The sequence below is a fragment of the Sphaerisporangium corydalis genome, from assembly GCF_025506355.1.
Lineage (GTDB): Bacteria > Actinomycetota > Actinomycetes > Streptosporangiales > Streptosporangiaceae > Sphaerisporangium > Sphaerisporangium corydalis.
In genome coordinates, this window is sequence record NZ_JANZYP010000037.1 from 1 (window position 1) to 55,706 (window position 55,706).

Below are 55,706 nucleotides of genomic sequence, written 5' to 3' on the forward strand. Positions count from 1 at the left end.
GGGTGGGACGTGGCCGGGGGTGGGGGTTATTGGGAGGGGGGGTGGTAGAGGCGGAGGATGGAGTCCAGGGTGGGTTTTAGGCGGTCCCATTCGGTTTTGGTGGTGACCCAGTCGATGACGCTGATGCGGTTGCCGGTGACGATCATTCGCTGGAGCTCGTGGTAGGGCACGCCCTTGACCGCCCAGGAGTGGTACCCGGGTCCCGTCCAGGTGCTCTCCCACTCCACCATGCCGTCGTTCTTCGACACGCCCTCCCGCGTCGCCGGCAGCTTCACGAGCCTGATCTTGCGGTACTTCCTGACCGACGAGGACAGGGAGTCCTCCGTCGCCCGCATCAGCTCGATCGGCACCCTGCCCTGGGCGTCGAAGAACTCCACGCCCATGTAGGCGGTGCCCGTCCGGTCGGACCAGGTGAAGTAGTTCTGCCGGATGCTGAGCTGCCAGCCGCGCGGCACCGCCGCCTTCCAGCCCTGGCCCGCGTCGTGCCACTTCAGCTTCAGCCGGCTCGGGACGGGGGCCGGCGTCGCGAACGGCGTGGCGCCCGGCGAGGGGACGCCGGGGACGGGCGCACCAGTGGGTGGGGCGCCGGCGCGGCCCGCGCTCGCGATGCCGTCCGGCCGCAGCACGGCCCACCCGCCGATCGTGCCCGCGACCACCACCGCGGCCGCCACCACCCCCGCCAGCAGCTTCGAGCGGCTCCCGCCCCCGGCCCGGCCGGAGGGCGCGGCGGCGTCCTCGGGGGAGAGCACGTCGTCGAGCAGGCGCCGGGCCTCGGCCGCGCCCATCCGCTTGGCCGGGTCCTTGGCGAGCAGGCCGGCGAGTACCGGCCGCAGCTCGGCGGGCGCCTTGGCCACCTCGGCGTCCTGGGTGAGGAGCGAGGCCAGCGGCCCCATACTGCTGTCGAAGGGGGGCCTGCCGGCCACCATGGCGAAGAGCGTCGCGCCGAGCGACCACACGTCGCCCTCGGGCGCCGCGGGCGCCCCGCCCGCGCGTTCCGGCGCGACGAAGCCCGGCGAGCCCACCGTTCCGCTCCGCTGGGCGGACGGGTCGCCGAGGGAGGTGGCGATGCCGAAGTCGCTGAGCACCACGCGCCCGTCATAGCCGATGAGGATGTTGGCGGGCTTGACGTCGCGGTGCACCACCCCGGCGGTGTGCGCGATGGACAGGGCGGTGAGGACCTCGCGCGCGATCGTCGCGGCGCGCGGGACCGAGAGCGTGCCCTCGCTGCCGATCACCCGGTCCAGGGACCGGGAGGGCACGAGCTCCATGATGATCCAGGGCCGCCCGTCCTCCTCGGCCACGTCGAAGACGCCGACGATGTTGCGGTGGTTGAGCCGGGCGGCGGTCCGTGCCTCGCGGGAGGTCCGATGGATCATCTGGAGCTGCTGACGGGAGTCGAGCCGGTGGGGGACCAGGACTTCCTTGACCGCCACGACCCGGTCGAGGAGCGTGTCGTGGCCCTCCCAGACCATGCCCATGCCGCCCTGGCCGAGCGCTCTCACCAGCCGGTACCGCTTCACGACCAGCTGCCCAGGAGTTCCCATCTGAAAATGCCCCTTCGCGGGCGATAGAGCAAGAAGTCAGCAGATCGGCAGTCTTCCACAAGTGCCGGCTTTGGCGCGCTCCAACCGGCGGGGCCGCCCAAGATGCCGGAGAGGTCACGGCCCGGCCGCCGGGCGCCCTCCGCAGAGGCGCCTCCCGCTCACACGTCCCGGATCGGGCGACCGCCTGTCCGCCGACCTGCCTGCCCGCCGACCAGGCCGACCCGGCGATCAGGCCGGCGGCGTCAGGACATGGGCGGCAGGGAGCCGCTGGCGATGTGGGCGAGGGTGATCTCGGTCAGCGTCGTGTTCTCGTACGTGCGCAGCGCCGACCACACGTCGGCCAGCGGGCCGGCGACCCCGGGGAACCGCTCGCTGTTCGAGGGCACGCCCTCGATCACCAGGATGATGTCCGCGAGCGTGATGTCGGTGGCCGGACGCGCGAGCCAGTAGCCTCCCTCGGGACCCCGCTGGCTCTGGATGAGCCCCGCGCGCCGGAGCTGGAGCAGGATGTTGTCCAGGAACCTGCGGGGGATGTCCTGGGAGCTCGCGATCCGCTCGGCGGGAACGGGTCCCGGGGGAGCGGCCGCGAGCTCCACGGCGGCGCGCAGGGCGTACTGCGTCCTGGCGGAGATGCGCATCAGCCGACGCGCTGGTCGAGCCCCCAGCGACGCCGGAGAGCGTTGTCGGCCGCACCGAAGCACATGTCCACCACGATGCCGATGACAAGGATCACGATCATGGTGGCCAGCAGGCCGGGCGCGTCGGACAGTTCCCGCGCGTTGTCGAGCTGCTCGCCGATCGACGTCTGGTTGGCGATGATCACGAGCAGCTCGCCCGCCATCAGCGACCGCCACGCGAACGCCCACCCCTGCTTGAGCCCGGACAGGAACGACGGCAGCGAGGCGGGCAGGATGACGTGCCGGTACAGCGCCAGCCGCCGCAGGCCGAGGATGTGCCCCGCGCGGAGCAGGATCGGCGGGGTGTAGTCCACCCCGGCGATCAGCCCGTTGGCGATGGACGGCGCCGCGCCGAGGACGACCACGAACAGGATCGCGCTCTCGCTCAGCTTGAACAGCAGGATCGCCAGCGGGAACCAGGCGATGGACGGCATGGTCTGCAGCCCGGTGATCAGGGAGCCGAACGCCGCCCGCAGGGGGCGGACGCGGGACACCGCGGCGCCGACGACCAGGCCGACGAGCACCGCGACCGCGAACCCGGTGATGGCACGGCGCATCGTGACGGCCACGGCGTTGTAGAAGTCGCCGTCGCCGAGGCGGTTCCACAGGTCTCCGAGGACCGTGATCGGCCCGGGGAGCACGTACTCGGGGCGCCACCCGCTGAGCACGACCAGTTCCCATATGACCAGGACCAGGATGATGGCCGAGAGCATCGGCCAGACCCGTGCCCAGATCCGCGAGGGCAGGCCGCGCTGTTCCCGGCTGGTCAGTTCCAGGGCGTCCAGCCCGGCGATCTGCTGGGAGATGTCAGTCGTCATGGGTCACCCGTGCTCTGCGCCGGCGCCGACGGGCCGCTTCGCCGGCTTGGCGTGGCGGAGCACCTCCTCGCGGAGCCGCGCGGTGATGGTGGAGGCGAGCTCGGCCACCTCGCCTGAGTCGGTGCGGCGCGGGCGCGGCAGCGTGATGGGGAACTCCTCGATCACGGTGCCAGGTCTGCTGCTCAGCAGGACGACCCGGTCGCCGAGGCGGACGGCCTCGCGGACGTTGTGGGTCACGAACAGGACCGACAGCTCGCGCTCCCGCCAGATGCGCTCCAGCTCGTCGTGCAGCAGGTCGCGGGTCATCGCGTCGAGGGCGCCGAAGGGCTCGTCCATGAGCAGCACGTCGGCGTCCTGCGCGAGCGCCCGGGCGAGCGCGACGCGCTGGCGCATGCCGCCCGACAGCTCGTGGGGGCGCTTGGCGCCGAAGCCGCCGAGGTGCACGATCTCCAGGAGTTCCGTCGCGCGCTCGCGGCGTTCCTTCTTGGTCGTGCTCCTGGTGGAGCTCTTGACCCGGAGCGCCAGCTCGATGTTCGCCGACACCGTGAGCCAGGGGAACAGGGCGGGCTCCTGGAACATCATCGCGATGCGCCCGCCCTTGGTGTCGATCTCCCCGGCGGTCGGGCGGTCGAGCCCGGCGACCAGGTTGAGCATCGTGCTCTTGCCGCACCCGGACGCGCCGAGCAGGCAGACGAACTCCCCCTTGTCCACAGAAAGGCTCACCCGGTCGAGGGCGAGGAGGTCCCGGCCGTACACCTTGGAAACCGCGTCCAGCCGGACCGCGGGCTCATGCCCGTCGGCCCGGCTGGGGCGCAGCTCCTGAGTCGGAGCTGTCACTTCGTCTCCTCACCCTGCGGCCGCCCGGCCTCAGACCGGGGGCGCCGCGTCGGCTGCTGTGGCGTGCGGTGATCGCTCACCGCGGTGCGCCGCCTGCTCACTTGTCGTTCACCGCCTGCTGGCCCTTCGCGGCCAGCACCTCGTTGAGGATCTTGAGGTCGTAGATGCCGTTCAGGTCCACCGGGTCCAGCAGGCCGACCTTCACGGCGTGGTCGGCGCTGGTCACCAGGGAGGACGCGATCGGGTCGTTGGTGAAGGTGATGTTCTTGAACGCGCTGTCCAGGAGCTCGGTCTTCAGCGGCTTGCCGGACAGGTCCTGCAGCTCGGCGTTGATCGCCTCCTTGGCGCCCGCCGGGTCGGAGTTGATGTAGGCGTTGGACTCGACGTGCGCCTCGATCAGCTTCTTCACCAGGTCGGGGTGCTCCTTGAGGAACTGCTGCCTGACGATGAGGTGCGTGATCACGAACTGCTTGTCCGGCCACAGGTCGGCCTCGGTGACCAGGATCTTGCCCTTGCTCTCCTGGACCATGCGGCTGGCGAAGGGCTCGGGCACCCAGGCGCCGTCGATGTCGCCGGTGGCGAAGGTCTGCAGGGTCTGCGCGTTGTCCTGGGGGACGATCGAGACGTCGCCGCCGCCCTTGGTGTCGGTCTTCAGCCCCTTCTCCTGGAGCCAGTAGCGGATCGCGACGTCCTGGGTGTTGCCGAGCTGCGGCGTCGCGATCTTCTTGCCCTTGAGGTCGGCCGGGCCGTTGATCCCGGGCTTGACGACGAGGTAGACGCCGCCGGACGCCGACCCGGCGACGATCTTGATCGCCTGGCCCTTGGACTTGGACCAGGCGTTGATCGCCGGGTTCGGCCCGATGTAGGTGGCGTCGATGGCGTCGGAGAAGATCGCCTCGGTGGCGGCGGGGCCGGCGTTGAACGTGGCGGTCTTCAGCGTCGCGCCGCTGCCGAGCGCCTTGGCGAAGAAGCCCTTCTTGACCCCCACCAGCGCCGTGGAGTGCGTGATGTTCGGGAAGAAGCCGAGGCGGACCTCGGTCTTGGCCGTGTCGCCGCCCCCGGAGGCGGTGCCCCCGTCTCCGCCCCCGCCGCAGGCCGCCGCGAGGGCGGTCACCGCGACGACGGCCAGTGCCGCCGTCATCCCCCGGAGCCTGCGAACCCTCATCACTTCTCCTTAATTTCCTACTTAATAAGTCGGTTAGGTGTATAAGACGATATCGCGAACCTTCTGTCAAGTCGTGGTGACGGGACGGGCACGCGTTGTTACCGGTTCGTGTCCCCAAGCCGCCGGCTATTCGCCATTAATGCTGTGATATATGGCGGAATGTCGGATTTGATGGCGCGCAAAGGCGGGAAGGGTCAGCCGACCGTGATCCGGTACGCGTGCCCGGCGCTCGCCTGGAACGCGGCGGTGTCGCCCTCGGCGGTGCAGGGCACCTGGGTGCGGCAGCCGCTGAGGAACGCCGGGTTGCGCAGCCGGACCTCACCGTCGTGCCCCGAGACGAGCCGCACCTCGACCAGCTCGCCCTCCTGCCAGGTCGCGCCCACCGTGTGCCCGCCGCGGGCGCGCAGCCCGTCGAAGGAGCCGTACGGCCACGCGGGCGGCAGCGCGGGGAGCACGTCGACCACGCCGGCGTGGCTCTGCAGCAGCATCTCGGCGATCCCCGCCGTCGTCCCGAGGTTGCCGTCGATCTGGAACGGCGGGTGCGTGCTCCACAGGTTCGGGAGCGTGCTGTGCCGGAGCTGCTCGCCGAGCAGCCGGTGCGCGCGGTCGCCGTCGAGCAGCCGGGCCCACAGGTTCATCTTCCAGGCCCTGCTCCACCCCGTGCCGCCGTCCCCGCGGTGGTCGAGCGTGACGCGCGCGGCGTCGCCGTAGGCCGTGCACGGGCGGATCCGGCGGCCCGGGTGCAGGGCGAACAGGTGGGAGATGTGCCGGTGTGCGTCGTCCGGGTCGTCCCAGTCCTCCCGCCACTCCTGCAGTTGCCCGAAGGACCCGATGCGCAGGCCCTCGTCCAGGTCGCCGAGGGCGCGCAGGATGCGGTAGCCCGGGTCGACGCCGAGGAACTCGGCCGCCTCGACGGTGTTGGCCAGCAGGTCCCACACGATCTGCTGGGACATCGCGGCGCCGGCCGAGAACGGCCCATGCTCGGGCGAGTGGCTCGGGGAGACCACGAGGCCGCGGTGCTCGGCGAGGTGGTCGAGCCAGAAGCCCGCCGTCTCGCTGAGCAGGGGGTACGCGTGGTCGCGCAGGTAGCCGGCGTCGCCGGTGAACAGGTAGTGCTCGTAGACGTGCTGGGCCAGCCAGGCGGCGGCCTCGGGGAACCAGAAGGACGTCGGCCAGTCGTGCACGCCGGTGAACCCGAACGGGTTGGTGTTCTGGTGGACCACCCAGCCGGACGCGCCGAACATCGTCGCGGCGGTGACCCTGCCGGGGGCGCGCAGCCCGTCCACGAAGCGCAGCAGCGGCGGCACGCACTCGCTCAGCCCGGTCACCTCGGCCGGCCAGTAGTTCATCTGGACGTTGATGTTGGTGTGCCAGTCGCCGTCCCACGGCGGGGCCGGGCTGTCGTTCCACAGTCCCTGGAGGTTGGCCGGCAGCGGGGAGCCCGAGCGGGACGAGGCGATCAGCAGGTAGCGGCCGTAGGCGAACAGCAGCGTCTCCAGGGCCCGGTCGCCGGGGCCGCCCCGGCCGTACGCCGCGAGCGCCTGGTCCGTCGGTAACGACGGCTGCCCCGGAGTCACGAAATATCCGCCTATGTTGAGCTGGACGCGGTCGAACAACTCCCGGTGGTCGGCGACATGCTCGGCACGCAGCGCCGCGTACCCCCGGGCGCTCGCGCGCTCGACCCGCGCGCTCACCGACTCGTGCGGGTCGGGCCCCCGGTAGTCCGGGTACTCGCCCGCGTAGTCGGTGCCCGCCGAGAAGACCAGGGTCACCGCGTCGGCGCCGCGCACCGCCACCGCCCCGGCCCCGTCGGTGCGCCCGCCGCCTTCGGCCAGCACCTGGACCTGGCCCTCGAAGCACAGCCCGTTGTCGTCCAGCGTCCCCCGGACGGTCAGCCGGCCGCCCTCGGCCCGCGCCGGGGCGCCGGCGGCCAGCCGTACGGTGAGGGACACCTGGCCGGGACGGTCGGCGGCGACGCGGACGACGACGACCTGCGCCGGGTCGCTGGCGAAGTACTCGCGGGTGAAGCGGGCGCCGCCCGACGTGTACTCCACGGAGGCGACGGCCGTCGCCAGGTCGAGCGCGCGGCGGTAGTCCGAGACGCCCGCGGCGCCGAGGTCGAGCAGGAGGTCGCCGAAGGGCTGGAAGGCGCCGAACCCGGGGACGTGCCCGTCCCCTTCGGTGGCGTTCCCGAGCAGCCGGGCCGCCTCCTCGGGCGCCATCCGCCCGTCCTCGGCGATCCGCCGCCTGACCTCGTCCAGGGCGCCGGGCCGGGGGACGGGCCAGTCGCCGGACGCGCGGCCGTTGCCCGCGTCCTTGGAGCCGGGACCGCCGGTCCACAGGGTGCTCTCGTTCAGGGCGACGCGCTCGGTGCCGAGCCGCCCGAAGACCATCGCGCCGAGCCTGCCGTTCCCGATCGGCAGTGCCAGCCTCTCCCAGGCATCGTGCTCATCCGCCCCGTCCGCCGGGCGGTCGTACCACAGGGTCAGCATGTCTCCCCGATCAGCATGATGATCAAACTAGATCTTAACGGGGCCAATCAGAATTCGTTACAAGACGCGTTAAGTGAGAGATGTACGACTTTGTCGGGTCGGGGGAGGCCGGGCGGACGCGGCATTCCGGGCGGCGGGAACGGGCGGCGCGAGGCGCGCGTCAGGTCACCAGGTGACGGGCAGCTCGACGAACCCGCCGGTCAGGCGGCCGGCGCGGGTCGGCAGCCGGTCCGGGGGCACGGCCAGCTCCATCGTCGGGAACCTCCGGAACAGGCTGCCGAACACCGTGCGCAACTCGACCCGCGCGAGGTTCGCGCCGATGCAGTAATGCTGCGCGTAGCCGAACGCGACGTGCGGCTCCCCGGCCGCCCGGCGGGCGTCGAACACGTCCGGCTCGGTGAAGACGGTCTCGTCGCGGTTGGCCGCCGAGGTCTGGATGAGCACCGCGTCGCCGGCCCGGATCGTCACGCCCTCGAACTCGATGTCCTCCCTGGCGTACCGGACCAGGCCGTGGTCGGACGGCGCCGCCATGCGCAGGATCTCCTCGACCACCGTCGGCGCGAGCGAGGGGTCGCGCACCAGCGCGTCACGCTGCGCGAGGTCGCTGAGCAGGAACACCGTGCCGTAGTCGATGCGGTTGACCGTGGTCTCGTGCCCCGCGAACAGCAGGCCCGCCCCGAGGTCGGCGATCTCCTTGTCGTCGGCGTCCATGTTCGCCATGTCGGAGAGCACGTCCTCGGCCGGATTCCTCCGCTTCTCCACCACCAGCGCGTGGATGTAGGCGCTGAGGTCCTCCATCGCGGCCGTGGCCGCCGCCGGGTCGGTCATGCTCGTCATGCCGTCCGCCAGCGCGCGGAACCGGTCGCGGTCCTCGTACGGCACGCCGAGCAGCTCGCAGATGACCAGCACGGGGAGCGGGAAGGAGAAGTGCTCGTGCAGGTCGACCGGGGGCGTCTTCACGGCCATGCGGTCGAGCAGGTCGTCGACCAGGTCCTGGACGTGGTCGGTCAGCGCCTTCATGCGCCGGGCGGAGAACGCGGGCGCCAGCAGCCGGCGCATCCGCTCGTGCTCGGCCTTCTCGGTCGCGTGGTCGCCCCTCGGGCCGCCGAGGATCACCGAGCTGGAGATCCTCGGCGCGTTGTCGGGGTCGGGGTGCGAGCGGCCGAGCCGGTCGTCGGCGAGGACGCGCCGCACCTCCTCGTACCCGGCGACGAGCCAGGCCTCGTCGCCCGCCTGGGTCCGCACGCGGGTGATCGGCGCCTGGCTTCGCAGCTCGCGGTAGGCCGGCGGCACGTCGAGCTGGTGGCGGCGCGGAAACGGCAACTGCGGGAGATCGGACACGGTGGGCGCCCCTCTCGTGGGTCGGAGCCCTTTCGCACCCCATCGCGAAAGGGTCATCCTCGACCGTCGCATTCCGGCGCCGTTCTCGCAATGGTGGTTGTCAAGAATTGTCACGACAGGAGTTAGGCGCGATCGGACCCGTCAGACGCTGGTCAGGGAGTGCGCCAGCTCGCGGGCGAGGTCGGTCATCCCGCTCTGCCGGACGCCGTCGATCATCATGCGCAGGTCGTTGCTGACCCGGGTGGAGCGCACGCCGGCCGACAGCACGACCGCGCGGCGGGCCTGCTCGGCGCCGGTCTCGCGGTCGCCCTCGCGGATGCGGAGCACCGCCAGGCGGGTGAGGCAGCGCAGCCCGGTGCGCGTGCGGTGCTCGCCGAGCCGATCCAGCGCCGCCGCGAGATGGTCGCGCGCCCGGGAGTCGTCGCCGAGCTGGAACAGCGCCAGGCCGAGCGCGCTGTCGTGGTGGCCGGGGGAGACGGTGATGTGGCGGGCCCAGTCGGGCGCCACGGCGGGCTCGGAGCGGGCGAGCGCCTCCTCGGCCAGGCCGATGTGCCGCAGCCCCGCGGGCCGGTCACCCGCCGCCGCGCAGTGGCGGGCGGCCACGGCGTGCGCGTTCGCCCGCTCGGCGCTGGAGATGCGCTCGTCGCCGAGCGCCAGCCGCAGGATGTCGACGCCGTCGCGCGGCCGGCCCATGTCGGCGAAGGCCACCGACAGGTCGAGCATGGTGTGCGCCCGCAGGTCGCGGTCGGCGCCGCGCGCCGCCGAGTCGAGCGCGAACGTCAGGACCCGCGCCGCCTGCTCCAGCCGGCCCTGGTCGTAGGTCGCCCACCCGAGCCGGTCGGCGAGCAGCCCCACGGCCGAGCAGAGCCGCTCGCGCGTGGCCTCGTTCATCGGCCGGTCCTGGAGCTTCACGGCCCACTCCAGGGAGCCGCGCGCCATCGCGACGGCGGCCTCGCCCCCACGGGCGAGGTCCATGCGCATGTACAGGTCGGCGGCGGCCTCGACCGACTGCACCTCCGGCATGCCGACCTTGGCCGGGGGGTCGGTGCCCAGACCGTCGAGCAGGCGTGTCAGAGGCTCACCCGTGGCGACTCCCACGGACGCCGCGGCGATGACTGAGAGTAGGCCCCTCCGCTTCATGTCATCGACGGTACCCACTCCGGGGGGCGGGGGAAGAGGGGTTTCCGTTGCGGCAAGGGGAAGCGTGACGGTGCCCAGAGCGACCTCGTAGTGGCGGACCAACGCGGGGGTCACCTCGCGGTCCCCGCGCTCGACCCGGCTGAGATGACCTGAGGAAACGCCCGATATCACCGCGAGCTGGCCGAGGCTGAGGCCCGCGCGCCGACGGGCCGCGCGCAGGTCCGCGCCGATGGTCATCATCACTCCAGGGGTTGCCGCAACGATGGTGCGGCACTGAGGCAACGGTGACACCGCGTCATCGAGCCCTCACACTGACCGTAGCGCGGATGACACCCGCGCAGCCCGATGACGCCACAAATGGCGGGCCTGTAGGGACGTTTGGTGTGCCTTATGGGTCCTTTGAGATTCGGAACCGAGGTCCGGCCCAGTGCGAGAGCCCATAACGATCCCCGTCCGCCGGTCCGCCGGTCCGCCCTCACCGCCGCGCCGGCGGCCGGAGGAGGGGCCGTGATGGGCCCCTCGCCGGCGGACGCGGCAGGGTGGACGGTCTTCCAGTCGGACACGGGCCGCTTCTGGGCGACCCGCATGCGGTTCGACGACGCGATCGAGGCCGCGGGGGTGTGGCGGACGGTGGACGCCGACGATCCCGCGACCCTGGCGAAGCTGATCGCCGAACAGGAGCAGCGCGCCCGGACGGCGTCCTAGGGCCACCGTCCGGGCACGCGGGCCCGGACGGGTCCACCCTGGGATGCCGGCCTGGCACGTGGGTCCGGTGCCGCTGACGCGGCGCCAGGGCGGTCAGACGTCGACGCGGGCCTCGGGGTAGCCGGGCAGCTCCCACTGGGTGTGGTAGACGCCCTCGCGGTCGGCCCTGAGGTAGGTGTGGGCGCCGAAGTAGTCGCGCTGCGCCTGGATCAGGGCGGCGGGCAGCCGCTCGGCGCGCAGCCCGTCGTAGTACGCGAGCGAGCTGGCGAAGCCGGGCGCCGGGATGCCGAGCCTGGCCGCCGCGACGGCCACGTCACGCCAGGAGTCCTGGGCGTCGCCCATCTCGGCCGCGAAGTTCGCGTCGGCCAGCAGGGTGGGCGTGGCCGGGTCGGTCTCGTAGGCCGCGCGGATGCGGTCGAGGAACCTGGCCCTGATGATGCAGCCGCCCCGCCAGATGGCCGCCATCGCGCCGAGGTCGATGTTCCAGCCGTACTCGGCGCTGCCCGCCTGGATCTCGTTGAAGCCCTGGGCGTACGCGACGACCTTCGAGGCGTACAGGGCCTGCTCGACGTCGTCGGCGAAGGAGGAGTCCAGGTCGCCGCCCGAGGGCCCCGGCAGGGCGCGCGCGGTCCCGCGCATGTCGACGCTGCCGGACAGGGACCGGGCGAAGACCGCCTCGGCGATGCCGGTGACCGGCACCCCGAGGTCCAGGGCCGCCTGGACGGTCCACCGGCCGGTGCCCTTCTGCTCGGCCCGGTCGAGCACGATGTCGACGAACGGCTTGCCGGAGAGGCGGTCCGAGTGGGACAGCACCTCGGCGGTGATCTCGATGAGGTACGACTCCAGCCGCCCGGTGTTCCAGGTGCGGAAGGCCTCGGCGATCTCCCCGGGGGACATGCGCACGCCCTTGCGGAGCAGGTCGTAGGCCTCCGCGATGAGCTGCATGTCGGCGTACTCGATGCCGTTGTGCACCATCTTCACGAAGTGCCCCGCGCCGTCGGGCCCGACGTAGGTGCAGCACGGGACGCCGTCGACCTTGGCCGCGATGTCCTCCAGGATCGGGCCGAGCGACTCGTAGGCCTCCTGGGACCCGCCCGGCATGATGCTCGGGCCGTCGAGCGCGCCCTGCTCGCCGCCGGAGATGCCGACGCCGACGAAGTGGAGGCCGCGCTCCCGCAGCGCCTTCTCGCGGCGGCGGGTGTCGGCGAAGTGGGCGTTGCCACCGTCGATCATGATGTCGCCGGGTTCGAGCAGGGGCGCGAACTCCTCGATCACCGCGTCGGTGGACTGGCCCGCCTTGACCATGATGACCATCTTGCGGGGCCGGGCCAGCGAGGCGACGAACTCCTCGGCCGACTCCGAGGCGGTGAAGGCGCCTTCGTGGCCGAACTCCTCCATCAGGGCCTTGGTCTTGGCGTTCGTACGGTTGTGGACGGCGACCGGGTACCCGTGCCTGGCGAAGTTGCGCGCGAGGTTGCGACCCATGACCCCGAGTCCCGTGACGCCTATGACCGCCTGCTGTGCCATGTCCGATCACTCTCCTTCTGATGTAGCAATACGCCGTGGACGGCCGACGGGTTCGACGTGCGGCGGCCTGTTCGCGGGCCGCGCGGCACCGCCGGGCACCGTTGGTCCCACGGCGTCGCTCCGGGCATCCCATCGTCGCACCAGCGGGCTCTCCCCCATGACCGAGGTCTTCCCCGGAACGGGCGGAAGGCCGGTTCGGGGGGCGGGGCGCGACGGGCGATCAGCCTTCCGAGCAGGAGTCCTGGGTCGCGTCGATGCCCTTGAGCTCCTCCTCCGACACCGGGGCGGCCTTCAGCCCCTTCCAGTCGGAGCCGATCACCAGCACCAGCCGGGGCGTGGTGGCCTTCTGGACCAGGGTGTTGCGCGAGACCAGCAGGTCGCCGGCCAGGGTGGGCACCCGGGTCTGCCCGGTCGTGGAGTACCCGATCGTCGTCCTGGCGACCGGCTTGCGCTTGGCGTCGCCGACCTTGACGACGGTGTACCCGCGCTGCTCCAGGGCGGCGGCGACCTGGGTGCCGAGCCCGCCCCTGCCGGTGCCGTTCTGCACCACGATCTCGATCTTGGACTTCGGCACCTTGCCCTGCCGGCCCGTCTTGATGTTCGAGCCCTTGATCTTGGTGTCGGTCGCCACGAGCTGGAAGAGCTTCTTGGCCTGCGGCTGGACCCACTCGACCCGGCCCGGCTGGGTCAGGGAGTAGCGCCAGGGGGTGGTGACGAAGCGGATGTCGCCCGCGGCCAGCCCCTGCGCGCTCAGCGCCAGGTCCTTCATGACCCCCACCGTCAGCCCGGGGTCGGTCGTGACGGACTTGGTGGCCGCGTCGAGGAAGTGGAAGAGCTTGGCCGGGTCGGACAGCGTGGCCCCGCTCATCGCCTTCTTGATCATGGAGGCGATGAACATCTGCTGCCGCTGGATGCGCCCGATGTCGGACCCGTCCCCCAGGCTGTAGCGGGCGCGGACGTAGCCGAGCGCCTCCTCGCCCTTGACGTTCTGCCGCCCGGCGGCCAGGTGGAGCATCGCCTTCTTGTCGTCGATCGCCTTGGGGACGCAGATCTCGACGCCGCCGAGCGCGTTCACCATGCCCTTGAAGCCGGTGAAGTCGACCTTGGCGAAGTGGTCGATGCGGATCCCGGTCAGCGACTCGATCGTGTTCCAGGTGCAGGCGATGCCGCCGAAGTTGAAGGACTCGTTGATCATGCCGACGTGCGGGCGCTGCCCCGGCAGGCCGTTCTTGGCCCGGCACGCGGGGAGCTGGACCAGCGAGTCGCGCGGGAAGCTGATCAGCAGCGCGTTGTCATGGTTGGGTGACACGTGCGCGAGGATGATCGTGTCGGTGCGCTCGCCCAGGTCGCGGTGACCGTACTTGGCGTTGCTTCCCGCCCGGGTGTCGGACCCCACGATGAGGATGTTCAGGGCCTTGCTCACCTTGGCCGGGCGCTTGCCCAGGTCCTTGGCCTCGACGTCGATGTGCTTGATGTTGCCGCTCAGCGTCGTGTACGCGCCGACCAGGGTGGCGCTGCCGGCCACGACGACGCCGAGCACGGCGGCACCGGCGCACAGCAGCCACGGAACCCACGGTCGCCCGGCCTTGCCCGCCGGCTCGGCCACGGGCGGCGCAGGACGCACATCGACAAGCCCGCCGCTCATTGTCCCCACGAATGGCCAGGGCTGGTGGCCTCCGGCCACGCGCCGATCACAGGCGCCGGATCCACCCGCCCGGCAAACCGCGAGCCAGTCTAGCGATCGCGGTGATATTTGTGGCCCCCTGTCGCGCTATTCGCAGGAAATGCACATTTTCGCCGGTGGACCAGCGCGTTCACGGCGGCCGGTGCCCGCCGTAGCGGGCACTCCGAGGGCCTCCCGGGTCAGTGCCGGGAGCGGTGGAGCAGGCCGGTGAGGACGTCCTCAAGGGTGACCACTCCGGTCACCGCGCCGCCGTCGTCGGTGATCGCCGCGAGCTGGGCACGGGTCCCGCGCATCGCCGCGAGCACCTCCGCCAGGGAGGTCTCCCGGTGGACGTGCGGCAGCGGGCGGGCCGGCAGGGGCTCGTGCGCCGCGTGGCCGTTGAGCGCGTCCAGGACGTGGAGGTACCCCGGCAGGCGGCCGGGGGCCTCGCCCTGGACGGGGAAGCGCGAGTGGCCGTAGCGGCCGGCGAACTCCTGCAGCTCGGCGGCGCCGGTGGTGGCGGGCACGCTGACGACCTCGCCGATCGGCACCATGACCGACTCCACCGGGCGCCCGTGCATGGCCAGGATGGCGATCATGCGGTCGTGCTCGTCCTTGTCCAGCAGCCGGTGCCTGCGCGACTCCTGGATGAGGGCGGGCATCTCCTCGGAGGTGTAGACCGAGCGCAGCTCCTCGGTCGGCGGGATGCGCAGCACCCGCAGGACCGCCGCCGCGACGGCGTTGATCACCACCAGCAGCGGCCGGGTGGCGCGGGCGACGAAGCGCAGCGGGGGCACCAGCCACAGGGCCGCCTGGTCGGGGCTGGACAGGGCCAGGTTCTTCGGCACCATCTCACCGATGATCACGTGGGTGGAGACGACGACGAACAACGCGAGCGCGAAGGCGACCGGGTGGACCAGCCCTTCGGGGAGCCCGACGGCGGCGAAGAGCGGCTCCACGGCGTGGGCGATCACCGGCTCGCCGACGGCGCCGAGCGCCAGCGACGCCAGGGTCACGCCGAGCTGCGCGGCGGCGAGCATCAGCGGGACCGCGTCCATCGCGGCGATCACCGCCCGGGCCCGCCGGTGCCCTTCCTTGGCCAGCGGCTCGATCTGCGTGCGGCGCGCGGAGATGAGCGCGAACTCCGCGCCGACGAAGAACCCGTTGGTGCCGAGCAGCAGCACGATGGCGAGGACGTCGAGCAGGCTCATCGGCCCCTCCCCGCAGCGGGCGCGCCTGTGGTGGTCACGGCGTCTCCTCCCGGCCGTCGGGGGCGGTGAGCGTGATCTGCTCGATGCGGTGGCGCCGCATGGCGTCGACCCTGAGGGTCCAGCCGTCGACGTCCACGCTGTCCCCCGGGTCGGGCAGGCGGCCGAGCCGGCTGATGAGCAGCCCGGCCAGGGTCTCGTACGGTCCCTCGGGCATCTGGAAGCCGGTGCGCTCCTCGGCCTCGTGGGCGCGCAGGAGCGCGGGCACGGCCATGGAGGCGCCGGCGGCCAGCAGGGCGGGCTCGGGCTCTCCCGAGCCCTCCTCGGGCAGGTCGTACTCGTCGGCGATGTCGCCGATGAGCTCCTCGGCCAGGTCCTCCACGGTCACGATCCCGGCGAAGCCCCCGTACTCGTCCACGACCACCGCCATCTCCGCCTTGGCCGCGAACAGGCGCTCCTGCAGGGTCTCCAGGTCGAGCGACTCGGGGACCAGGACGGGCGGGCGCCGGATCGTCGCCACCCGCGTGGTGGCGCGCTCGGGCTCGGGCACGGCGAACGCGTCGACCACGGAGGCCACGCCGACGATGTCGTCGAGCTCGCCGCCGGAGACCGGGAGGCGGAGGTGGCGCTCGCGCCGGGCCAGGGTCAGGAACTCGCCGACGGTGTCGCCGTCCCCGACGGTCACGCAGTCCATGCGGGGGGTCATCGCCTCGGCGGCGGTGGTGTCCCCGAACCGCAGCGCGCGGCGCAGCATGGCGGCGGTGCCGGTGGGCAGCGTGCCCGCCTCGGCCGACAGGCTCATGAGCATGTTGAGCTCGTCGGGGGACCGGGCGGAGGCCAGCTCGTCCTGGGGCTCGGCGCCCAGCGCCCGCACGATGGCGTTCGCCGTGGCGTTGCTGGCCTTGATCAGCGGGGCGAAGATCGCCGAGAACACCCGCTGCGGCGGAGTGGAGAAGCGGGCCACGATCATCGGGCGGGACAGGGCGGCGTTCTTGGGGACCAGCTCGCCCAGCACCATCTGGCTGACGGTGGCGATGAGGAGGCCGAGCGCCGCCGCCACGCTCTCGGTCGCCCCCGCGGGCAGCCCGGTCCTCTCGACGAGGGGGTGGAGCAGGCCGGCGATGGCGGGTTCCGCGATCACGCCGAGCAGCAGGGAGGTGATCGTGATGCCGAGCTGGGCCCCGGAGAGCTGGAACGAGAGCTTCTGGATCGCCGCCTGGATGCCCTGGGCCCCTCGGTCACCGGCGGACGCCAGCCGCCGCACCTCGCTCCGCTCGACGGTGACCAGGGAGAACTCGGCCGCGACGAAGAAGCCGTTCGCGACGACCAGGGCCACCGCGCCCAGCAGGAACACCAGATCGACGATCAACCGCCACCCCCTCGCGAAGCCTCCGGCCGGACGGATCAGACCATGGGCCGGTTCGGCTCCCCCGCCGGAACCGTACCGGTACGACCCCTCACCGGGGAATTCCACGCCCGATTCCCCCGGCAGGAGGGAACGGGACCCCTGGCCGCCCGTGCCGTCCCGGAGGGGGTCAGGTACTGTAGGGGGGTAGGGTGCCGTGGTGAACGGGCAGGTTGCGATTGGCGGCCGTACGCCCGGTCGCGCACCATGGGAGACGACAGGGAGGAGTGACCATGACGCCGGTCACCGTGAGGAGCCCCGCCGGGGGAGGCCGCATCGAGCTGGCCATCGGCGGGATGACCTGCGCCTCCTGCGCCTCCCGCATCGAGCGCAAGCTCAACAGGCTCGACGGCGTCACCGCCACGGTCAACTACGCCACCGAGAAGGCCAGGGTCGCCTACGGCGCGGGCGTCCGCCCCGAGGACCTCGTCGCCGAGGTCGAGAAGGCCGGGTACACGGCGGAACTGCCCGGCGCCGAACCCGAGCCCCCCGGCGACGGCGGCGACACGCTCGGGCGGCGGCTGGCCGTCTCGATCGCGCTGTCGGTCCCGGTGATCGCGATGGCCATGGTCCCGGCCCTGCAGTTCGAGAACTGGCAGTGGCTGTCGCTCACCCTGGCCGCCCCGGTCGTGGTCTACGGCGGCCTGCCGTTCCACCGGGCGGCCCTGGCCAACCTGCGCCACGGCACGGCCACCATGGACACCCTGGTCTCGCTCGGCACGCTGGCCGCGTTCGGCTGGTCGCTGTGGGCGCTGTTCTTCGGCACCGCGGGCATGCCCGGCATGCGGCACGGGTTCGAGTTCACCCTCAGCCGGGGCGACGGGGCCGGCGCCATCTACTTCGAGGCCGCCGCCGGGGTGGTCACCTTCATCCTGGCCGGGCGCCACTTCGAGGCCAGGTCCAAGCGCCGGGCCGGGAGCGCGCTGCGCGCGCTGATGGAGATGGGCGCCAAGGACGTCGCCGTCCTGCGCGACGGCCGGGAGGAACGCGTCCCCGTCGAGCGACTGGCGGCCGGTGACACCTTCGTCGTGCGGCCAGGAGAGAAGATCGCCACCGACGGGGTCGTGGAGGAGGGCTCGTCGGCGGTCGACGAGTCCCTGCTCACCGGCGAGTCGGTCCCTGTGGAGGTGCGGCCCGGCGACACCGTGACCGGGGCGACGGTCAACGCCGGCGGCCGGCTGGTGGTCCGCGCGACCCAGATCGGGGCCGGCACCCGGCTCGCCCAGATGGCCCGGCTCGTCGAGGACGCCCAGAACGGCAAGGCCGAGGTCCAGCGGCTGGCCGACCGGATCTCCGCCGTCTTCGTCCCGATCGTGATCGCCCTCTCGCTCGGCACCCTCGGGTTCTGGCTCGGCACCGGGAACGGCGCGGCGGCGGCCTTCACGGCGGCGGTGGCCGTGCTGATCATCGCCTGCCCGTGCGCGCTCGGGCTGGCCACGCCCACGGCCCTGCTGGTCGGCACCGGCCGGGGGGCGCAGCTCGGCATCCTGATCAAGGGGCCTGAGGTGCTGGAGTCGACCCGGCGCGTCGACACGATCGTGCTCGACAAGACCGGCACGGTCACCGCCGGCCGGATGACGCTGGCCGGCGTGGTGGCGGCGCCCGGCGAGGACCGGGCGGAGATCCTGCGGCTCGCCGGGGCGCTCGAGGCCGCCTCCGAGCACCCGATCGCCCAGGCCGTGGCCAGGGCGTCCGCCGGGCAGGGCGCCCCCGCGGCGCTCACGGACTTCGCGAACATCGAAGGGCTGGGCGTGCGCGGGGTCGTGGACGGCCACGCCGTCCTGGCCGGGCGGCCCCGGCTGCTGGCCGGCGCCTCCCAGCCGCTTCCCCCCGAACTGGAGAAGGCCGTGGCCGACGCGCGGGCGCGGGGGGAGACCGCCGTCGCCGTCGGATGGGACGGCAGGGCGCGCGCCGTGCTGACCGTGGCCGACGAGGTCAAAGCGACGTCGGCCGAGGCGGTGGCGCGGCTGAGGGCGCTCGGGCTGCGCCCGGTGCTGCTGACCGGGGACGACCGTGCGGTGGCAGAGACCGTGGCCGCCTCGGTCGGGGTGCCGCCCGAGGACGTGATCGCCGACGTGCTGCCCTCGGGGAAGGTCGACGTGGTCAAGCGGCTCCAGGCCGAGGGCCGGGTGGTGGCCATGGTCGGGGACGGCGTCAACGACGCCGCGGCGCTGGCCCAGGCCGATCTCGGGATGGCGATGGGCACCGGCGCCGACGTGGCCATCGAGGCGTCCGACCTGACCCTGGTGCGCGGGGACCTGCGGGTGGCCGCCGACGCGATCCGGCTGTCGCGCCGCACGCTCCGCACGATCAAGGGCAACCTGTTCTGGGCGTTCGCCTACAACGTCGCGGCCATCCCGCTGGCGGCCTCCGGGCTGCTGTCGCCGATGATCGCGGGCGCGGCGATGGCCCTGTCGTCGGCCTTCGTGGTGACCAACAGCCTCCGGCTGCGCCGCTTCGCCCCCCTACCCTGACGGTGGGCCGGTCGCTCAGGGCAGGCTGATCAGGATGATCCCGGCGACGACCACGGCGGCGGCGAAGGCGCGGCGCAGGCCGAAGCGCTCCCCGAGGAAGACCGCCCCGATGGCGGCCCCGATGACGATGCTGGTCTCCCGCAGGGCGGCGATCGGGGCCAGGGCGCCCCGGGTCTGTGCCCACAGGACCAGGCCGTACGCGGCCAGGGACACCACGCCGCCGGTCAGCCCGGACGCGGCGGTCGTGAGCGGCAGCCCGCGCAGGGCCCGCCCGCGCCGGGCCAGGGCGATCAGCGGGATGACCGGGCCCTGGAGCAGGAACAGCCAGGAGGCGTAGCCGAGCACGGAGGCGTGGTGGACGCCGACGCCGTCAAGGACGGTGTACCCGGCGATCGTCAGCCCGGTGCAGAAGGCGGCGGCGAGCGCGGGGACCTGGGCGCGGGACGGCCGGCCGCCGATGAGGACCAGGGCCAGCAGGCCGGCCGAGATGGTCAGCACCCCGGCGAGCTGCACCACCGGGAGCTCCTGGCCGAGCACGGTCACCGACACCAGGGCGACCACCCAGGGGGAGGTCCCCCGGGCCAGCGGGTAGGTCTGGCTGAACTGGCCGAGCTGGTAGCTGACGATCAGCAGGATCTGGTAGACGACGTGCAGGGACGCCGAGGCCAGGATGAACGGCCACGCCTCGCGGGGCGGGAGGCCGGTGAGTGCGACCCCGACGCCGCCGCACACGACGTCGGCGACGCCCATGAGGGCGAATCCGACCAGCCTGTCCGCGGAGCCGTGGGCCATGGCATTCCACACCGCGTGGAGCACGGCCGCGAACAGCACCGCGACGATCACCGATACGCCGCCCCGTGAGCCGGGCGCGCCCGCCACCAGAGGGTGGGAGGCGGCGGAGCTCAGGGCCGTGCCGGAGGGGACCAGGACCTGGGGGAGAGCGGCCATGCTGCCCGGATCCTAGCGCCGCCCCCGCGACCGGCGACCACGCGCCCTCCGGTCCACCTCCCCGTCCCGCGTCCCGGATCGCCCACCCCCGCCGTACCCGTCCCGGGGGAGAAGCCCGATCTCCGGGGTTGCGGCCACACGAAGGCGCGCGGACTCTGGATTTACGGCCGGGACCTCGGCCGCGTCGTTACAAGACACACAAGATCGGGAAGTACCGGCCAAATCGCCGGGAGATCGGCGAGGATTGCCCGATCAGATGGAAGGCCTTCGTGGAGAACTCCGGTGACGACCCCACGGCCGCTCAGCGTGCCGGCGGCTCCCCAAGGCGCGCAACACGGATGAACACGATCGTGCGCTTCGAGGGTCGCACGACAAGCGGGTACGAACCGTATGCGGACGGCTGCGACATGCCGCTCGGCCGTACCGACCTGGCCCAGGAGGACCGGCCCAAGCACTGAAAGGCTCAAGGAGGCACTGGTGCTCGGCAAGAAGCTCACCGAGGCGCGCTGGACGCATGTCGCCCTGCCAAGCTGCGACCTCGACAAGGCCATCGAGTTCTACACGACCATGACCCCGCTGGTGCTGGTCTCGACACACGAGGACAAGGACGGGCGCAACGCCTGGCTCTCCAACGACAAGCAGGTGGAGACGCCGTTCGTCCTGGTGCTGGTGGAGTTCGCCAAGGACAGGGGCACGCCTCAGCCGCAGCTCTCGCCCTTCGCCCACCTCGGCATGGAGGTGCCGCGCCGCGAGGACGTGGACGAGCTCGCACGGCGTGCCCGCGAGCTGGGCTGCCTGCACTGGGACCCCATGGAGCTGCCGCCGCCCGTCGGCTACGTCTGCGCCCTGAAGGACCCCGACGGCAACGTCGTCGAGATCTCCCACAACCAGAAGGTGTTCGAGGAGGTCCGTACCCTGTGGGGCGAATGACGTGGAACGTGGTGGACCGCTACAACGAGGCGCCGACCGGCTGAAAGAGCGCCACGTCAGTCGCCGGGGGCCGGCCTCTTCCGCACCTGAAGTCGGCAAGATCCGGAAATTTCTCCAAAAGAGGTGATCGATACTGTGGTTCCGCCTACCACCGCGATCGCGGACGTACTGCAACTCCGCGGGCTGACCGGCTGGCTCAGCCCGCCGCTCCGCCCGATCCACCGATCCCTGGGCCTGCTGGGAAGGGCCCGTACCGTACGGCTCGCCCCCGGGCCCGGGGACAACGGGCTGGATCCCCTGCACTGGATGATGGACGAGGAACTGGAGGACAGAGTGATCGTCGTCGCCGGCGCGCAGGCCGCGGCCGGGGCGGTGTGGGGCGAGATCCTCACCCGCGCCGCGCTCGCCCGCGGCGCGACCGGCCTGCTCGTGGAGGGCGGGGTCCGCGACGTCAACGCGTTCCGCGACCTCGGGCTGCCCGTCTGGGCGCTCTACGAGGCGACCGCCGGGCCGGGGCCCGCGGTGCACGTGGCCTCGGTCGGCGGCCCCGTGGAGATCGCCGGCGTCCTGGTGGACGAGAGCACCTCCATCGTCATGGACGGCGCGGGGGTGATCGCCCTGCCCTCGACGGAAGTCTTCGCCGACTCCTACATGTACGCGGACGCCGAGGAGGACGTCGTCAGCGCGCTGCGCGGCGGGGCGAGCCTGGCCGAGGCGCACCGCCACAAGGAGGACATGATGGCCAAACTGCGCCGGTCCCCGTAGGGGCGGCCCGATACGCGCGTGCCCTCCCGGGCCACCCCGGGAGGGCACGCGCGTGTCATGAGGCCGGCGTCAGTGCTTGAAGGCGTCCTTGACGTTCTTGGCGGCGTCCTTCACCTTCTCGCCTGCCTGCTTGACGTGGCCCTTGGCCTCGTCGGCCTCGCCCTCGGCCCTGAGCCTGTCGTCGTCGGTGGCGTCGCCGACGCCCCGCTTGATCTTGCCCTTGAGTTCCTGGGCCTTGTTCGAGATCTTGTCGCCGGCTCCCATGATTCCGTGCCTTTCGTCGCGATTTTGTCTCGCTAGACCCCTGTCCGATGCGGGGGGAGGTAAACGGAACTCAGGTCCAGGAACCGTCAAGGGCGGGGAAAGCTCCTGGTAGGAGCCCCACAGGACGGGTGGACCGGACCGGCCCGGGCGATCGGCGATCAGGAGTACCTTCTTGTAGTCATAAGTACAGACAGTTCGGGTTTGTCGGGTGGATCGGCCGGGAATCCGAGCCTCCGCCCGGTTTGGGGGCTCGCCCCCACCGGCGAATCCGGAGATACTCGATCATCGGCGACCTTGTGGCACAGTGCCCTCCTGAAACGAGGAAGCAGGAGAATGACCTCTCCCCGGCGGCGCTCGGCCGTGTTCGTGCTCATCGTCGTCGCGGCGTTCGCCGTACTGGTCGCCGCGATGTGGTTCGGCGGCGGCTGGCCGAGGGAGGAGATCCCCGGCCTCCCCTCTCCCGGCTCCCTGACGACGCTGGGCCTGCCCCTGGTGCGGGTCGTCCACGACATCTGCGCGATCGCCACGGTCGGCCTCCTGGTCGCCGCCGTCGCGCTCACCGCCGACGAGGCGTCCCGGCAGCGGCTCATCCGCTCGGCGGGCCGCTGGTCGCTCGCCTGGGCGGCCAGCGCGGTGCTCACCCAGATCCTGACGCTGTCGGACCTCCTCGGGCTCCCCGTCGGCGAGGCGCTGCGGTCGGGGTTCCTGCTGACCTTCAGCATGGAGGTCCCCCAGGGACAGGCGTTCCTGCTGGTGATGATGCTCGCCGTGGTGATCGCGGTGGCCAGCACGCTGCCGGCCGGCCCCTGGGGCCGCGCCCTGCTGCTCGCCATGGCGATCTTCGCCGTGCTGCCGCCCGCCTACGTCGGGCACTCCGCCTCGGCCGCCGACCACAACATCGCCGTCTCCAGCCTGATGCTGCACATCGCCGGGGTGACGGTCTGGGTGGGCGGCCTGTTCGGGCTGGTCACCCACCTGCGCGCGACGGACGCCCTCGTGGCGGCCGTGCGGCGGTTCAGCGCCCTGGCGCTGTGCTGCTTCGTCGCCGTCGGCGTCTCGGGCGTGGTCAACGCGTGGATCCGCCTCGGCGCGCCCGCCCAGGTGTGGCAGTCGCGCTACGGCCTGCTGGTCCTCGGCAAGCTCGCCGCGCTCGTGGTCCTCGGCTGGTTCGGCTGGCGCCACCGCCGCACCACCATCGCGGCCCTGGAGGCCGGGACCGCCTCCCGGCCGTTCCTGCGCCTGGCGACCGGCGAGATCGGCGTGATGGCCTGCACGGTCGGGCTGGCGGTCGCCCTGTCGCGTACGCCCCCGCCGCGCGAGAGCGCAGTCCACGACGCGCACGAGCTCCTCGGCTACACCCTGCCGGCCTTCAACCCCTGGCGGCTGGTCGTCGAGATGCGGCCCGACCCGCTGGTGATCCTGGCCGTTGCCGGCCTCGGCGCCGCCTACCTCATCGGCGTGCGGCGGCTCGCCCGCAGCGGCGAGGCGTGGCCGGTCTGGCGCACGGTCTCCGCTGTCGCGGGCCTGCTGGTCCTGCTGTACGCCTTCGCCGGGGGCGTGTCGGCGTACGGGCCCGCCGTCTTCTCCATGCACGCGCTGCAGTACGCCATGCTGGGCACCCTCGGCCCGGCCCTGTTCGCCCTCGGCGCCCCTCTCGCGCCGTTGCGGGAGGCGATGCCGGACCTGCGGCGGGGCGCCGCCGGGCCCGTGGCGCTCAAGCTGACCAATCCTCTGGTGGCGCTCGCGCTCTACGCCGTGCCCTACCTGCTGCTGTACGTCACCGGCCTGTTCGAGCCCGCGCAGTCGAGCCTCGCCGTGCGCCTGATCGCCGAGATCGTCGTGGTGGTGACGGGGATGTGGTTTTTCAGCGTCGTGCTGGGGCTCGACCCGCTGCCCAGGGCGATCAGCCCGGTGGTCCGCACCCGCATGCTGCTGGGCGCCCTCGCCGTGCAGGCCTGGGTGGCGCTGGTGTTCCTCGCGGGCCCGCTCCAGGGGCAGGGCTGGTACGACGTCCTGGCCCTGCCGTGGGCGCCCGACCGCGTGGCCGACCAGCGGTCGGGCGCCGTGCTCGGCGTGGGCCTCTCGGCGGTGACCATCCTGGCCCTGCTGGCCGTCATGACGGTCTGGCGGCGGAGCGCCAGGCGCCGCGTGACCTCGAAGGACGTCACGGCGGAGGCGTCCGCCGCGCAACCGTGAGACCACGTAGGGTGACCTCATGGCGCCACCGCTGCCGGGCCCATTCGCGCATCTGGCCCCGCTGCTCGACCGCTACGGCTATCTCGCCGTCGGCGCGCTGATCTTCCTGGAGGACTTCGGGATCCCCGTGCCGGGCGAGGCGGTCCTGATCGCCGCCTCGGTGTACGCCGGCGCCGGGCGGCTGGACGTCTGGGCCGTCGCGGCCATCGCCGTGGTCGCCGCCGTCGCCGGGGACAACATCGGCTATCTCCTCGGCCGCACCGGCGGACGCGCCCTGGTCCGCCGCTACGGCCGTTTCGTGTTCCTGAACGAGGCCAGGTTCGCGACGGCGGAGGGGTTCTTCCGCCGGCACGGCGCCGTGGTCGTCATGATCGCCCGGTTCGTCGACGTGCTCCGCCAGCTCAACGGCCTGGTCGCCGGCACCATCGGCATGGAGTGGCGCCGGTTCCTCGCCTTCAACCTCGCCGGGGCTCTGCTGTGGGCGGGCACCTGGACGGCGGTGGGCTACCTCGCGGGCGCCAACCTCACCGCGATCTACCGCGAACTGGTCCGCTACCAGGCCTACCTGCTGGTCGCCGTGCTCGTCCTGGCCGCCGCGGCCGCGGCGCGCCACATGGTCCGCCGCCGGAGGGCGTGACCCGGCCCTTCACGGCGGCGGGTGAGATCACGCCCGGGCCGGCCGGTCGGGGGCGGCGGGCCCGGTCACGCTCAGAACAGCCAGTCGAGCAGGCCGGTGCTCTTGGTCTTCGTGGGGCTGGGCGCCGGCTGGGGGGCCTGGGTGGTCGGCGGCGGCGTCGGGGTCGCGCTCGGCTTCGGGGTCGGGTCGTCCTCGATCTCGGGGTCGTCCGGCTCCTGCGAGCGATTGCTCGACCTCGGCGTCGGCTGCGGGGAGCGTACGCGGGTGCGGGTCGGCGTCGGCCGCGCGCTGGGCTCCTGGGGCACCCTGCCACGGGAGGAGGTCGGCTCAGGGGTGGCCGACTCGCTGGGCGACGCCGTCGTCTCGGAGGGCTCGGCCGTGGGCTCGGTGACCTGCTCGTCGCCGGTGGGGGCGGCCGAGGGGTCTCCCGTGGGCAGCGCGTCCTGCCCGCCCGCCGGGGCGCAGCCGGCCGGTTTCGCGCACGCGGCCTCGGACTTGGAGCCGACCGACGAGGAGACGATCCAGCCGCCCGCGACCGCCAGCACGACGATCGCCACCAGGGCGAGCACGAGCCGCCGGTTCTGGCTGCGCTTCTCCTCCTCCGGGTCGTTCTCTCCGGTCCAGCCGGACCCGAGGAACCCGCGCCGCTCCTCCGCGGGGACGTCCGCGTCGGGGTCCCAGTGGTCCTCGTCCGGCCGGGCGTAGCCCTCGGGCCGCTCGTAGTCCTCGTAGTCCCCGCCGTCCAGCTGGGTTTCGTCCAGGTGCGGATCGAGGTGGTCGGGCCCGTCGTCGTCCCGGAGCCGGGCGCGGTCCGGCGGGTCGAACTCCACGGAGCCGTCGCCGGGGTCCTGAGCGGGGTCGTGCCCGGGCCGCCAGCCGTCGGACAGGACGTCACCGTCCGGCCGGCCGGATTCGTTGTCCCAGTCGATGCCCAAGGGCAAGGGACCGGTCTGCTTCAGAGGATCCTCTTCGAAGGATCTCGGGGTGCCGTCGCGGTCCATGCCGAACCTTTCTGCTCAGAAACCTGGCGCGCATCTTCTTAGCAGCTCCGACACTGGTCTGTCCGGAAACTTCACTACTTTCCCGACGAATCGCTATTTTCCCACACGTCACAGTGGCCCCGGTCACGCCCGGCCGGGACGGTGCCGGGCAGGGGCCGGGGAGCGGCCCGGCCCCCGATGGTCGTACGTTGGTGATGAGCGGTCACTGCGCGTACGGACGCGCAGGTGGCAGGCAGGGTCGAACGTCCCGCCGTGAGGCGTCGTAAGACTCTGGCGGGGCGTCGCGTGCGTCCCCGACTCTGGATGGAGATCCCTGACGTACACAGGGAGGGGCACCATGCGAACCTTGGAAGGGTGGACGACACGATGTGTCCGCCGATATCGGTTCGACCACAACCCCCTGCGCCGGCGCTCTGACCGGATCGAGGGCGTGGCCGTGATCCTCACTCTGCTGGCCCTGATCGCGGGCCTGTGGCCCGCCGTCCTCGGCGCCAGAGCCGTCTACGACCGGGGTGTCATCGCCGAACGGGCGGTACCCGGCCAGCGTGAGGCGGTCACCGCCGTCCTGCTGGAGGACGCCACCAGCACCAGCTCCGTCTCCTCCCAGGGCACCGTACTCGGGACCAAGGCGAAGGCCAGGTGGTACACGCCCGGCGGGCGGCTGGTGACCGGCGTCGTGCCGGTGGCCGAGCACGCCAAGGCGGGCTCCGCGCTGGAGCTGTGGATCGACGGGAAGGGCCGCCCGACGGCCGCTCCCCGCACCCACGCGCAGACGGTCGCCGACTCGGTCGTGGCCGGCTTCGGGGTCGCGGCAGGGGTGGCCGCCCTGCTCATGCTGAACCTCGGCCTGGTCCGCTGGACGCTGGACCGTCGCCGCTACGCCGCGTGGGACGAGGAGTGGAGCTCCGCCCATGATCGGTGGCGGCGCCCGAGGCAGCCGTGACATCGGGGGCGGTGATGAGGGAGCCCGTCGTCGTGGGCACCGACGGCTCCCCGCCCGCGCTGGCCGCAGTGCGCTGGGCAGCCGACGACGCGGTCTGGCGCGGGCGGGGCCTGCGCGTCGTCCACGTCGTCGACCCGTCGGTCTTCGGCCAGGCGTTCGGCACGCCGCCCGGCTTTCGGGACTCGATGTCCGCACGCTCGCGGGAGATCCTCGCCGAGGCCGCCAAGGCGGCCCAGGACCGGGTGCCCGGCCTGTGGGTGGAGATGGTGTCCCGCGCCGGGTACGCGCGCACAGAGCTGCTCGAGGAGGCGCGCGAGGCCGGTGAGCTGGTGGTCGGCACCCGGGGACTCGGCGGGTTCCTGGGTCTGGTGCTCGGCTCGGTGTCGATGGGCGTCGCCGGGCACGCCGACTGCCCGGTCGTCGTGGCGGGCAACCCGCAGGAGGCCGTGCACGGGGAGATCGTCGTCGGCCATGACGGGTCGCCGGAGTCGGAGGCCGCGCTGGAGTACGCCTTCGAGGAGGCCGCGCGGCGCGGCGCGCGGCTGCGGGCCCTCTACGCGTGGCAGGTGTCCGCCTTCCTCCCCATGTTCGCCAGTTACACCCCCGACCTGGAAAGGGTCTACGACATGGGCAGGCTGGCGGCCCACGAGCAGCTCCGCCCCTGGCGGGACAAGTACCCGGCGGTCGAGCTCCGCGACGTGACCGTGCGCGCGCATCCGGTCGAGGCACTGGCGGAGGCGTCCGCGAAGGCGGACCTGCTCGTGGTGGGCTCGCGGGGCAGGAGCGGCCTCGGATCGGCCGTGCTGGGGTCGGTCAGCCACGGGGTTCTCCACCACGCCTACAGCCCGGTCGCCGTCGTGCGCTCACGACCGCGCCCACCGGCGCCGGGCGATCCCCGGACGGCCCCCGCCTAGACCCCCCGAACGCCATCGGGGGTGCCCGGTCAGGCCGGGGGCCCGGCCGGCTCGCGGCAGCGGAGCAGCAGCATCGCCGCGTCGTCGTGCAGCGGCGCGTCGACGTGCGCCACCAGGTCGAGCCTGAGCGCCTCCAGGGCCGCCTCGGGGTTCTCGTTCTTGAGCAGGAAGGCCCGGTCGGGAAGCGGGTAGAACCGGCCGGCGCGGTCGCGGGCCTCGATCACCCCGTCGGTGTACAGCAGGATCTGGTCGCCGGGCCCGAACGCCACCTGGTGCGGGTCGGGTCCCTCGACCTCCAGGACGGCGAGGCCGAGCGGCGGCGCGGTCTCGACCGGTTCCGCGAGCGTCATCGCGCCGTTGGCGTAGAGGATCAGCGGGGGAGGGTGCCCGTAGTTCAGGAGCGTGAGCTTCCCGCCGGAGTCGGCCTCGACCAGGATCGCGGTCACGAACTCCTCGCCGGAGAGGCGCCGGTTGAGCGCCTTCTCCAGCCGCCCGCTGACGGCGCGCAGGTCGGGCTCGTCGTGGGCGGCCTCGCGGAACGCGCCCAGCACGAGCGCCGCCGTCTCGACCGCCTCCAGCCCCTTGCCCTGCACGTCCCCGACGATCGCGCGGACCCCGCCCGGCCCGGTGACGACCTCGTACAGGTCGCCGCCGATGCGCGCCTCGGCGTTGGCCGAGGTGTAGGAGACGGCCGCGACGAGGTGGCCGGCCCGCCGGGGGACCGGCCGGAGCAGGACCCGCTGCGCCACCTCGGCCACCGACCGCACCGAGGCCAGCTCGCGCTCGCGGCGCTGCCGCCCCACCGTGGCGAGGATGCTCGCGGCGGTGACGCCGGTGATCGAGATGAGGATCATGTTGCTCTGCCGGTCGCCGAAGAGCCCGTTGTACAGCGCGAGGAGCAGGGACAACGCCAGCGCCACGACGCCGATCACGACCGTGCGCCGGACGCCGCCGACGAGGCTGGCGAACGCGGGGCCGACGGCCAGCAGGGAGAGGTAGCCGAGGTCGGGGCCGGTCAGCAGGTCCACGGCGGCCACCACGCCGAGCGAGGCGATCGGCAGCGCCGCCATGAGCCGCTGCGTCTTGCGATGGACCAGGGTCATGGGCGCCCCGCATCCGTCATGGTGGACCGCCGATCACGCTCGCACGGAACGCGTCGTGGAACCCGGGAATGGCGTCGCGGCGCGCGCTCATGCGCGATCCGCTTATCAGGAGAATCACCGGTGACCGCGAAAAGGGGTAAATCCGACCAGTCACCGCCTGGGCGAGTAAGCATCTCGGCGACCTCACATCACCAACGAACTGGACGCTCTTCAGCGTCTGAGAGCCGGGCCAGGCCTGCCCGAGCGCGGTTCGAGCCGGGAGGTCGCTGAAGGCCTCATGAATCGAACCTTACTCTGGGATACGGCAAATGGGACTGGTTCGATATAGGTCTTTGGCTTTCCGCCCGCGGTCCGCACCGGGAAACCGGTAATTACCCGATAAAGTGAAAAATGGTGATGAGACGGGTAATCAAGCGGCCGGGTCAGGCCTCTGAACGCTCCCGGACGACGGGTTTCACCTGCAGCTCGCCGAGCAGGTCCCGCGTCGCCGCGGCGATGACCTCCACGGCGCGCTCGAAGGTCTCCGCGTTGCGCGCCGACGGCGCGCGGAAACCCGAGATCTTGCGGACGTACTGCAGGGCGGCGGCCCGCACGTCATCGTCGGTGACGTCGCTGGTGTAGGGCTCGCGAAGGGTTTTGATACTCCGGCACATGACAGGACGGTACGTCATCCCGGCCGGAAGGGCGCGTCCGGCGTGCCCGTTTCAGGGGTGACCCCAGCCGGTCCCGCCGCCCTGGGGCGGCGTGTGCGGGAGCTGGCCGGAACGCGAAAGCGGGTGGCCCCGCGCCCCTTCAGGAGCGCGCGGCCACCCGCGTGGTGATCGATCAGCCGACCAGACGTCCCTGGACGTCGGTGGCGGCGGGCTTGGCCTTGGCGGTACGTGCCAGGGTGGCCGGCCGGACGTCGGGTCCTGGCAGGTCACGGCTGAACGCGTAGACCACGGCGGCCGTCGCGATGGCCCCGGTGTTCAGGGCCAGCGCCTTGTCGTTGATGTTGGCGGTGGTGTCGCACGCCTGGTGGTAGCAGGAGTCGTAGGCCACACCGGCGGTGCCGCCGAACTGGGTCTGCTCCTCGGCGGTCTTGATGCCCTCGGCGCCGGTGAACAGGCCTCCGGCGGGGATCCCGGCGTCGATGAACGGGCCGTAGTCCGAGCGGCCGTCGAAGTCGGTGCCGTTGTGCGCCTGGCGGAGCACGTTGAAGTACTTCTCGAAGAGCTTCTCGATCTCGTCGGATCCGGGCGGTCCCGCGGGGGCGCCCTCGGCGTCCGAGTCGTCACCGTCGTAGATCTTCAGCGCGTAGTTCGTCGAGGCGATCATGTCGAAGTTGAGGTACAGCTTGATCTTCGCCTGCTCCGCGGGGGTCAGGACGGAGACGTAGTGCGTCGACCCCAGGAGGTTGAGCTCCTCGGCGCTCCAGAAGGAGAAGCGCAGCTTGTTCTTCGTGGGGATCTTGGCGAGCTTCGAGGCGATCTCCAGGATCGCGGCGGAGCCCGAGCCGTTGTCGTTGATGCCGGGCCCGGCCAGGACGCTGTCCAGGTGGGCGCCGAGCTGGACGACCTTGTTCGGGTCGCCCCACTTGGTGTCGGCGATGATGTTCTCGGTGGGCCGCACCTCGCTGGTCGTGTCGGTCTTCAGCCGGACGACGGTCCCCGCGGTGCCCGCGAGGTCGTTGCCGACGGCGAAGCTCGTGCCGACCACCGGAATCGTGACCGTCGGCGCGCCCAGGGTGCCCTGGAGGGTGTCGGTACGCCCCTCCTGGCCCTCGTTGAAGATGACGGCCCCGGCCGCGCCCGCGGCCTGCGCGTTCTCCGCCTTCACCTGGAAGGGGCAGGTGCCGCGCTGCAGCAGGGCGATGTTCCCCGCGGTGAAACCGGCGAAGTCGCTCGCCTCACACCCGGAGGTGGAGCTCGGGTCCGCGGACGGCGGAAGCACCAGGTCGACGTTCTGGAGCTGCCCGGTGACGTCGCCGGCCCCGGAGTAGGTCATGGTGGCGAACTCGCCGACCGAGCTCCCGTCGGGCGGGGTCGGGGTGTAGACCCTCGGGTTGGGGGAGATCCGCTGGAACGTGGCGGTGCCGTGCTCCTCGAAGAACGGGAAGTCGAACGGCTGGATCGTGACCTTGTACCCGGCCTTCTTGAGCTGGCCGGCCACATAGTCGCGGGAGGCGGTGAATCCGGGTGTTCCCGCGGCCCTCGTTCCCCCGTTGGCGTTGGCGATCTGCTGCAGCTTCTGCAGGTGCTTCTTCACTCCCGGCGCCGTGACCGTGTGGGCCAGGAGCGTGAGGTCGGGATCGGCGGCGGCGGGCAAGGCCGACGCCAGGGGTAGTACCAGAGCGGCCGTCGCGATGGCGATGCCTGCCCCCTTGCGGAGGGTGAAGCGCATTCAGCGTCTCCTTGATCCGTGGACGGACGAGCCCCCGAGGTCCTGCTGACCGCCGAAGCTAGCCGGATTTGACCGTTCCGTGAAGTGCCAAGCCCTTACATGGCGGCATTTTTGTAAGAATCCGCCAAAGATCAACATACGGGGTGATCCGGCGGGCAAAGTCCCGGCAAGCGGAGTTACCGGGCGCGGAAGGCCGGGGATGGGCCCTACGTCCGCTTACTAACGGAGGCCGTCATGGCGCAGAGAACGACCGACGCCGCCGGTGGCGCCCGGGCCCGTGCCGTCCGCTCGCGGAGCGTGATGGAGCCCCGGCCGGAGGTCAGCGTGCCGGTGGTCGGGAGCGTGATCGTGCCGCCGCCCGACCGGCTCGTCTACTACGTGGCGCTGGGCGTGCTCACCGCGCTGGAGATCATCGAATGGCCGATAGCCCTGGTCATCGGGGTCGGCCACTTCCTCGCCGAGCAGCACGTTTCCCATGCCCTCCAGGAAGTGGGCAAGGCGGTGGAGGCGGTGTGATCCGGGCCGTGCGTGGCGTCGTCTGCCGCTCGATCGTGGCCGGGGCGCTCGCGGGGGCGGCGGGCACGACGGCCCTGTACGCGGTGACCTACCTCGACCAGGCGACACGCGGCCGCCCGTCCAGCGTCCTGCCGGAGCGCGCCGCCGCCAAGCTGGCCGGTGCCGCCGGGCTGGACCTCGGCGAGGGAGAGCGGGAGCGCAACCGGGGGCAAGGCCTGGGCGCGCTGCTCGGCATCGCCACCGGAGTGGGACTGGGCGCGGCCTACGGTGCGCTGCGCCTCGGCGTGCGGGACGTCGCCGTGCCGGTCGGCGGCGTCTGCGTCGCGACGGCGTCGGTCATCGCAGGCAGCGCGCCGCTGGTGGCCCTGGGCCTGACCGACCCGCGCACGTGGGGCCTGGCCGGCTGGCTGTCGGACCTGATCCCGCACCTCGTCTTCGGCCTGGTCACCGCGTACACCTTCCAGGTGGCGGCGGGCGGCCGGTGGGAACGGGCGCCACGCTGACGCGCCGAAGGCCGCCGCCCGCCTGTGCGGCGGCCGGCGGCCTCGCCCTGACGCCGAGGCGTCCGGGTCCTACTTGGTGCTGTCGGCCAGGTCGACGAGCGCGGTCGCGGTGCGGAAGAACTTGTTGCGCCCCATGTCCCCGACCGTGTTGATCCTGAAGGCCTCCCGGAGGAGCTTGGCGTCGCCTTCGCTGACCCCGGCCAGCGCGGACACAGGTGCCTTGACCAGGTCCATGAGGCTCTTGTTCTCGTATTCCTTGTCGAGCAGTTTCGACAAATCCGCTACATTCCCCATAAATCCCCCAGTGAGGTGTTCGCCCCGTGTGGAGCGTCAGGCGAATGGAGACCTTCCCCGTCGGAGTGCGCAACACGGACATGTACCGACAAGACGCGGTAAAGACGCGATGGTGCGTCCTCGGCGGGCGGGGGGATCGGGGTCACGAGGCGGTGCAGGCGTAACCGGAGGGGACCTGGGTGTCGCCGTTCGGGCGGCTCCCCTGGAAGCCGAAGGAGGTCGAGGCGTTCGGCGCCAGCGCTCCGTTGTGCCCGGCGTTGCGCGCGGTCACCGACGGCCCGCCCGACAGCGTCGCGTTCCACGACCCGGTGATCGTGTGCCCGGACGGCAGGGTGAAGGTCACCGTCCAGCCCGTGATCGCGGACGTGCCGGTGTTGGTGACGGTCACCGGCTGGACCACGTAGCCGTTGCTCCACTGCGTCTGCGTGGTGGCGGCCACCGAGCAGCCGCCGGAGCCCCCGCCGCCACCGGCGGTCGTGGTGAAGGTGACCAGGCTTGAGTTCCCGGACAGGTTGCCCGCGCCGTCGCGCGCCCGGACGTAGACCTGGTACTGCGTGCTGGCCGACAGCCCGGTCAGGGTGACCGAGTTGGTGGTGCTCTGACCCATTTGCGGGTCGGTGGTGCCCTGCTCGCGGTAGACGTTGTAGCCCGCGAGCCCGGACCCGCCCGAGTCGGTGGAGGCGGTCCACGACAGGGTGACACCGCTGGAGGTCACCCCGGAGGCCGCCGGGGTGCCCGGCGTCGTCGGCGCCGTCGTGTCGGGGGTGCCGCCGCCCGTGTAGATGGTCGCCTGCTTGGAGGTCTGCGCGATGCCGTTGGCGCCGTTGAAGATCCGCGTGCCCCAGGACGTGAGGCTGCTCGCGTTGAAGTTGTTCGTCATGTCGAGGTACTCGACGCCGCCGCCGTTGCCGCTCCACGACCAGCCGATGTAGCCGAGGCCGCGCGACTGCGCCTGCGCCATGATGGTGTCCTCGTCGGGGTCGCCGTCGGAGTGCATGTTCCCGAACTCGCCGACCACCAGCGGCAGCCCGGCGGTCTGGAAGGCCGTGAAGTAGGCGTTGATCTCCGCCGCGGTGTCGAATACCCCGTACATGTGGATGGAGAAGACGGTGTTGCGCTGGGAGTCGGCGCTGAGCACGCTCGCCGCGTTGTCCCGCATGGTGAACGTCCAGTCCTGGCCCCAGTTGGGCGCGTCCACCATGAGCAGGTGCTGGAAGCCGTTGCTCCGCATCTTGGCGATCGCGCTGGACGTCGCCTGGGTCCAGCCGCTGACGTTGTTGTTGCCATAGGGCTCGTTGCCGATGTTGATGACGACGTAGTTCTCCTGGCCGGTGAGCGCGCTCTTGACACTGATCCAGTAGTTGACCGCGGCGTCCAGGGTGTACGCGCCGTCCTGCTCGCCGTACCCGGTCGTGTCGTGGTTCTCCAGGACGCAGATCAGCTTGTTCGCCTTGCACTGCGCGACGACGTTGGCCACGTCGGTGGCGCTGTTGGCCGGCCAGCGCCCGCCGCTGAGCACCACGCGCACGGTGTTGGCGCCGAGGGCCTTGATGCCGGCCAGGGAGGACGTCGTCTGGCTGGCGTACCAGACGTGCGGGTGGCTCGCGCCGCGCATGACGAAGCCGCTTCCGTTCGCCTCGACGATCTTGGTGCCGCTCACGCGGAGCCCCACCGCCGCGCTCGCGGGCTGCGCGGCGACGAGCATCGAGACGAGGACGGCGAGCAGGGAGAGGACCGCCGTCCCCGCCAACCTTGGTCGCTTTCTCATGGGTCACCTTTCTCGTCCGGTATTAACCGGTTAAGTCCGGCAAGGTGTGCCGGTGCGGATCGGCTGGGTGGGAGCGCTAACATCCTCAGCGGGTTTCCCGGAGATGTACACCGCGCCCTCCCGTGCCGCGCGATCCGCACGCCGCTGTGCCCGGCGGACGGCGGCCCGCGCGGCACGGCGACCGCCGCGACGTCGCAAGATGCCGCCGCCCGGCGACCGGCCGGCCGCGACGGCCACGCCCGGTCACCGGGAACTCGCTGAAAGTTTCAGCCCCGGGACCCCTCGGCGAACGGCTCACCTGACCGCTTCGGCCAGCAGCTCGCACTGGCGGCCCCAGTCGCCGCCCGCGAAGCTGGCCACCACCCGCCCGGCGCCGACCGCCGCGAAATCGGCGAGCCGCGCCGCGACCTCCGGCCCGTCGCCGCTCACCAGCAGGTCCTCGGCCTGCGCGGCCGTCAGGCCGTACTCCTCGCTTGTCAGGTCGCGCACCAGCGCCTCCCTGCTGGGGGACGCCGGGTCGGCGGTCATCGCCACCATCACCCCCGCGGTGATCGCCGGTGGCCGCCGCCCAAGCTCGCCGGCGAGCTCGGCGAGCCGGGCAGCGTCCTCGGCCACCGTCGCGGGGCCCACCGGCGCGGGGAACCACTCGTCGCCGTACCGCGCCGCGCGGGCCAGCGCCGCCTCCGACCCGCCTCCGACCAGGACGGGCGGCATGGTCGCGGCGGGGGCGAGCCGGACGGTGGGGGCGCCCGGCAGGTCCTCCACCAGGGTGTCCTTGCCGGCCATCAGGCCGGGCAGCGCGCGCAGGGCGGTGTCGGTGCGCCTGCCGCGCTCGCGCCGGGGCACCCCCGCCGCGCTCCACGACCTCTCGTGCCGGTCGCCGCCCGCGCCGACGCCGAGCAGGAGCCGGTCGCCGGACAGGTACTGGAGGGTGGCGAGCTGCTTGGCCACCCACACGACGGGCCGCAGGGGCAGGACCAGCACCCCGAACCCGAGCCGGATCCGCGTGGTCGACGCCGCCACCGCGGCCATCATCAGCCCGCTGTCCAGGATCGGGCTTCCCGTGCCCGCGATCAGCTGGTCGGTGATCCACACCGACTCCAGGCCGAGATCCTCGGCGTGCCGGGCGGCTGCGGTCATCCCGCCGGGCATCGCCCCCGGCTGCCCGTCACCTGAAGTGAGGAAGACTCCGATATGGGGAAGTGTCATCGCGGGTCCTTTCGAAGGCCGGATCGTCGGCCGGATGGGCGTCCGCGAGGAGGGCGCCTCCGGCCGGCCCCCGCCGGCGTGGTCACCTCTGGTGACCGGCTCCATCCTGGGGGGCCGTGAACCGCCATGGAAGACGGCACTTCAAGGTCACCAGGTAACCTCTGCGATACCTCGCTGGCCTGCGAGGTGCGCGACATCCTCGACCGCGTCGGTCGCGCGCCCACCGCGTCGAGGTCGCCGCCGCCCGCGCCGCCTACGACCACCGCCCTCCCGGCCCCTCGGCGGGGCGGGTGTAGGGATCACGTCAAGAATCGGCGTCCGGGCGTATGGAAGCCGTCAAGACCCCTGAGACCCCTCGAATCACGCGATTTGCTTGCTGGGAGGCCGTCCGTCTTGGGCGGCCAGAAGCATGTTTGTTCTGATTTGAGGAGTGGGGATGGCTGACGTCATCTTCGTCGTCCTGACGATCGCGGTCTTCGCGATCCTGGGACTCGTCGTCAAGGCGGTGGAGCGCCTGTGAGCGCCGTCAACGCCGCCGGGCTGGTGGTCACCGCCGGCCTCGTGATCTTCATGGTCGCGGCCCTGCTGTTCCCGGAGCGATTCTGATGTCCCAGGCGCTCGCCGGGATCCTGTTCATCGGATCCCTCCTGGTCGCCCTGGTGGTGACCCATCGCCCCCTCGGCGACTACTTGTACCGCGTCTACACCGGCACCAGGCACCTGGCGGCCGAGCGGGTGTTCTACCGGCTCGCCGGGGTCCAGCCCGACGCCGAGCAGCGGTGGAGCGTGTACGCCCGCAGCGTGCTCGCGTTCTCGGCCGTCTCCATCCTGTTCCTCTACGCCTTCCAGCGCCTCCAGGACAGGCTGCTCCTCAGCCTGGGCTTCCCCCCGGTTCCCGGGCACATCGCCTGGAACACCGCCGTCAGCTTCGTCACCAACACGAACTGGCAGGCCTACTCGGGCGAGTCCACGATGGGCCACCTGGTGCAGATGGCCGGGCTGGCCGTGCAGAACTTCGTGTCGGCCGCCGTCGGCATGGCCGTCGCGATCGCCCTGGTCCGCGGGCTCGCGCGCAACCGGACCGAGAACCTCGGCAACTTCTGGGTGGACCTGGTCCGCGGCACCGTCCGCGTCCTGCTGCCGATCGCCTTCGTCGGCGCGATCGTCCTGGTGGCGAGCGGAGTGATCCAGAACCTGTCCGGCGTCCACGAGGTCGCCACGCTGGCCGGCGGCACGCAGGGCGTCACCGGCGGCCCGGTGGCGAGCCAGGAGATCATCAAGGAGCTGGGCAACAACGGCGGCGGCTTCTACAACACCAACTCCGCCCACCCCTTCGAGAACCCCAACGGCTGGACGAACTGGTTCCAGATCTTCGCGATCCTGGTGCTGCCGTTCGCCATGCCCCGCGCGTTCGGCCGCATGGTCGGCGACCGGCGGCAGGGCTACGCCATCGCCGCCGTCATGGGCGTGCTCGCCTTGGCCAGCGTCGTGGTGCTGACCGCGCTGGAGGTCGCGCACCACGGCACGGTCCCGCAGGCGGTCGGCGCCGCGCTGGAGGGCAAGGACGTCAGGTTCGGCGTCGCCAACTCCGGCACCTTCGCGGCGGCCACGACGCTCACCTCGACCGGCGCCGTCGACTCCTTCCACGACTCGTTCACCGCGCTCGGCGGCATGGTCACGATGGTCAACATGATGCTGGGCGAGGTCGCGCCCGGCGGCGTGGGCGCGGGGCTGTACGGCATGCTCGTCCTCGCGGTGATCACGGTGTTCGTCGCCGGGCTGATGGTCGGGCGCACGCCCGAGTACCTCGGCAAGAAGATCGGCTCCCGCGAGATCAAGCTGGCGTCGCTGTACTTCCTGACCACCCCGGCGCTCGTGCTGTTCGGCACCGCCCTGGCCATGGGCTCCGCCGAACAGCGGGCGAGCATGCTGAACGGCGGCCCGCACGGCCTGTCGGAGGTCCTCTACGCCTTCACCAGCGCCTCCAACAACAACGGCTCGGCGTTCGCCGGCCTCACCGTCAACACCCCCTGGTACGACACCGTTCTCGGCCTGTGCATGGCGTTCGGGCGCTTCCTGCCGATCATCTTCGTGCTCGGCCTGGCCGGGTCGCTGGCCCGGCAGGCGCCCGTGCCCGCCTCGGCCGGCACGCTGCCCACCCACCGGCCGCAGTTCGTCGGGATGGTCGTCGGGGTGACGGTCATCCTGGTCGCGCTGACCTTCCTCCCCGCGCTGGCGCTCGGACCTCTCGCCGAAGGAATCCTCTGATGGCCACCCCAGTGCGCGCGCCCGGCCGTACCGCAGGGCCCGGCAAGAACGGCAAGGTGGGCGGGGGCCTGCTCGACCCCATGCAGCTCCTCACGTCCCTGCCGGACGCCGTGCGCAAGCTCAACCCCGTCACACTGTGGCGCAACCCCGTCATGTTCATCGTCGAGATCGGCGCGGTGTTCACCACCGTCCTCGCGGTCACCGGCCCGTCGGTGTTCGCCTGGGCGATCGTCGTCTGGCTCTGGCTGACCGTCGTGTTCGCCAACCTCGCCGAGGCCGTCGCCGAGGGCCGGGGCAAGGCCCAGGCGGCCACCCTCCGCGCCGCCAAGCGGGACACCATGGCCCGCAGGCTCACCGGCTGGCGCCCCGGCCAGGACCCCGGCTCCTTCGAGACCGTCGGCGCCCCCGAACTGCGGCAGGGCGACTACGTGGTCGTCGAGGCCGGCGAGACCATCCCGGGCGACGGCGACGTCGCCGAGGGGATCGCCAGCGTGGACGAGTCGGCCATCACCGGCGAGTCGGCCCCGGTCATCCGGGAGTCCGGCGGCGACCGGTCGGCCGTCACCGGCGGCACCAAGGTGCTGTCGGACCGGATCGTCGTCCAGATCACCCAGAAGCCCGGCGAGAGCTTCATCGACCGCATGATCGCCCTGGTCGAGGGCGCCGACCGGCAGAAGACCCCCAACGAGATCGCCCTCAACATCCTGCTCGCCGCGCTGACGGTCATCTTCCTGATCGCCACCGCGACCATGCAGCCCCTGGCCATCTACTCCAAGGCCGGCAACCCCGGCATTCCCGACTCGCTCGCCCTGACCGGTGACGGTGTCACCGGGATCGTGCTGGTCTCGCTGCTGGTCTGCCTCATCCCGACGACGATCGGCGCGCTGCTGTCGGCCATCGGCATCGCCGGCATGGACCGGCTCGTGCAGCGCAACGTCCTCGCCATGAGCGGGCGCGCCGTCGAGGCGGCCGGTGACGTCAGCACGCTGCTGCTGGACAAGACCGGCACCATCACGCTCGGCAACCGGCAGGCGTCGGAGTTCGCGCCCGCGCCCGGTGTCGCCGTGGAGGACCTGGCCGCCGCCGCCCAGCTCGCGAGCCTGGCCGACGAGACCCCCGAGGGCCGTTCCATCGTGGTGTACGCCAAGCAGGCGTACGGCCTGCGAGAGCGGCGCCCGGGGGAGCTGGACCACGCCGAGTGGATCCCCTTCACCGCCCAGACCCGCATGTCGGGGGTGAACGTGTCCGGCCGCGAGGTGCGCAAGGGCGCGGCCACCGCGGTCATGAAGTGGGTGCGCGACCACGGCGGCCACCCGACGAGCGAGGTCGGCGACCTGGTCGACGGCATCTCCTCCTCCGGCGGGACACCGCTGGTGGTCGGCGAGGTCCTCGACGGCAAGGCGCGGGTGCTCGGCGTCGTCCACCTCAAGGACGTCGTCAAGCAGGGCATGCGCGAGCGGTTCGCCGAGATGCGCAAGATGGGCATCCGCACGGTGATGATCACCGGTGACAACCCGCTGACGGCCAAGGCCATCGCCGACGAGGCCGGGGTGGACGACTTCCTGGCGGAGGCGACGCCCGAGGACAAGCTGGCGCTGATCCGCGAGGAGCAGCGCGGCGGGCGGCTGGTCGCCATGACCGGCGACGGCACCAACGACGCCCCCGCGCTGGCCCAGGCCGACGTCGGCGTGGCGATGAACACCGGCACCTCGGCCGCCAAGGAGGCCGGGAACATGGTCGACCTCGACTCCAACCCCACCAAGCTCATCGAGATCGTGGAGATCGGCAAGCAACTCCTGATCACCCGGGGCGCGCTGACGACCTTCTCGATCGCCAACGACATCGCCAAGTACTTCGCCATCATCCCGGCGATGTTCGCCGCCGTGTACCCGGGCCTCGACGCGCTCAACGTCATGCGCCTGGCCAGCCCGCAGTCGGCGATCCTGTCGGCGGTCGTCTTCAACGCCCTCGTCATCGTCGCGCTGATCCCGCTCGCGCTGCGCGGCGTCCGCTACCGGCCTTCCAGCGCCGCCAAACTGCTCAGCCGCAACCTCTACATGTACGGGCTCGGCGGCATCGTCGTGCCGTTCATCGGCATCAAGATCATCGACCTGGTCGTCCAGTTCCTCCCGGGGATGGCATAAATGGAACGTCTGCCAAGTTGGATGCGCCGGCACCTCGCCGCGCTCCGCGTACTGCTGATCCTCACCGTGGTGACCGGGGCGGTCTACCCGCTGGTGATCACCGGCATCGCCCAGGGCCTGTTCTCCGGCAAGGCCGGCGGGTCGCTCCTGCAGAAGGACGGCAAGGACGTGGGGAGCTCCCTGGTCGGCCAGAGCTTCGCCGGCGCGGACGGCGCGCCGGTCAGGAAGTACTTCCAGAGCCGCCCGTCCGCCGCCGGATACGACATGTCCGCCACCGCCGCGAGCAACCTCGGGCCCGAGGACGTCGTCGACACCCTCCCCGTGCCCGGGGCCAAGGACGCCGAGGGCGGCCCCGACACCGGCAAGCAGAGCCTGCTCACCCAGGTCTGCGCCCGCAGCAGGGACATCGGCGCGCTGGAAGGGGTCAGCGGCGCGCGGCCGTACTGCACGGCCGACGGGGTGGGCGCCGTGCTCAAGGTGTTCCCCGCCGTCGGGGCGCCGGTGCGCGCGGTCAGCGTCAACCAGGCCTGCCCCGCCGCCCCCTTCGTCGCCGGATACCAGGGCGTGAAGGTGGAGTGCGGCAAGCCCGGCGAGGACTACGCCAAGGGCAGGACGGTCACGGTACGCGGCACCGCGACCGCCGCGGTGCCCGCCGACGCGGTCACCGCGAGCGGCTCAGGCCTCGACCCCGACATCTCGATCGCCTACGCCGACCTGCAGGCCGCCCGGGTCGCCAGGGAACGCGGGATCACACCCGCCCAGGTGAGGACGCTGATCCGGGACAACACCACCGGCCGGGCCCTCGGCTTCATGGGCGAGCCCGCCGTGAACGTCCTGCGGCTCAACCTGGCCCTGGATCGGCTCAGGGGCTAGGCCGTGGCCAGGAAGCGCGGGCGGCTGCGCATCTATCTCGGGGCGGCCCCCGGCGTCGGCAAGACCTTCGCGATGCTCTGCGAGGGGCACCGGCGCCTGGCCAGGGGCACCGACGTGGTCGTCGGGTTCGTCGAGACCCACGGCCGGCCGCGCACCGCCGCGCAGGTGGACGACCTGGAGCTCGTCCCCCGGATGACCATGGTCTACCGGGGGGCGGCCTTCACCGAGCTGGACACCGAAGCCGTCATCGCGCGCGCCCCGAGCCTGGCGCTGGTCGACGAGCTCGCGCACACCAACGTGCCGGGCTCGAAGAACGCCAAGCGCTGGCAGGACGTCGAGGAACTCCTCGACGCTGGGATCGACGTCCTCTCCACCGTCAACATCCAGCACCTGGAGTCGCTGAACGACGTCGTCCAGCAGATCACCGGGGTCCCGCAGCGAGAGACCGTCCCCGACGAGGTCGTGCGGCGGGCCGACCAGGTGGAGCTGGTCGACATGGCCCCCGAGGCGCTGCGCCGCCGCATGGCCCACGGCAACGTGTACCCGCCCGAGCGGGTCGACGCCGCCCTGTCGAACTACTTCCGGGTCGGCAACCTCACCGCGCTGCGCGAGCTGGCACTGCTGTGGGTGGCGGGAAAGGTCGACGAGCAGCTCGACCGCTACCGCGCCGACCACGGGATCGCCGGCACCTGGGAGGCGCGCGAGCGCGTCGTGGTCGCGCTCACCGGCGGCCCGGAGGGCGACACGCTCGTACGCCGGGCGGCCAGGATCGCCGCGCGCACCAAGGGCGCCGACCTGCTCGCCGTCCACGTGACCAGCTCCGACGGGCTGAGCGGCGCCGACCCGGCGAACCTGGCGCGGCACCGGGCCCTGGTGGAGAGCCTCGGCGGCACCTACCACCAGGTCGTCGGCGGCGACGTGCCGCAGGCGCTGATCGACTTCGCGCGGGGGGTGAACGCCACCCAGCTCGTCCTCGGCGCCTCACGCCGGGGACGGTTCGCCCAGCTGCTGTCCCGGGGCGTCGGCGTCACCACCACCGTGCTCTCCGGGTCCATCGACGTGCACATGATCACGCACGCCGAGGTCAGCAGGGGGGCCAGGCGGGTGCGCTCGCGCGCCGCGCTGACGCGCAGGCGCCGGTTCGCCGGCTGGGCGATGGCCGTGTTGCTGCTGCCCGCGCTCACGGCCGCGCTGGTCCCGCTCAGGGAGGACCTCACCCTGCCGAGCGAGATCCTGCTGTTCCTGCTGACGGTGGTCATGGTCGCGCTGGCGGGCGGGATGTGGCCCGCCGTCACCTCGGCCGTGGCCGGCTCCCTGCTGCTCAACTACTACTTCACCCCGCCGGTCGACCGGTTCACCATCGCCGACCCCGAGAACCTGCTCGCGCTGTGCGTCTACGTCCTGGTGGCCGTCATGGTCAGCGCGGTCGTGGACCTCGCCGCGCGCCGCACCCGGGAGGCGGCCAGGGCCGGCGCCGACGCCGAGGTGCTGTCCACGCTGGCCGGGCACGTCCTGCGCGGGGACTCGGCGCTGCACTCGCTGCTCGCGCGGCTGCGCGAGACCTTCGGGCTGACCTCGGTCACCCTGCTGGAGCGGACGGGCGAGCCCGGCCCCGACGACCACTCCGAACCCGGCGCCTGGCGGATCGCCGCCACCTCAGGCGGCGCGCCCTGCACCGTGCCGGGCTCGGCGGACTCCGACGTGACCATCGACGAGGACCTGGTGCTGGCCGTACGCGGACGGCTGCTGGACGCCGCCGACCGCCGGGTGCTGGAGGCCTTCGCCGCCGAGGCCGCCGTCGCCCTGCGCCAGGAGCGGTTGCGCGAGCAGGCCGAGCGGGCCAGGCCGCTGGCCGAGGCCGACCGGATGAGAACGGCGCTGCTCGCGGCGGTCAGCCACGACCTGCGCAGCCCGCTGGCCTCGGCCAAGGCCGCCGTGGAGAGCCTGCGGAGCACCGAGGTGCGGTGGAGTGAGCAGGACCGGTCGGAACTGCTGGCCACTGCGGGTGAGTCGCTGACCAAGCTGGACCGGCTGGTCGCCAACCTCCTCGACATGAGCAGGCTCCAGGCGGGCGTGCTGGGCCTGACCCCCCGGCCGGTCGCGGTCGAGGAGATCGTCCCCCGGTCGATCGACGACCTCGGCCCGCTCGGGGACCGCGTCGACGGAGAGGTCTCCGCCGAACTTCCCGAGGTCGTCGCCGACCCCGCGCTGCTGGAGCGGATCCTGGTCAACGTGATGGCCAACGCCGTCCGCTACAGCCCGGCCGGCGCCAGGGTGCTCGTCACCGCCAGCGGGCACGGGGACCGTGTCGAGATCCGCGTCGCCGACCGGGGTCCCGGCATACCGGCCGAGGCGCACGACCGGGTCTTCCTGCCGTTCCAGCGGCTGGGCGACCGGGACAACCACACCGGTGTCGGACTCGGCCTCGCGCTCTCCCGGGGGCTGGCCGAGGCGATGGGCGGCACCCTGGTCCCCGAGGAGACCCCCGGCGGCGGCCTCACCATGGTCATCACCCTCCCCGCCGCCCCCCGCACGCGCCCGCTCTGACCGGCGCCCCTCGTGCGGTTGGCACCACTCGCGCGGGAGGCCTGCGGCTCTCCGCGAAGGGGTCCGGCCCCTCTTGTCGATGCAGGTCGTGGAAGTTCGAGGGGATTTCGAGGGCTTTGTGAGACGATGCAAGGCGTCATGCAGGCCAATCTCCCCTTGAGGCTCGCGCGCTCGGCGGTGTTCACCGTCGTGTGCCTGACGCTTGCCTCGGTGGCCCACTGGTTCGCGGGCGGGGCGGCCCCGTCCGCGGCGGTCATGACGGCCGGCGGACTGGTCGTCATGACGGGCACGGCGCTCCTGGCCGGGCGGGAACGCTCGCCGGTGACCGTGACCGGGCTCCTCCTCGCCGCCCAGGCGGTCCTGCACCTGCTGCTCGGCCCGGCCGACCTCCCCGGCGGCCCCCCGCACGGGCCCGTCCCCGGCGGGCCGCCGCAGGAGCACGCCCTCAGCGTGAGCGCCGGCATGCTGGTCGCCCACCTCACCGCCGCCCTGCTCACCGCCTGGTGGCTGTCGCGCGGCGAGTCCGCGCTCTGGTCGGTCCTGCGCGCGGCCGGCGCGTACGCCCTGCGTCGCGTGCGGTGGCTGCTCGCCCTCCTGTGGCGGGACGAGCCCCCGGCCCCCGCCGTGCCGTTCCGGCGGGCGGCGCCCGCGTTCTCCCCCGCCCGTGACCAGGTCCTGCGGCATGCCGTCGTCCGGCGCGGCCCTCCGGTGCCCGCCGTCTCCTGAGTCCCTCGTCGCGGATGGCCGCCGGGCAGGTCCCGCCGAGCCCCGCGTCCGAAGGGACTCATTCCCGCGCGCGTTCGTTCCGCGCGCCTCCCCGCGTACCGCCACGACGTCACCGGCCCGCGCCGCCCTGCCGCGCGCGTCCGCGTCGTACGGCTCGCGCGCCCTTTCGGCATTCACGCAGACCATCGGAGAATCCTCATGGCACTGACCGCCATCTGCCGCCGGGCCGTCACCGTCTCGGCCGGCGCCCTCGCCCTCACGCTCGGCCTTGCCCTGCCCGCGCTCGCCCACGTCACGATCAACCCCGGGACCGCCGAAAAGGGCGGCTGGACCAAGATCGGTTTCCGGGTGCCCAACGAGCGGGACAAGGGCGCGAGCGACAAGCTCGAAGTCCAGTTCCCCACCGACCACCCGCTGCCCTTCGTGTCGGTACGGCCGATCCCGGGGTGGACGGTCAAGATGACCAAGGGCAAGCTGCCCAAGCCGGTCGTCTCCGACGACGGGGACAAGGTCACCGAGTCCGTCCTGAAGATCACCTGGTCCGGCGGGAAGATCCAGCCGGGCGAGTTCCAGGAGTTCGAGGTCTCGGTCGGCCCGCTGCCCAAGGACGTCGACGAGCTGGTGTTCCCGGCGATCCAGAGCTACGCCGGCGGCGAGGTCGTCAAGTGGACCGACGCCCCCAAGGCCGACGGGTCCGAGCCCGAGCACCCCGCGCCCGTGCTCAAACTGGTCGACCCGGCCCAGGTCGGCGAGGGCGTCCCCACCGCCACGCCGCCCGTCGCCGCGCCCCCCTCCGGCGCCCCCTCGGTCGCCCCTGTGGTGGTCACCCGGGCCGCCGGTGACGGCGGATCCGACGGTACGGCCAGGTTGCTGGGCGTACTGGGCATCGTCGTCGGCCTCCTCGGGGCCGGTGTCGGCGTGCTCGGCCTCCGCCGCGCCCGTAGCTGACGCGTTCCGGTGGGTGCGGGGTCACGCGCCCGTGTGACCCCGCATCCTCGTCACCTTGGAGTTCCTGTGAGATTTCCCGCCGTCCGAGCACTGCTGGTGCTCTGCCTGTCGAGCGTGTTCCTCGGCCTGGCCGCCCCGGCCGCCCTGGCGCACGACAGCCTCAAGAGCAGTTCCCCGGCCAAGAACGCGACCGTCTCCGGCTTGGACCGCATCGAGCTGGAGTTCAGCGCGCACGTCAGCTTCCCCGTGGTGATCCTGCACGACGCGGCCGGTCGCCGGTACGAGTCCGGGAGCCCGCGCACGGACGGCCCGAAGGTCGTCCAGGACGTGGCCGCCACGCTTCCGCCCGGCGGGTACGTCATCGCCTGGCGGATCGTCTCCTCCGACGGGCACCCCGTGGAGGGCGAGATCCCGTTCACCGTCGCGGGAACGGGCGGTGCCCAGCCGGCCGCGTCCGCGAGCGGGACGGGCGCCGCCCCGGCACCGGCGGAGTCGGCCGCCCCGGCCGCACCCGCCGCCGCCACGCAGGCGGGGGGCATCCCCGGATGGGTGTGGGCGGGCCTCGGCCTGCTCGTGGTCATCGCGGCGGTGACTTTACTGGGCGGGCGCAAGAAGCCCGAGGAGGCCGCCGGACGCGAGGCCGACGCCTGACCGGAGGGGATTTCCCGCATTCCCGGGACGCGACCGGAAGGCGATAATGATTGAACGTTAACTAACTGAATCGCCAAGCATTTCCATGTCTTGTCGCTCTTTGTGGTCCGTGCCGGACGTCACCGCTCTGAGCTGCGAAGACGGGTTTTCGAGAAGGCGCACAATGGTGGTCGCATTCTGGTGAGATCCGGGCCGGTTATGGTTGTGCGCAATTTATCTTGTGCGTTCGTGCCCCGAGGCCCTAACGTGTCGTCGATTCCATTCTCGGATATATCGAAAGACGCGCGAGAGGCATATCAGATGGCCTTGCGAAGGAAATGGGCGGCGGGGGTGGTTCCGGCCGTGACCGCCGGGCTGCTCATCGGGTCCCCGGCCCAGACGGCGTCCGCCGTGAGCGACACGTGCACGATCCCGCTGTTCTGGACCACGTGCACGACCGGGCCGGTGCCCAGCTCGGAGCATTCCATCTGGGTCCAGGTCGAGAACTGCGACACGAGCTGGTTGCGCGCCTCGACCACGTGGAACGTGCAGGACACGCGGTCCGGCGCCCGCCCGGCGCGGGGCGCGGTCACGCCCGGCCACTGGACGCGCACCCATGTCGGCGGCCTGTACTCGGGCTACCAGGTCCGCATCGTCGGCGACCCGTACTCGCGCACGAAGATCGTCAACGGTGACCCCCACTGGGCCGAAGGCGTCTACTCCTGCTGACCCTCCCACGACCACTCCTGCTGACCCTCCCACGACCACGACGGGAAACCGGCCCCGTGCCGATCAGGGTCAGCGGGTGTCGTGGAGGGCGTCGGCCACGGAGGGGAACAGGTCGAAAAGGGATGACAGGCCCGTGATGGCCAGCCGCCGCCGCACGTTGTCCTGCGGGGCGGCGAGCAGGAGGCGGATACCCGACGCGTCACACTCCTTACGGGCATGCACCAGCTCGCCGAGCCCGGAGGAGTCGAACAGCTCCACCTCGGACAGGTCGATGATCACGACCGTGGCCTGCGGGGTACGCCGGGCGGTGTCGATCTGGTCGCGGAAGGTAGGCGCGGAGCCGAAGTCCAGGTCCCCGGTGGCGCGGATGACCACCGCGCCACTGGCGGGCAGGGCGAAAACAGGCTCATTCTCGGCGTCCATGGCAGTGATCAGCTCTTCCTTAGGGATGGCATCCCGGCTTGGATCCCGGTCCACGTGGAATGTTCTCTCCCCCTTACCTCACCCGGCGGCTTGTAACCCTGGCGGCCCTCTTTGATGGGCCGCACCCCCGGCACCGCACCTCGGCGAGGTGCCACCGCCTGTGCCCGCGCCCCCGTGAGGACCGTGTTCCTCCGCTATTACCCCCTGTGCCGTCGCCGGCCTCGCCGGACCGGGCTTTGCCCGATCATCCGCGCGCCTTAAGGTGGCAGGAGAAGCGAGCCCGGCGCGGCCGGGCCGGACCTGGTCCTTCAGCGCCACCTCCCTGGTTGCTGTCACCGCCACGACAGGAACATCGGTGAGCAAACCTCAACGGTTCAAGAACCTGGGCGATCTGCCGCCCGAGGTCTTCGATCCGGCGCGGTTGGCGGCGGTGGCGGCCAGCGGGCTGATGGACAGCGCCCCGGAGGAGGTCTTCGACGACCTCGCGGGCCTGGCCGCCTCGATGACCGGCGCGCCGTTCGCGTTCGTCACCGTGCTGGACGCCCGGAGCTCGTTCTGGAAGAGCGCCGTCGGGATGGGGAAGCCGCCCGACGAGAAGCGGTACACCCCGGCCGAGGAGAGCCCCTGCCACCTGATCGTGGCCGGCGACGCGCCCCTGATCGTGGACGACGCGGCGAACGACCCGCGTCTCGACGGCCTCGCGGCCATCGGCGAACTCGGCGTCAGGGCGTGGGCGGGGCATCCCGTCCACGGCCCCGGGGGCGAGGTGCTGGGCGCCCTGTGCGTGGCCGACACCGTCCCGCGGGCCTGGAGCGCCGGGCAGGTGCGGGCGCTGGGCGTACTGGCCAGGGCGGTCAGCTCCGAGATCGCCCTGCGTGACGCGGTGGGACGCATGCGGCGGCAGATGGCCGACCTGCGGGCGTTCACCGAAATGTCCACCGCGCTGGCGCGCACCCTGCAGGAGAGCCTGCTGCCGCCGGTGCTGACCAGCCCCCCGGGCGTGGACGCCGCCGCGCGGTACGTGCCCGCAGGCGACGGCACCACCGTGCTCGGCGACTTCTACGACCTGTTCCCGGCCAGCGCCTCCCGATGGTGCGCGATCCTGGGGGACGTCTCCGGTCACGGGGTCGAGGCGGCCAAGGTGACGGCCCTGGCCCGCTACACCGTGCGCGCCGACGCCCCCCGCCACATATCGGCGACCAAGGTGCTGGACCAGCTCAACACCGCGCTGCTGGCCCAGCACGTGTCGGCCCACCAGTTCCTGACCGCCATCTGCGCCATCTTCAGGATCGACGGCGCGGGCGTCACCGGAGTGCTGTGCACCGCCGGCCACCCGTCCGCCCTGCTCCGGCGCACCGACGGCAGCGTGGAGGAGGTCCGTTCCGCCGGGGCGATCCTGGGCGTCTTCCCGGACGCCGGCCTGAAGAACGTGCGGTTCACCCTGGAGCCGGGGGAGGTGCTGCTGCTCTACACCGACGGCGTCACCGAGGCGCGCCCGCCCGCGAGCCCCGGGCTGTTCGGCGACCAGCGGCTGCACGACCTGCTCGCCTCCTGCGCGGACCTGGACGCACAGGCCGTCGTCGACCGGGTCACCCGGACGGTCCTGGACTTCTGCCGAGAGGCCCCCGGCGACGACATCGCCATCCTGGCCCTCCGCATCCCCCCGGCCCCCTGACCGCCGCCCGCCGGATCAGCCGGTTCGGCCTGCTCGGCCCGCCGGTTCAGCCCGCCCGCTCGGCGGCGCTGCGCTCGACGCAGAACTCGTTGCCCTCGATGTCGGCGAGCGTCACCCAGCCGGTGCCGTCGCCGCGCCGGTGATCCTCCACGAGGGTGGCGCCCAGGGCCAGCAGCCGCCCGACCTCCTCGTCCCGCGTACGGTCCTGGGGTTGCAGGTCGAGGTGCACCCGGTTCTTGCCCGACTTGGGTTCCGGGACGACGACGAACAGCAGCTTCGCGCCCGCGGACTCGACCAGGACCTCCGGGTCGCCGGGATGGTCGTCCTCCGCGAGCGAGCCTTCGACCACGGTCGCCCAGAAGGCGCCGAGTTTGTAGGCGTCCGCACAGTCGAATGTCACATGTCTCACCAAAGAAGCCATGGCCCCATCTTGGGCGGTCACCGGCATCGGGGGCGACGGGTTTTCACCGGTCGGGGTCCCGGCGGGAGCCGAGGTCGATCGAGCCGAAGATGTCGCCGGCCTGGATCACCGTGCCGTGGATCCGCGCGTCGCCGCTGATGGTGTTGGACACGTCGTGGCTCCGCTGGATGATCTTTCCTGTCTCGGCGGTCCAGGAGGCCAGCGACTCCCTGAACTCCGGGTCGGCCTCGGCCCGGTCCACCAGGATCCCGGCGATCTCCCGCGTGTCGCCTGCGGGGGCCGCCTCCAGCGCGGCCGCCTCCGGGGAGTCGCGTCCGAAGCGGTCGCGCGCGAGCGCGGTCAGCGAGGCCCAGGCGCTCTTCCCCGCCTCCCCGGCCACGCCGCCGACCAGTGCGGAAATGATCGCGGCCAGCACGGTCGGATCCATGGCATCTCTCCTGAGCGTCGGTGGCATTTCGGGCGACCGGCCCGCCGTCGGGGACCCCGGGCCGGCCGGGCCGGTCGGGACACGCTCGTCCGCGCGGGTCAGCGCTTGCGGACCAGGGTCAGGCCGTCGCGGATGGACAGCATCACGGACTCGACGCGGGTGTCGTGGACCAGCTTGTCGTTGAGGGCGCGCATGGTGAGGTGGTGCTCCTCCTGGAAGGCGGGATCGAGGACGCGGGCGCCCAGGAACACGTTGTCCAGGGCGATGAGGCCGCCGGGGCGCAGACGGGCGAGCACCTCCTCGTAGTACACGGGGTAGCCGGCCTTGTCCGCGTCGATGAAGGCGAAGTCGTAGTCCTCGCCGGCCGGGAGCGCGCGCAGCGTCTCGGCGGCCGGCGCGATCCGGAGGTCGATCCGCCCGGCGACACCGGCCCGTTCCCAGTAGCGCTCCGCGATGGAGGTCCACTCGGTGCTGACGTCGCACGCGAGCAGGTACCCGTCCTCGGGCAGGCCCCGGGCGATGCAGATGGAGGAGTAGCCGGTGAAGACCCCCACCTCGATCGCCCGGCGCGCGCCGGTCAGCCGGACCAGCATGGTCAGGAGGGCGCCCTCGTCGTGGGAGACCTGCATTCTGGCCGTGTCGCCGAGGGCGGCGCGGGTCTCGGCGGCGAGTTCTATGAGGAGATCGTCGGCCGGCGTGCAGTGGGCGAGAACGTACTCGCTGATCGCCGGGTGAACGATGTCGATGGACTCCGCTGAGATCGAGGGAGGCATGGAGGTCCTTTCGAGGGGGACGTCATCCAGAGGGCACTGATCAAGCAGAGGGCGCTGATCAAGCGTTCATCAATCTCGATGCTTTGTACAGGACGCCGGCTTCCTCCGAGCGGCCGTCACCCGCCGGGTGCGCGGCGGCACCGAGCGGTACTACTCGCTGGTCGCCCGGACCTTCAGGAACGATCCCGGCGCCGAGACCGCCCCGGAGTTCCTCGCCCTGGCCGAGATGTCTCACTCCCCCGGCATGATCAAGTGATTGTTAGCGCTATCAGGCACGGGCGTCAAGCTCGGAGCGATCACAAAAATGGCCGTCTGCCCAGGGCCGACGCCTGCCGGTGCGGGACCGGATCTCCTTTTGAGACAGTGACGAAACGGTATTGACACGTTTGGTGTTATCGCAAACACTCTGAGAGCCCCCTGATACAACGAGCCAGTCTCGGTGCGCTGCCAAAAATGTTAGCGCAAACAATCGCAGTCGCCAGGCACAGAGGAGGAGATCATGGCCGTCCCGAGGATCCGTGAGGAGCCGGTGGCACAGCACCGGCGACTCGCCGGCCCTGATCCGGCCCTCCGCGTGCCCGCCCGCCACCGGAGCGACCGTAACCCCCCGGCCCCGGCCGCACCCCCCGTGTGCCCACCCGTCACCCGCACGCCCGAAGGCGGTACGACCGCATGAAACCGCCCACCACGCACGAGGTCTGGTTCCTCACCGGAAGCCAGGACCTCTACGGCGAGGAGACCCTGCGCCAGGTCGCCGAGCAGTCCTCGGCGATCGCCGGGGAACTGGGGGACCAGCTCCCGATCAAGGTGGTCTGGCGGCCGGTGCTGACCGACGCCGAGTCGATCCACCGCGTCTGCCTGGAGGCCAACTCCGCGGACGACTGCGTCGGGGTCATCGCCTGGATGCACACCTTCTCGCCCGCCAAGATGTGGATCGCGGGCCTGGACGCGCTGCGCAAGCCGCTCCTGCACCTGCACACGCAGGCCAACGTGGCCCTGCCGTGGCACTCGATCGACATGGACTTCATGAACCTGAACCAGGCCGCCCACGGCGACCGCGAGTTCGGGTACGTCCAGTCGCGGCTCGGGGTGGCGCGCAAGACGGTCGCCGGGCACGTGAGCGACCCGTACGTGGCCGGGCGCGTCGGCGCGTGGGCCAGGGCGGCGACCGGGTACGCGGAGATGCGGTCGCTGCGGCTGGTCAGGTTCGGCGACAACATGCGCGGCGTGGCCGTCACCGAGGGCGACAAGGTCGAGGCGCAGCGCCGGTTCGGCGTCTCGGTCAACACCTACGGGGTCAACGACCTGGTGGAGGAGGTCGGCGCGGTCGCGGAGGACGAGGTGGGCGCGCTGGTCAAGGAGTACGAGGACACCTACCAGGTGGCCGGCGAGCTGTGCGCGGCCGGCGAGCGGCACGCGTCGCTCCGGTACGCCGCGAGCGTCGAGCTCGGGCTGCGGCGCTTCCTTGAGGCGGGCAGGTACTCCGCCTTCACCACGAACTTCGAGGACCTCGGCGGGCTCAGGCAGCTTCCCGGCCTCGCGGTGCAGCGGCTGATGGCCGACGGGTACGGTTTCGGCGGCGAGGGCGACTGGAAGACCTCGATGCTGCTGCGCGCCGTGAAGGCGATGTCCGCGGGGCTGCCGGGCGGCACCTCGTTCATGGAGGACTACACCTACAACATGGAGCCCGGCAGGGAGCGCGTCCTCGGCGCGCACATGCTGGAGGTCTGCCCGTCCATCGCCGCCGGCGTGCCGTCCTGCGAGATCCACCCGCTGAGCATCGGCGGCAGGGAGGACCCGGTCCGGCTGGTCTTCGACGCCGAGCCCGGCCCCGCGGTCGTCGTGGGCCTGGCCGACATGGGCGACCGCTTCCGGCTGGTCGCCAACGAGATCGAGGTCGTGCCGCCGGACGAGCCGCTGCCCCGGCTCCCGGTGGCCCGCGCGGTCTGGAAGCCGCATCCCGACCTGCGGACCTCGACCGAGGCGTGGCTGACCGCGGGAGCGCCGCACCACACCGTGCTGTCGGCCGCCGTCGGCGTCGAGGAACTGGCCGACCTCGCCGAGATGGCCGGGGTCGAGCTGCTGGTCATCGGCGCGGGCACCACCATCGGGCAGTTCGCCAAGGAGATCCGCTGGAACCAGGCGTACTACCGCCTGGCGCAGGGGCTCTGAGGCCGCGGCACAAAGCTCGTCCAGGCTCGCCTGGGCCATTCGGGGGACCCCACTCCTAACCCTTGAGACAAAGGAGAGGTCCATGTTGAGAAGACTTTCGGCGGCGGTCGTCCTGATCGCCGGCCTTGCCGCCTGCGGCGGTGCCGGTGGTGGCGCCGCGGGCGGTGGTGGCGGAGGCGGCGGAGGCGGCGACACGATCACGCTGGGCTTCGCGCAGGTCGGTGCGGAGAGCGGCTGGCGTACGGCCAACACCAAGTCCATCCAGGACTCGGCCAAGGCGGCCGGCATCGACCTGAAGTTCTCCGACGCGCAGCAGAAGCAGGAGAACCAGATCAAGGCCATCCGCTCCTACATCCAGCAGAAGGTCGACGCGATCGCGTTCTCGCCGGTGGTCGAGTCCGGCTGGGACACCGTACTGAAGGAGGCCAAGGACGCGAAGATCCCGGTCCTGCTGACCGACCGGGCCGTCGACTCGCCGGACACCTCGCTGTACCGGACGTTCATCGGCTCGGACTTCGTCGTGGAGGGCACCAAGGCCGGCGAGTGGCTGGTCAAGGAGTACGAGGGCAAGTCCGACCCGGTCAACATCGTCGAGCTCCAGGGGACGACCGGCTCCGCGCCCGCCAACGACCGTAAGAAGGGCTTCGGGGACGTCATCGCGGCCGACCCCAAGTTCAAGATCATCGCCTCGCAGACCGGGGACTTCACCCGGGCCAAGGGCAAGGAGGTCATGGAGGCCTTCCTCAAGGCCCACAAGGACATCGACGTCCTGTTCGCCCACAATGACGACATGGGACTCGGCGCGATCGAGGCCATCGAGGGCGCCGGCCTCAAGCCGGGCGTCGACATCAAGATCATCACGATCGACGCGGTCAAGGACGGCATGCAGGCCCTGGCCGACGGCAAGATCAACTTCATCGCCGAATGCAGTCCCCTCCTCGGCCCGCAACTCATGGACCTGGTCAAGAAGGTCGTGAAGGGTGAGCAGGTCCCGCAGCGGGTGCTCACCGAGGAGACCACCTTCACCCCGGAGCAGGCCAAGGCGGCCCTGCCGGAGCGCAAGTACTGACGCGCGCGGGCGCCCCGGCACGCCCGGGGCGCCCGCCCGAGGCAAGGAGTCACAGGGATGGCGGATCCTCGGCCGATCCTGACGATGACCGGGATCAGCAAGGACTTCCCGGGTGTGCGCGCGCTGGCCGACGTCGGCTTCCGGCTGTTCCCCGGCGAGGTGCACGCGCTGATGGGCGAGAACGGCGCGGGGAAGTCGACCCTGATCAAGGTCCTGACCGGCGTGTACGACGTGGACCAGGGCGAGATCGCCCTCGACGGCGAGCCCGTGCGGTTCAGCGGGCCCCTGCAGGCGCGGCAGGCCGGCGTCAGCACCGTCTACCAGGAGGTCAACCTCTGCGCGAACCTGTCGGTGGCGGAGAACATCCTCATCGGCAGGGAGCCGCGCCGCTTCGGCGCGATCCGGTGGGCCGCCCTGCGGCGCCGGGCCGCCGAGCTGCTGCGCCGGCTCCAGCTCGACATCGACGTCACCGCCCCGCTCGGCACCTGCTCCATCGCCGTGCAGCAGATGGTCGCCATCGCGCGGGCCATCGACGTCTCGGCCAAGGTCCTCATCCTGGACGAGCCGACCTCCAGCCTGGACGCCGGAGAGGTCGGCCAGCTCTTCCAGGTGATCAAGCGGCTCAAGGACGAGGGCATCGCGATCCTGTTCGTCACCCACTTCCTTGACCAGGTGTACGAGGTGTCCGACCGCGTCACCGTGCTGCGCAACGGCCGCCTGGTCGGGGAGTACCTCACCAGGGACCTCAGCCAGATCGACCTGGTCGGCAAGATGATCGGCAAGGAGCTCCAGGTCCTGGAGCATCTCGACGAGGAACGTGCGCCCGCCGCACCGGAGCCGGTCGTGGAGGCGCGCGCGCTCGGCCGGCGCGGCGCGGTGGCGCCGTTCGACCTGACCGTGCGCCGGGGCGAGGTGGTCGGGCTGGCCGGGCTGCTCGGGTCGGGACGCACCGAGGTGGCACGCCTGCTGTTCGGCGCCGACCGCGCCGACCACGGCCGGATCCTGCTCGACGGCGTGCCCGTGTCGCTGCGCACGCCCCGCGCCGCGATGGGCCGTGGCCTCGCCTTCTGCTCGGAGAACCGGCGCACCGAAGGGCTGGTCGAGGAGCTCACGGTGCGCGAGAACATCATCCTGGCCCTCCAGGCCGTACGCGGGTGGGCGCGGCCGATCCCGCGCCGAAGACAGGAAGAGCTGGTCGGCAGGTACATCCAGGCGCTGCGCATCACCCCGGCCGACCCCGGGCTGCCGGTGCGCGCCCTCAGCGGGGGCAACCAGCAGAAGGTCCTGCTGGCCAGGTGGCTCATCACCGAGCCCCGGCTGCTGATCCTCGACGAGCCGACCCGGGGCATCGACGTCGGCGCCAAGGCCGAGATCCAGCGGCTGGTCGTCTCCCTGTCCAAGGACGGGATGGGGGTGCTGTTCATCTCCGCCGAACTGGAGGAGGTGCTGCGCCTCAGCCACCGGATCGCCGTGCTGCGCGACCGCCGCATGGTGGCCCAGATGGTGAACGAGGGCGTGGACGCCGACCGCGTCATGCGCGTCATCGCGAGCGGGGAGTCCTCATGAGCCGGGAAACGGACGCCGGCCGTGTCACGGCGGTCATCGCGAGGAGGCGGTCCCTGTGAGCCGGGAAACGGACGCGGTCCGCGACGAGCGGGTCGTCGCGGACGGGGAGAGCGACCTCGTGGCGCCGCGCGGCGCCGGGAGGATGCGCGGGCTGGCCCGGCACCGCCTGCTGTGGCCGGTGCTCGTGCTGGTCCTGCTCCTGCTGAGCAACCTGATCTTCACCCCCGGCTTCTTCGAGATCGAGGTGCGCCAGGGCCACCTGTACGGCAGCGTCGTCGACATCGTCCGCTTCGGCGCGCCGCTGATCCTGGTCGCCCTCGGCATGACGCTGGTCATCGCGACCGGCGGCATCGACCTGTCCGTCGGGTCGATCGTCGCCATCTGCGGCGCCATGGCCTGCCTGCGGATCAGCGATCTCGGCGACCAGAACGAGGTCACCGGCGTCCTCGCGGCGATCGGCCTGGCGCTGGCGCTGTCGCTCGTGCTCGGCCTGTGGAACGGCGCCCTGATCGCCGGCGTCGGCGTCCAGCCGATCATCGCCACGCTCATCCTGATGGTCGCCGGCCGAGGCCTCGCGCAACTGATCACCGGCGGGCAGATCATCACGATCAACAGCTCGCCGTACAAGCTCATCGGCGCCGGCTACTGGCTCACGCTGCCGTTCTCCATCCTGGTGGCGCTGGCCGTGACCGCGCTCGCCGTGCTGCTCACCCGGCGCACCGCGCTCGGCCTGCTCATCGAGGCCGTGGGCGGCAACGCCGAGGCCAGCAGGCTCGCGGGCATCAGGTCGCGCCGGATCATGCTGATGGCGTACGTCTTCTGCGGGTTCTGCGCGGGCGTCGCCGGCCTGATGATCAGCTCGAACGTGTCCAGCGCCGACGGCAACAACGCCGGGCTGTGGATCGAGCTGGACGCGATCCTCGCCGTCGTGATCGGCGGCACGCCGC

At 71.9% G+C, this 55,706-nt stretch carries 51 protein-coding genes and 1 pseudogene (1 of these 52 running past the window's edge); 25 read left to right on the forward strand and 27 right to left on the reverse strand.

The genetic code is table 11. From position 1 onward, the window contains the following. Window positions 1–26: 26 nt before the first annotated feature. The 9 genes and pseudogenes from NYZ98_RS23700 to NYZ98_RS41560 form a co-directional block, all read right to left on the reverse strand. Window positions 27–1,544: a serine/threonine-protein kinase gene (locus tag NYZ98_RS23700; RefSeq protein ID WP_262845136.1), complete on the reverse strand. Its 1,518-nt coding sequence runs from the start codon at window positions 1,542–1,544 to the stop codon at window positions 27–29. Window positions 1,545–1,786: 242 nt separating this feature from the next. Beyond that, window positions 1,787–2,182, reverse strand: a complete 396-nt coding sequence (locus tag NYZ98_RS23705) for an RrF2 family transcriptional regulator (RefSeq protein ID WP_262845138.1) — start codon at window positions 2,180–2,182, stop codon at window positions 1,787–1,789. After that, window positions 2,182–3,039: an ABC transporter permease gene (locus NYZ98_RS23710; RefSeq protein WP_262845140.1), complete on the reverse strand. Its 858-nt coding sequence runs from the start codon at window positions 3,037–3,039 to the stop codon at window positions 2,182–2,184. The genes NYZ98_RS23705 and NYZ98_RS23710 overlap by 1 nt, the downstream gene beginning before the upstream one ends. 3 nt (window positions 3,040–3,042) lie before the next feature. After that, entirely contained in the window at window positions 3,043–3,876 is an 834-nt protein-coding gene (locus tag NYZ98_RS23715) for an ABC transporter ATP-binding protein (protein WP_262845142.1), read from the reverse strand. Between the two features lie 97 nt (window positions 3,877–3,973). Beyond that, entirely contained in the window at window positions 3,974–5,041 is a 1,068-nt protein-coding gene (locus NYZ98_RS23720) for an ABC transporter substrate-binding protein (protein WP_262845144.1), read from the reverse strand. Between the two features lie 194 nt (window positions 5,042–5,235). Next, window positions 5,236–7,533, reverse strand: a complete 2,298-nt coding sequence (locus NYZ98_RS23725; RefSeq protein WP_262845146.1) for a glycoside hydrolase family 95 protein — start codon at window positions 7,531–7,533, stop codon at window positions 5,236–5,238. Window positions 7,534–7,698: 165 nt separating this feature from the next. Further along, on the reverse strand, window positions 7,699–8,874 hold the full coding sequence (locus NYZ98_RS23730) for a cytochrome P450 (protein ID WP_262845148.1): 1,176 nt from the start codon (window positions 8,872–8,874) through the stop codon (window positions 7,699–7,701). Window positions 8,875–9,015: 141 nt separating this feature from the next. After that, the gene (locus tag NYZ98_RS23735) at window positions 9,016–10,014 is read right to left on the reverse strand and encodes a tetratricopeptide repeat protein (RefSeq protein WP_262845150.1); all 999 of its coding nucleotides are present in this window, start codon (window positions 10,012–10,014) and stop codon (window positions 9,016–9,018) included. Between the two features lie 75 nt (window positions 10,015–10,089). Further along, a pseudogene (locus NYZ98_RS41560) lies at window positions 10,090–10,254 on the reverse strand (helix-turn-helix domain-containing protein); the annotation flags it as partial. Window positions 10,255–10,521: 267 nt separating this feature from the next. Here NYZ98_RS41560 and NYZ98_RS23740 point away from each other — a divergent pair. Continuing rightward, window positions 10,522–10,719 (forward strand): hypothetical protein, encoded by a 198-nt coding sequence (locus NYZ98_RS23740; protein ID WP_380708115.1) that lies wholly within the window; start codon window positions 10,522–10,524, stop codon window positions 10,717–10,719. A 93-nt stretch (window positions 10,720–10,812) separates the two neighbouring features. Here the strand turns inward: NYZ98_RS23740 and gndA are convergent, their stop codons facing one another. From gndA to NYZ98_RS23760, 4 genes are all read right to left on the reverse strand, one after another. Further along, window positions 10,813–12,246, reverse strand: a complete 1,434-nt coding sequence (gene gndA / locus NYZ98_RS23745) for an NADP-dependent phosphogluconate dehydrogenase (RefSeq protein WP_262845153.1) — start codon at window positions 12,244–12,246, stop codon at window positions 10,813–10,815. Window positions 12,247–12,466: 220 nt separating this feature from the next. Beyond that, window positions 12,467–13,891, reverse strand: coding sequence for an LCP family protein (locus NYZ98_RS23750; RefSeq protein WP_262845155.1), 1,425 nt, complete (start codon window positions 13,889–13,891; stop codon window positions 12,467–12,469). A gap of 218 nt (window positions 13,892–14,109) precedes the next feature. Next, window positions 14,110–15,120 (reverse strand): hemolysin family protein, encoded by a 1,011-nt coding sequence (locus tag NYZ98_RS23755; RefSeq protein ID WP_262845157.1) that lies wholly within the window; start codon window positions 15,118–15,120, stop codon window positions 14,110–14,112. Window positions 15,121–15,154: 34 nt separating this feature from the next. Further along, window positions 15,155–16,486, reverse strand: coding sequence for a hemolysin family protein (locus NYZ98_RS23760; protein WP_262845159.1), 1,332 nt, complete (start codon window positions 16,484–16,486; stop codon window positions 15,155–15,157). A gap of 269 nt (window positions 16,487–16,755) precedes the next feature. Between NYZ98_RS23760 and NYZ98_RS23765 the strand changes: the two genes are divergently transcribed. Next, window positions 16,756–18,996 carry a heavy metal translocating P-type ATPase gene (locus tag NYZ98_RS23765; protein ID WP_262845161.1) on the forward strand — a complete coding sequence of 747 codons (2,241 nt, stop codon included), beginning with the start codon at window positions 16,756–16,758 and terminating at the stop codon, window positions 18,994–18,996. 15 nt (window positions 18,997–19,011) lie between these two features. On the opposite strand, the gene NYZ98_RS23770 is transcribed toward NYZ98_RS23765, so the two are convergent. Next, window positions 19,012–19,788, reverse strand: coding sequence for a DMT family transporter (locus NYZ98_RS23770; RefSeq protein ID WP_262845273.1), 777 nt, complete (start codon window positions 19,786–19,788; stop codon window positions 19,012–19,014). 633 nt (window positions 19,789–20,421) lie between these two features. Between NYZ98_RS23770 and NYZ98_RS23775 the strand changes: the two genes are divergently transcribed. Further along, the gene (locus NYZ98_RS23775) at window positions 20,422–20,874 is read left to right on the forward strand and encodes a VOC family protein (protein ID WP_262845163.1); all 453 of its coding nucleotides are present in this window, start codon (window positions 20,422–20,424) and stop codon (window positions 20,872–20,874) included. Between the two features lie 135 nt (window positions 20,875–21,009). Then, entirely contained in the window at window positions 21,010–21,639 is a 630-nt protein-coding gene (locus NYZ98_RS23780; RefSeq protein ID WP_262845165.1) for an RraA family protein, read from the forward strand. A 69-nt stretch (window positions 21,640–21,708) separates the two neighbouring features. On the opposite strand, the gene NYZ98_RS23785 is transcribed toward NYZ98_RS23780, so the two are convergent. Beyond that, a complete protein-coding gene (locus NYZ98_RS23785; protein ID WP_262845167.1) occupies window positions 21,709–21,903 on the reverse strand; it encodes a CsbD family protein in 195 nt (64 codons plus the stop codon). A 333-nt stretch (window positions 21,904–22,236) separates the two neighbouring features. Here NYZ98_RS23785 and NYZ98_RS23790 point away from each other — a divergent pair, with 333 nt between their 5' ends. Both NYZ98_RS23790 and NYZ98_RS23795 read left to right on the forward strand, forming a co-directional pair. After that, window positions 22,237–24,099 carry a bifunctional copper resistance protein CopD/cytochrome c oxidase assembly protein gene (locus NYZ98_RS23790; RefSeq protein WP_262845169.1) on the forward strand — a complete coding sequence of 621 codons (1,863 nt, stop codon included), beginning with the start codon at window positions 22,237–22,239 and terminating at the stop codon, window positions 24,097–24,099. A gap of 19 nt (window positions 24,100–24,118) precedes the next feature. After that, window positions 24,119–24,736, forward strand: coding sequence for a DedA family protein (locus tag NYZ98_RS23795; protein ID WP_262845170.1), 618 nt, complete (start codon window positions 24,119–24,121; stop codon window positions 24,734–24,736). A gap of 71 nt (window positions 24,737–24,807) precedes the next feature. On the opposite strand, the gene NYZ98_RS23800 is transcribed toward NYZ98_RS23795, so the two are convergent. Beyond that, window positions 24,808–25,737, reverse strand: a complete 930-nt coding sequence (locus NYZ98_RS23800) for a hypothetical protein (RefSeq protein WP_262845172.1) — start codon at window positions 25,735–25,737, stop codon at window positions 24,808–24,810. 337 nt (window positions 25,738–26,074) lie between these two features. Here NYZ98_RS23800 and NYZ98_RS23805 point away from each other — a divergent pair, with 337 nt between their 5' ends. Both NYZ98_RS23805 and NYZ98_RS23810 read left to right on the forward strand, forming a co-directional pair. Then, window positions 26,075–26,680, forward strand: a complete 606-nt coding sequence (locus NYZ98_RS23805) for an Rv1733c family protein (RefSeq protein WP_262845174.1) — start codon at window positions 26,075–26,077, stop codon at window positions 26,678–26,680. A 14-nt stretch (window positions 26,681–26,694) separates the two neighbouring features. After that, window positions 26,695–27,594 (forward strand): universal stress protein, encoded by a 900-nt coding sequence (locus tag NYZ98_RS23810; RefSeq protein WP_262845176.1) that lies wholly within the window; start codon window positions 26,695–26,697, stop codon window positions 27,592–27,594. A gap of 29 nt (window positions 27,595–27,623) precedes the next feature. Here NYZ98_RS23810 and NYZ98_RS23815 read toward each other — a convergent pair whose 3' ends face one another. The 3 genes from NYZ98_RS23815 to NYZ98_RS23825 all read right to left on the reverse strand — a co-directional run bounded on the left by NYZ98_RS23815 (window position 27,624) and on the right by NYZ98_RS23825 (window position 31,079). After that, entirely contained in the window at window positions 27,624–28,697 is a 1,074-nt protein-coding gene (locus NYZ98_RS23815) for a PP2C family protein-serine/threonine phosphatase (protein WP_262845178.1), read from the reverse strand. 422 nt (window positions 28,698–29,119) lie between these two features. Then, the gene (locus tag NYZ98_RS23820) at window positions 29,120–29,350 is read right to left on the reverse strand and encodes a DUF2277 domain-containing protein (RefSeq protein ID WP_262845179.1); all 231 of its coding nucleotides are present in this window, start codon (window positions 29,348–29,350) and stop codon (window positions 29,120–29,122) included. 172 nt (window positions 29,351–29,522) lie between these two features. Further along, window positions 29,523–31,079 carry a M28 family metallopeptidase gene (locus NYZ98_RS23825; protein ID WP_262845180.1) on the reverse strand — a complete coding sequence of 519 codons (1,557 nt, stop codon included), beginning with the start codon at window positions 31,077–31,079 and terminating at the stop codon, window positions 29,523–29,525. 234 nt (window positions 31,080–31,313) lie between these two features. Here NYZ98_RS23825 and NYZ98_RS23830 point away from each other — a divergent pair, with 234 nt between their 5' ends. Together NYZ98_RS23830 and NYZ98_RS23835 are read left to right on the forward strand one after the other, a co-directional pair. After that, window positions 31,314–31,595 (forward strand): hypothetical protein, encoded by a 282-nt coding sequence (locus NYZ98_RS23830; protein WP_262845181.1) that lies wholly within the window; start codon window positions 31,314–31,316, stop codon window positions 31,593–31,595. Next, entirely contained in the window at window positions 31,592–32,098 is a 507-nt protein-coding gene (locus NYZ98_RS23835; RefSeq protein ID WP_262845182.1) for a hypothetical protein, read from the forward strand. The genes NYZ98_RS23830 and NYZ98_RS23835 overlap by 4 nt, the downstream gene beginning before the upstream one ends. 69 nt (window positions 32,099–32,167) lie before the next feature. Here the strand turns inward: NYZ98_RS23835 and NYZ98_RS23840 are convergent, their stop codons facing one another. The 3 genes from NYZ98_RS23840 to NYZ98_RS23850 form a co-directional block, all read right to left on the reverse strand. Next, window positions 32,168–32,374, reverse strand: coding sequence for a hypothetical protein (locus tag NYZ98_RS23840; RefSeq protein WP_262845184.1), 207 nt, complete (start codon window positions 32,372–32,374; stop codon window positions 32,168–32,170). 160 nt (window positions 32,375–32,534) lie between these two features. Continuing rightward, the gene (locus NYZ98_RS23845) at window positions 32,535–34,160 is read right to left on the reverse strand and encodes a cellulase family glycosylhydrolase (RefSeq protein ID WP_262845186.1); all 1,626 of its coding nucleotides are present in this window, start codon (window positions 34,158–34,160) and stop codon (window positions 32,535–32,537) included. A gap of 294 nt (window positions 34,161–34,454) precedes the next feature. Beyond that, window positions 34,455–35,369: an LLM class flavin-dependent oxidoreductase gene (locus NYZ98_RS23850; RefSeq protein ID WP_262845188.1), complete on the reverse strand. Its 915-nt coding sequence runs from the start codon at window positions 35,367–35,369 to the stop codon at window positions 34,455–34,457. 516 nt (window positions 35,370–35,885) lie between these two features. Here NYZ98_RS23850 and kdpF point away from each other — a divergent pair. The 8 genes from kdpF (at window position 35,886) to NYZ98_RS23890 (ending at window position 45,525) form a co-directional block, all read left to right on the forward strand. Then, a complete protein-coding gene (gene kdpF, locus NYZ98_RS23855; protein ID WP_114029906.1) occupies window positions 35,886–35,975 on the forward strand; it encodes a K(+)-transporting ATPase subunit F in 90 nt (29 codons plus the stop codon). Beyond that, window positions 35,975–37,636, forward strand: a complete 1,662-nt coding sequence (gene kdpA / locus NYZ98_RS23860; RefSeq protein ID WP_262845191.1) for a potassium-transporting ATPase subunit KdpA — start codon at window positions 35,975–35,977, stop codon at window positions 37,634–37,636. The genes kdpF and kdpA overlap by 1 nt, the downstream gene beginning before the upstream one ends. After that, window positions 37,636–39,780: a potassium-transporting ATPase subunit KdpB gene (kdpB, locus tag NYZ98_RS23865; RefSeq protein ID WP_316249600.1), complete on the forward strand. Its 2,145-nt coding sequence runs from the start codon at window positions 37,636–37,638 to the stop codon at window positions 39,778–39,780. Before kdpA ends, kdpB begins: the two co-directional genes overlap by 1 nt. After that, the gene (locus tag NYZ98_RS23870) at window positions 39,781–40,653 is read left to right on the forward strand and encodes a potassium-transporting ATPase subunit C (RefSeq protein WP_262845192.1); all 873 of its coding nucleotides are present in this window, start codon (window positions 39,781–39,783) and stop codon (window positions 40,651–40,653) included. It begins immediately after the preceding gene. Between the two features lie 3 nt (window positions 40,654–40,656). Continuing rightward, on the forward strand, window positions 40,657–43,200 hold the full coding sequence (locus NYZ98_RS23875) for a sensor histidine kinase (RefSeq protein WP_262845194.1): 2,544 nt from the start codon (window positions 40,657–40,659) through the stop codon (window positions 43,198–43,200). Between the two features lie 138 nt (window positions 43,201–43,338). Continuing rightward, complete coding sequence (locus NYZ98_RS23880) at window positions 43,339–43,926, forward strand: MFS transporter (protein ID WP_262845196.1); 588 nt, start codon at window positions 43,339–43,341, stop codon at window positions 43,924–43,926. A gap of 198 nt (window positions 43,927–44,124) precedes the next feature. Next, window positions 44,125–44,874 (forward strand): YcnI family protein, encoded by a 750-nt coding sequence (locus tag NYZ98_RS23885; RefSeq protein ID WP_262845197.1) that lies wholly within the window; start codon window positions 44,125–44,127, stop codon window positions 44,872–44,874. A gap of 66 nt (window positions 44,875–44,940) precedes the next feature. After that, window positions 44,941–45,525, forward strand: coding sequence for a copper resistance CopC family protein (locus NYZ98_RS23890; protein WP_262845199.1), 585 nt, complete (start codon window positions 44,941–44,943; stop codon window positions 45,523–45,525). A 296-nt stretch (window positions 45,526–45,821) separates the two neighbouring features. On the opposite strand, the gene NYZ98_RS23895 is transcribed toward NYZ98_RS23890, so the two are convergent. Continuing rightward, window positions 45,822–46,061: a hypothetical protein gene (locus tag NYZ98_RS23895; RefSeq protein ID WP_262845201.1), complete on the reverse strand. Its 240-nt coding sequence runs from the start codon at window positions 46,059–46,061 to the stop codon at window positions 45,822–45,824. Between NYZ98_RS23895 and NYZ98_RS23900 the strand changes: the two genes are divergently transcribed. Continuing rightward, the gene (locus tag NYZ98_RS23900) at window positions 46,051–46,233 is read left to right on the forward strand and encodes a hypothetical protein (RefSeq protein WP_262845203.1); all 183 of its coding nucleotides are present in this window, start codon (window positions 46,051–46,053) and stop codon (window positions 46,231–46,233) included. The genes NYZ98_RS23895 and NYZ98_RS23900 overlap by 11 nt on opposite strands. A 69-nt stretch (window positions 46,234–46,302) precedes the next feature. On the opposite strand, the gene NYZ98_RS23905 is transcribed toward NYZ98_RS23900, so the two are convergent. After that, window positions 46,303–46,656, reverse strand: coding sequence for an STAS domain-containing protein (locus NYZ98_RS23905; RefSeq protein ID WP_262845205.1), 354 nt, complete (start codon window positions 46,654–46,656; stop codon window positions 46,303–46,305). Window positions 46,657–47,011: 355 nt separating this feature from the next. Between NYZ98_RS23905 and NYZ98_RS23910 the strand changes: the two genes are divergently transcribed. Beyond that, on the forward strand, window positions 47,012–48,331 hold the full coding sequence (locus NYZ98_RS23910; protein WP_262845207.1) for a PP2C family protein-serine/threonine phosphatase: 1,320 nt from the start codon (window positions 47,012–47,014) through the stop codon (window positions 48,329–48,331). A gap of 46 nt (window positions 48,332–48,377) precedes the next feature. On the opposite strand, the gene NYZ98_RS23915 is transcribed toward NYZ98_RS23910, so the two are convergent. From NYZ98_RS23915 to NYZ98_RS23925, 3 genes are all read right to left on the reverse strand, one after another. Then, on the reverse strand, window positions 48,378–48,731 hold the full coding sequence (locus tag NYZ98_RS23915; RefSeq protein WP_380708098.1) for a VOC family protein: 354 nt from the start codon (window positions 48,729–48,731) through the stop codon (window positions 48,378–48,380). 64 nt (window positions 48,732–48,795) lie between these two features. Next, window positions 48,796–49,179 (reverse strand): hypothetical protein, encoded by a 384-nt coding sequence (locus NYZ98_RS23920; protein WP_262845210.1) that lies wholly within the window; start codon window positions 49,177–49,179, stop codon window positions 48,796–48,798. A 98-nt stretch (window positions 49,180–49,277) separates the two neighbouring features. Further along, window positions 49,278–49,952, reverse strand: coding sequence for an O-methyltransferase (locus tag NYZ98_RS23925; RefSeq protein WP_262845212.1), 675 nt, complete (start codon window positions 49,950–49,952; stop codon window positions 49,278–49,280). 127 nt (window positions 49,953–50,079) lie between these two features. Here NYZ98_RS23925 and NYZ98_RS23930 point away from each other — a divergent pair, with 127 nt between their 5' ends. The 5 genes from NYZ98_RS23930 to NYZ98_RS23950 all read left to right on the forward strand — a co-directional run. After that, window positions 50,080–50,208 (forward strand): hypothetical protein, encoded by a 129-nt coding sequence (locus NYZ98_RS23930; protein WP_262845213.1) that lies wholly within the window; start codon window positions 50,080–50,082, stop codon window positions 50,206–50,208. A 416-nt stretch (window positions 50,209–50,624) separates the two neighbouring features. Then, a complete protein-coding gene (gene araA / locus NYZ98_RS23935) occupies window positions 50,625–52,124 on the forward strand; it encodes an L-arabinose isomerase (protein ID WP_262845215.1) in 1,500 nt (499 codons plus the stop codon). Between the two features lie 82 nt (window positions 52,125–52,206). Further along, window positions 52,207–53,193, forward strand: coding sequence for an ABC transporter substrate-binding protein (locus NYZ98_RS23940; protein WP_262845217.1), 987 nt, complete (start codon window positions 52,207–52,209; stop codon window positions 53,191–53,193). Between the two features lie 57 nt (window positions 53,194–53,250). Next, window positions 53,251–54,759: a sugar ABC transporter ATP-binding protein gene (locus tag NYZ98_RS23945; RefSeq protein WP_262845218.1), complete on the forward strand. Its 1,509-nt coding sequence runs from the start codon at window positions 53,251–53,253 to the stop codon at window positions 54,757–54,759. A gap of 55 nt (window positions 54,760–54,814) precedes the next feature. Then, window positions 54,815–55,706, forward strand: the 5' portion of a protein-coding gene (locus tag NYZ98_RS23950) for an ABC transporter permease (protein WP_262845219.1). Its footprint extends 239 nt past the window's final position; only the first 892 of its 1,131 coding nucleotides appear in the window; it begins with the start codon at window positions 54,815–54,817; its stop codon lies beyond the right edge, outside the window.

What these genes read in the sequence shown, in the direction of transcription:
- NYZ98_RS23765 (WP_262845161.1), top strand. Translation starts at nt 16,756, where the DNA reads ATGACGCCGGTCACCGTGAGGAGCCCCGCCGGGGGAGGCCGCATCGAG.
- NYZ98_RS23845 (WP_262845186.1), bottom strand. Translation starts at nt 34,160, where the DNA reads ATGAGAAAGCGACCAAGGTTGGCGGGGACGGCGGTCCTCTCCCTGCTC.
- NYZ98_RS23795 (WP_262845170.1), top strand. Translation starts at nt 24,119, where the DNA reads ATGGCGCCACCGCTGCCGGGCCCATTCGCGCATCTGGCCCCGCTGCTC.
- NYZ98_RS23805 (WP_262845174.1), top strand. Translation starts at nt 26,075, where the DNA reads ATGCGAACCTTGGAAGGGTGGACGACACGATGTGTCCGCCGATATCGG.
- NYZ98_RS23790 (WP_262845169.1), top strand. Translation starts at nt 22,237, where the DNA reads ATGACCTCTCCCCGGCGGCGCTCGGCCGTGTTCGTGCTCATCGTCGTC.
- NYZ98_RS23945 (WP_262845218.1), top strand. Translation starts at nt 53,251, where the DNA reads ATGGCGGATCCTCGGCCGATCCTGACGATGACCGGGATCAGCAAGGAC.
- NYZ98_RS23810 (WP_262845176.1), top strand. Translation starts at nt 26,695, where the DNA reads ATGAGGGAGCCCGTCGTCGTGGGCACCGACGGCTCCCCGCCCGCGCTG.
- NYZ98_RS23720 (WP_262845144.1), bottom strand. Translation starts at nt 5,041, where the DNA reads ATGAGGGTTCGCAGGCTCCGGGGGATGACGGCGGCACTGGCCGTCGTC.
- NYZ98_RS23920 (WP_262845210.1), bottom strand. Translation starts at nt 49,179, where the DNA reads ATGGATCCGACCGTGCTGGCCGCGATCATTTCCGCACTGGTCGGCGGC.
- NYZ98_RS23940 (WP_262845217.1), top strand. Translation starts at nt 52,207, where the DNA reads ATGTTGAGAAGACTTTCGGCGGCGGTCGTCCTGATCGCCGGCCTTGCC.
- NYZ98_RS23880 (WP_262845196.1), top strand. Translation starts at nt 43,339, where the DNA reads ATGCAGGCCAATCTCCCCTTGAGGCTCGCGCGCTCGGCGGTGTTCACC.
- NYZ98_RS23925 (WP_262845212.1), bottom strand. Translation starts at nt 49,952, where the DNA reads ATGCCTCCCTCGATCTCAGCGGAGTCCATCGACATCGTTCACCCGGCG.
- NYZ98_RS23735 (WP_262845150.1), bottom strand. Translation starts at nt 10,014, where the DNA reads ATGAAGCGGAGGGGCCTACTCTCAGTCATCGCCGCGGCGTCCGTGGGA.
- NYZ98_RS23850 (WP_262845188.1), bottom strand. Translation starts at nt 35,369, where the DNA reads ATGACACTTCCCCATATCGGAGTCTTCCTCACTTCAGGTGACGGGCAG.
- NYZ98_RS23770 (WP_262845273.1), bottom strand. Translation starts at nt 19,788, where the DNA reads ATGGCCCACGGCTCCGCGGACAGGCTGGTCGGATTCGCCCTCATGGGC.
- NYZ98_RS23905 (WP_262845205.1), bottom strand. Translation starts at nt 46,656, where the DNA reads ATGGACGCCGAGAATGAGCCTGTTTTCGCCCTGCCCGCCAGTGGCGCG.
- NYZ98_RS23725 (WP_262845146.1), bottom strand. Translation starts at nt 7,533, where the DNA reads ATGCTGACCCTGTGGTACGACCGCCCGGCGGACGGGGCGGATGAGCAC.
- NYZ98_RS23785 (WP_262845167.1), bottom strand. Translation starts at nt 21,903, where the DNA reads ATGGGAGCCGGCGACAAGATCTCGAACAAGGCCCAGGAACTCAAGGGC.
- kdpA (WP_262845191.1), top strand. Translation starts at nt 35,975, where the DNA reads ATGTCCCAGGCGCTCGCCGGGATCCTGTTCATCGGATCCCTCCTGGTC.
- araA (WP_262845215.1), top strand. Translation starts at nt 50,625, where the DNA reads ATGAAACCGCCCACCACGCACGAGGTCTGGTTCCTCACCGGAAGCCAG.
- NYZ98_RS23755 (WP_262845157.1), bottom strand. Translation starts at nt 15,120, where the DNA reads ATGAGCCTGCTCGACGTCCTCGCCATCGTGCTGCTGCTCGGCACCAAC.
- NYZ98_RS23800 (WP_262845172.1), bottom strand. Translation starts at nt 25,737, where the DNA reads ATGGACCGCGACGGCACCCCGAGATCCTTCGAAGAGGATCCTCTGAAG.
- kdpB (WP_316249600.1), top strand. Translation starts at nt 37,636, where the DNA reads ATGGCCACCCCAGTGCGCGCGCCCGGCCGTACCGCAGGGCCCGGCAAG.
- NYZ98_RS23820 (WP_262845179.1), bottom strand. Translation starts at nt 29,350, where the DNA reads ATGTGCCGGAGTATCAAAACCCTTCGCGAGCCCTACACCAGCGACGTC.
- NYZ98_RS23830 (WP_262845181.1), top strand. Translation starts at nt 31,314, where the DNA reads ATGGCGCAGAGAACGACCGACGCCGCCGGTGGCGCCCGGGCCCGTGCC.
- NYZ98_RS23700 (WP_262845136.1), bottom strand. Translation starts at nt 1,544, where the DNA reads ATGGGAACTCCTGGGCAGCTGGTCGTGAAGCGGTACCGGCTGGTGAGA.
- gndA (WP_262845153.1), bottom strand. Translation starts at nt 12,246, where the DNA reads ATGGCACAGCAGGCGGTCATAGGCGTCACGGGACTCGGGGTCATGGGT.
- NYZ98_RS23885 (WP_262845197.1), top strand. Translation starts at nt 44,125, where the DNA reads ATGGCACTGACCGCCATCTGCCGCCGGGCCGTCACCGTCTCGGCCGGC.
- NYZ98_RS23815 (WP_262845178.1), bottom strand. Translation starts at nt 28,697, where the DNA reads ATGACCCTGGTCCATCGCAAGACGCAGCGGCTCATGGCGGCGCTGCCG.
- NYZ98_RS23825 (WP_262845180.1), bottom strand. Translation starts at nt 31,079, where the DNA reads ATGCGCTTCACCCTCCGCAAGGGGGCAGGCATCGCCATCGCGACGGCC.
- NYZ98_RS23705 (WP_262845138.1), bottom strand. Translation starts at nt 2,182, where the DNA reads ATGCGCATCTCCGCCAGGACGCAGTACGCCCTGCGCGCCGCCGTGGAG.
- NYZ98_RS23750 (WP_262845155.1), bottom strand. Translation starts at nt 13,891, where the DNA reads ATGAGCGGCGGGCTTGTCGATGTGCGTCCTGCGCCGCCCGTGGCCGAG.
- NYZ98_RS23870 (WP_262845192.1), top strand. Translation starts at nt 39,781, where the DNA reads ATGGAACGTCTGCCAAGTTGGATGCGCCGGCACCTCGCCGCGCTCCGC.
- NYZ98_RS23710 (WP_262845140.1), bottom strand. Translation starts at nt 3,039, where the DNA reads ATGACGACTGACATCTCCCAGCAGATCGCCGGGCTGGACGCCCTGGAA.